This window comes from Allobosea spartocytisi (assembly GCF_014764685.1).
Taxonomy (GTDB): Bacteria; Pseudomonadota; Alphaproteobacteria; order Rhizobiales; family Beijerinckiaceae; genus Allobosea; species Allobosea spartocytisi.
In genome coordinates this window covers 1-57,671 of the sequence record NZ_JACXWY010000021.1, presented here as the reverse complement: position 1 = coordinate 57,671, position 57,671 = coordinate 1, and the positions used below count along the sequence as shown (strand labels likewise).

Annotated in this window: 50 protein-coding genes, 1 tRNA gene, 1 pseudogene and 1 riboswitch (1 of these 53 running past the window's edge); of the genes and pseudogenes, 34 read left to right on the top strand and 18 right to left on the bottom strand. The window is 65.0% G+C overall.

Annotation, left to right across the window (positions count from 1 at the left end; all coding sequences use genetic code 11):
* The 4 genes from IED13_RS23615 to IED13_RS23600 all read left to right on the top strand — a co-directional run.
* Positions 1–852 carry the 3' portion of a heparan-alpha-glucosaminide N-acetyltransferase gene (locus IED13_RS23615; RefSeq protein ID WP_191125648.1) on the top strand. 138 nt of this gene lie to the left of the window's left edge, so only the last 852 of its 990 coding nucleotides appear in the window; its start codon lies beyond the left edge, outside the window; its stop codon occupies positions 850–852.
* Positions 853–951: 99 nt separating this feature from the next.
* Entirely contained in the window at positions 952–1,203 is a 252-nt protein-coding gene (locus IED13_RS23610) for a zinc-finger domain-containing protein (protein ID WP_112764567.1), read from the top strand.
* Between the two features lie 124 nt (positions 1,204–1,327).
* Positions 1,328–2,521, top strand: coding sequence for an FAD-dependent monooxygenase (locus IED13_RS23605; protein ID WP_191125647.1), 1,194 nt, complete (start codon positions 1,328–1,330; stop codon positions 2,519–2,521).
* 128 nt (positions 2,522–2,649) lie between these two features.
* Positions 2,650–2,970, top strand: coding sequence for a hypothetical protein (locus IED13_RS23600; protein ID WP_191125646.1), 321 nt, complete (start codon positions 2,650–2,652; stop codon positions 2,968–2,970).
* Positions 2,971–2,973: 3 nt separating this feature from the next.
* Here the strand turns inward: IED13_RS23600 and chrA are convergent, their stop codons facing one another.
* The 3 genes from chrA to IED13_RS23585 form a co-directional block, all read right to left on the bottom strand.
* Positions 2,974–4,365: a chromate efflux transporter gene (gene chrA / locus IED13_RS23595; RefSeq protein ID WP_191125645.1), complete on the bottom strand. Its 1,392-nt coding sequence runs from the start codon at positions 4,363–4,365 to the stop codon at positions 2,974–2,976.
* Positions 4,362–5,195 carry a chromate resistance protein ChrB domain-containing protein gene (locus IED13_RS23590; protein ID WP_191125644.1) on the bottom strand — a complete coding sequence of 278 codons (834 nt, stop codon included), beginning with the start codon at positions 5,193–5,195 and terminating at the stop codon, positions 4,362–4,364. Before IED13_RS23590 ends, chrA begins: the two co-directional genes overlap by 4 nt.
* A gap of 130 nt (positions 5,196–5,325) precedes the next feature.
* Positions 5,326–6,588 carry a hemolysin family protein gene (locus IED13_RS23585; protein WP_191125657.1) on the bottom strand — a complete coding sequence of 421 codons (1,263 nt, stop codon included), beginning with the start codon at positions 6,586–6,588 and terminating at the stop codon, positions 5,326–5,328.
* 126 nt (positions 6,589–6,714) lie between these two features.
* Here IED13_RS23585 and IED13_RS23580 point away from each other — a divergent pair, with 126 nt between their 5' ends.
* Positions 6,715–7,368 (top strand): DUF938 domain-containing protein, encoded by a 654-nt coding sequence (locus tag IED13_RS23580; protein WP_191125643.1) that lies wholly within the window; start codon positions 6,715–6,717, stop codon positions 7,366–7,368.
* A 54-nt stretch (positions 7,369–7,422) separates the two neighbouring features.
* Positions 7,423–7,508: transfer RNA gene (locus IED13_RS23575), tRNA-Leu, on the top strand.
* 33 nt (positions 7,509–7,541) lie between these two features.
* Here the strand turns inward: IED13_RS23575 and IED13_RS23570 are convergent.
* From IED13_RS23570 to IED13_RS23560, 3 genes are all read right to left on the bottom strand, one after another.
* Positions 7,542–8,210 (bottom strand): DUF1190 domain-containing protein, encoded by a 669-nt coding sequence (locus IED13_RS23570; protein WP_038358472.1) that lies wholly within the window; start codon positions 8,208–8,210, stop codon positions 7,542–7,544.
* A 62-nt stretch (positions 8,211–8,272) separates the two neighbouring features.
* Positions 8,273–9,838 (bottom strand): AMP-binding protein, encoded by a 1,566-nt coding sequence (locus IED13_RS23565; protein ID WP_191125642.1) that lies wholly within the window; start codon positions 9,836–9,838, stop codon positions 8,273–8,275.
* 206 nt (positions 9,839–10,044) lie between these two features.
* Positions 10,045–12,861, bottom strand: coding sequence for a phosphoenolpyruvate carboxylase (locus IED13_RS23560; protein ID WP_260368352.1), 2,817 nt, complete (start codon positions 12,859–12,861; stop codon positions 10,045–10,047).
* 172 nt (positions 12,862–13,033) lie between these two features.
* On the opposite strand from IED13_RS23560, the gene IED13_RS23555 reads away from it, so the two are divergent.
* From IED13_RS23555 to IED13_RS23540, 4 genes are all read left to right on the top strand, one after another.
* The gene (locus IED13_RS23555; protein ID WP_191125640.1) at positions 13,034–13,633 is read left to right on the top strand and encodes a DUF2239 family protein; all 600 of its coding nucleotides are present in this window, start codon (positions 13,034–13,036) and stop codon (positions 13,631–13,633) included.
* A gap of 4 nt (positions 13,634–13,637) precedes the next feature.
* Positions 13,638–14,063 carry a DUF1330 domain-containing protein gene (locus tag IED13_RS23550; protein ID WP_112764556.1) on the top strand — a complete coding sequence of 142 codons (426 nt, stop codon included), beginning with the start codon at positions 13,638–13,640 and terminating at the stop codon, positions 14,061–14,063.
* A 126-nt stretch (positions 14,064–14,189) separates the two neighbouring features.
* Positions 14,190–15,083, top strand: coding sequence for a DMT family transporter (locus IED13_RS23545; RefSeq protein ID WP_142022521.1), 894 nt, complete (start codon positions 14,190–14,192; stop codon positions 15,081–15,083).
* A 154-nt stretch (positions 15,084–15,237) separates the two neighbouring features.
* On the top strand, positions 15,238–16,833 hold the full coding sequence (locus IED13_RS23540; RefSeq protein WP_191125639.1) for an EAL domain-containing protein: 1,596 nt from the start codon (positions 15,238–15,240) through the stop codon (positions 16,831–16,833).
* A 15-nt stretch (positions 16,834–16,848) separates the two neighbouring features.
* Here IED13_RS23540 and gpt read toward each other — a convergent pair whose 3' ends face one another.
* The 4 genes from gpt to IED13_RS23520 form a co-directional block, all read right to left on the bottom strand.
* Complete coding sequence (gene gpt, locus IED13_RS23535; RefSeq protein ID WP_038358485.1) at positions 16,849–17,358, bottom strand: xanthine phosphoribosyltransferase; 510 nt, start codon at positions 17,356–17,358, stop codon at positions 16,849–16,851.
* Positions 17,359–17,489: 131 nt separating this feature from the next.
* Complete coding sequence (locus IED13_RS23530) at positions 17,490–19,256, bottom strand: methyl-accepting chemotaxis protein (RefSeq protein ID WP_191125638.1); 1,767 nt, start codon at positions 19,254–19,256, stop codon at positions 17,490–17,492.
* A gap of 364 nt (positions 19,257–19,620) precedes the next feature.
* A complete protein-coding gene (locus IED13_RS23525; RefSeq protein ID WP_191125637.1) occupies positions 19,621–20,382 on the bottom strand; it encodes a competence/damage-inducible protein A in 762 nt (253 codons plus the stop codon).
* A 95-nt stretch (positions 20,383–20,477) separates the two neighbouring features.
* A complete protein-coding gene (locus tag IED13_RS23520) occupies positions 20,478–21,323 on the bottom strand; it encodes an FkbM family methyltransferase (RefSeq protein ID WP_191125656.1) in 846 nt (281 codons plus the stop codon).
* Positions 21,324–21,452: 129 nt separating this feature from the next.
* Here IED13_RS23520 and map point away from each other — a divergent pair, with 129 nt between their 5' ends.
* The 3 genes from map to IED13_RS23505 all read left to right on the top strand — a co-directional run bounded on the left by map (position 21,453) and on the right by IED13_RS23505 (position 24,368).
* Complete coding sequence (map, locus tag IED13_RS23515) at positions 21,453–22,277, top strand: type I methionyl aminopeptidase (protein WP_191125636.1); 825 nt, start codon at positions 21,453–21,455, stop codon at positions 22,275–22,277.
* On the top strand, positions 22,274–22,921 hold the full coding sequence (locus IED13_RS23510) for a JAB domain-containing protein (RefSeq protein WP_191125635.1): 648 nt from the start codon (positions 22,274–22,276) through the stop codon (positions 22,919–22,921). Before map ends, IED13_RS23510 begins: the two co-directional genes overlap by 4 nt.
* Before the next feature lie 148 nt (positions 22,922–23,069).
* Positions 23,070–24,368: a site-specific integrase gene (locus IED13_RS23505; RefSeq protein WP_012047152.1), complete on the top strand. Its 1,299-nt coding sequence runs from the start codon at positions 23,070–23,072 to the stop codon at positions 24,366–24,368.
* A gap of 20 nt (positions 24,369–24,388) precedes the next feature.
* Here IED13_RS23505 and IED13_RS23500 read toward each other — a convergent pair whose 3' ends face one another.
* Positions 24,389–24,946 carry a manganese efflux pump MntP gene (locus tag IED13_RS23500; RefSeq protein ID WP_012047153.1) on the bottom strand — a complete coding sequence of 186 codons (558 nt, stop codon included), beginning with the start codon at positions 24,944–24,946 and terminating at the stop codon, positions 24,389–24,391.
* Between the two features lie 23 nt (positions 24,947–24,969).
* Positions 24,970–25,122: riboswitch (yybP-ykoY riboswitch) on the bottom strand.
* Between the two features lie 220 nt (positions 25,123–25,342).
* Between IED13_RS23500 and IED13_RS23495 the strand changes: the two genes are divergently transcribed.
* From IED13_RS23495 to IED13_RS23485, 3 genes are read left to right on the top strand one after another with little or no spacing between them, the layout of a single operon-like run.
* Positions 25,343–25,678: a helix-turn-helix domain-containing protein gene (locus tag IED13_RS23495; protein WP_041751084.1), complete on the top strand. Its 336-nt coding sequence runs from the start codon at positions 25,343–25,345 to the stop codon at positions 25,676–25,678.
* Positions 25,671–26,918: a type II toxin-antitoxin system HipA family toxin gene (locus IED13_RS23490; RefSeq protein ID WP_012047155.1), complete on the top strand. Its 1,248-nt coding sequence runs from the start codon at positions 25,671–25,673 to the stop codon at positions 26,916–26,918. The genes IED13_RS23495 and IED13_RS23490 overlap by 8 nt, the downstream gene beginning before the upstream one ends.
* A gap of 31 nt (positions 26,919–26,949) precedes the next feature.
* Positions 26,950–29,574, top strand: coding sequence for an AAA family ATPase (locus IED13_RS23485; RefSeq protein ID WP_012047156.1), 2,625 nt, complete (start codon positions 26,950–26,952; stop codon positions 29,572–29,574).
* Positions 29,575–29,657: 83 nt separating this feature from the next.
* On the opposite strand, the gene IED13_RS23480 is transcribed toward IED13_RS23485, so the two are convergent.
* Positions 29,658–30,089, bottom strand: coding sequence for a nuclear transport factor 2 family protein (locus tag IED13_RS23480; RefSeq protein WP_012047157.1), 432 nt, complete (start codon positions 30,087–30,089; stop codon positions 29,658–29,660).
* Between the two features lie 627 nt (positions 30,090–30,716).
* Between IED13_RS23480 and IED13_RS23475 the strand changes: the two genes are divergently transcribed.
* Positions 30,717–31,676 (top strand): ArdC family protein, encoded by a 960-nt coding sequence (locus IED13_RS23475; protein ID WP_012047158.1) that lies wholly within the window; start codon positions 30,717–30,719, stop codon positions 31,674–31,676.
* Positions 31,673–32,044 carry a DUF2958 domain-containing protein gene (locus IED13_RS23470; protein WP_012047159.1) on the top strand — a complete coding sequence of 124 codons (372 nt, stop codon included), beginning with the start codon at positions 31,673–31,675 and terminating at the stop codon, positions 32,042–32,044. Before IED13_RS23475 ends, IED13_RS23470 begins: the two co-directional genes overlap by 4 nt.
* Before the next feature lie 123 nt (positions 32,045–32,167).
* On the opposite strand, the gene IED13_RS23465 is transcribed toward IED13_RS23470, so the two are convergent.
* The gene (locus IED13_RS23465) at positions 32,168–32,593 is read right to left on the bottom strand and encodes a VOC family protein (protein WP_004624779.1); all 426 of its coding nucleotides are present in this window, start codon (positions 32,591–32,593) and stop codon (positions 32,168–32,170) included.
* Positions 32,593–33,312 (bottom strand): alpha/beta fold hydrolase, encoded by a 720-nt coding sequence (locus tag IED13_RS23460; RefSeq protein WP_004624783.1) that lies wholly within the window; start codon positions 33,310–33,312, stop codon positions 32,593–32,595. Before IED13_RS23460 ends, IED13_RS23465 begins: the two co-directional genes overlap by 1 nt.
* A gap of 678 nt (positions 33,313–33,990) precedes the next feature.
* Between IED13_RS23460 and IED13_RS23455 the strand changes: the two genes are divergently transcribed.
* From IED13_RS23455 to IED13_RS23405, 11 genes are all read left to right on the top strand, one after another.
* Positions 33,991–35,637: an Nramp family divalent metal transporter gene (locus tag IED13_RS23455; RefSeq protein WP_004624787.1), complete on the top strand. Its 1,647-nt coding sequence runs from the start codon at positions 33,991–33,993 to the stop codon at positions 35,635–35,637.
* Positions 35,638–35,702: 65 nt separating this feature from the next.
* A complete protein-coding gene (locus tag IED13_RS23450; protein WP_004624788.1) occupies positions 35,703–36,980 on the top strand; it encodes a magnesium transporter MgtE N-terminal domain-containing protein in 1,278 nt (425 codons plus the stop codon).
* Between the two features lie 87 nt (positions 36,981–37,067).
* The gene (locus tag IED13_RS23445; protein WP_426258871.1) at positions 37,068–38,960 is read left to right on the top strand and encodes a potassium transporter Kup; all 1,893 of its coding nucleotides are present in this window, start codon (positions 37,068–37,070) and stop codon (positions 38,958–38,960) included.
* Positions 38,961–39,052: 92 nt separating this feature from the next.
* Positions 39,053–40,123: a DMT family transporter gene (locus IED13_RS23440; RefSeq protein ID WP_012047163.1), complete on the top strand. Its 1,071-nt coding sequence runs from the start codon at positions 39,053–39,055 to the stop codon at positions 40,121–40,123.
* Between the two features lie 164 nt (positions 40,124–40,287).
* A complete protein-coding gene (locus tag IED13_RS23435; protein WP_191125634.1) occupies positions 40,288–42,423 on the top strand; it encodes a ParB/RepB/Spo0J family partition protein in 2,136 nt (711 codons plus the stop codon).
* A 101-nt stretch (positions 42,424–42,524) separates the two neighbouring features.
* The gene (locus tag IED13_RS23430) at positions 42,525–42,950 is read left to right on the top strand and encodes a hypothetical protein (protein ID WP_012047166.1); all 426 of its coding nucleotides are present in this window, start codon (positions 42,525–42,527) and stop codon (positions 42,948–42,950) included.
* Positions 42,947–43,189 carry a DUF6117 family protein gene (locus IED13_RS23425; RefSeq protein WP_012047167.1) on the top strand — a complete coding sequence of 81 codons (243 nt, stop codon included), beginning with the start codon at positions 42,947–42,949 and terminating at the stop codon, positions 43,187–43,189. Before IED13_RS23430 ends, IED13_RS23425 begins: the two co-directional genes overlap by 4 nt.
* Before the next feature lie 147 nt (positions 43,190–43,336).
* Entirely contained in the window at positions 43,337–43,678 is a 342-nt protein-coding gene (locus IED13_RS23420) for a DUF4326 domain-containing protein (protein ID WP_012047168.1), read from the top strand.
* Positions 43,679–43,744: 66 nt separating this feature from the next.
* On the top strand, positions 43,745–48,079 hold the full coding sequence (locus IED13_RS23415) for a strawberry notch family protein (RefSeq protein ID WP_012047169.1): 4,335 nt from the start codon (positions 43,745–43,747) through the stop codon (positions 48,077–48,079).
* Complete coding sequence (locus tag IED13_RS23410; protein WP_041751085.1) at positions 48,079–49,140, top strand: DUF7146 domain-containing protein; 1,062 nt, start codon at positions 48,079–48,081, stop codon at positions 49,138–49,140. The genes IED13_RS23415 and IED13_RS23410 overlap by 1 nt, the downstream gene beginning before the upstream one ends.
* Positions 49,141–49,450: 310 nt before the next feature.
* Positions 49,451–50,389, top strand: a complete 939-nt coding sequence (locus tag IED13_RS23405; RefSeq protein WP_041751752.1) for a DUF2493 domain-containing protein — start codon at positions 49,451–49,453, stop codon at positions 50,387–50,389.
* 18 nt (positions 50,390–50,407) lie between these two features.
* Here IED13_RS23405 and IED13_RS23400 read toward each other — a convergent pair whose 3' ends face one another.
* Complete coding sequence (locus tag IED13_RS23400; protein WP_012047172.1) at positions 50,408–50,974, bottom strand: flavin reductase family protein; 567 nt, start codon at positions 50,972–50,974, stop codon at positions 50,408–50,410.
* Between the two features lie 169 nt (positions 50,975–51,143).
* Here IED13_RS23400 and IED13_RS23395 point away from each other — a divergent pair, with 169 nt between their 5' ends.
* Together IED13_RS23395 and IED13_RS23390 are read left to right on the top strand one after the other, a co-directional pair.
* Complete coding sequence (locus IED13_RS23395; protein ID WP_012047173.1) at positions 51,144–51,626, top strand: hypothetical protein; 483 nt, start codon at positions 51,144–51,146, stop codon at positions 51,624–51,626.
* A 546-nt stretch (positions 51,627–52,172) separates the two neighbouring features.
* Positions 52,173–52,493 carry a DUF736 domain-containing protein gene (locus IED13_RS23390; RefSeq protein ID WP_041751086.1) on the top strand — a complete coding sequence of 107 codons (321 nt, stop codon included), beginning with the start codon at positions 52,173–52,175 and terminating at the stop codon, positions 52,491–52,493.
* Between the two features lie 79 nt (positions 52,494–52,572).
* Here the strand turns inward: IED13_RS23390 and IED13_RS23385 are convergent, their stop codons facing one another.
* Complete coding sequence (locus IED13_RS23385; protein ID WP_041751087.1) at positions 52,573–54,861, bottom strand: heavy metal translocating P-type ATPase; 2,289 nt, start codon at positions 54,859–54,861, stop codon at positions 52,573–52,575.
* 208 nt (positions 54,862–55,069) lie between these two features.
* On the opposite strand from IED13_RS23385, the pseudogene IED13_RS23380 reads away from it, so the two are divergent.
* Positions 55,070–55,489: pseudogene (locus IED13_RS23380) on the top strand (MerR family transcriptional regulator); the annotation flags it as partial.
* Here the strand turns inward: IED13_RS23380 and IED13_RS23375 are convergent.
* Both IED13_RS23375 and IED13_RS23370 read right to left on the bottom strand, forming a co-directional pair.
* A complete protein-coding gene (locus IED13_RS23375; RefSeq protein WP_012047176.1) occupies positions 55,489–56,133 on the bottom strand; it encodes a ZIP family metal transporter in 645 nt (214 codons plus the stop codon). The pseudogene IED13_RS23380 and the gene IED13_RS23375 overlap by 1 nt on opposite strands.
* Positions 56,134–56,223: 90 nt before the next feature.
* Positions 56,224–56,565, bottom strand: a complete 342-nt coding sequence (locus IED13_RS23370) for a TFIIB-type zinc ribbon-containing protein (RefSeq protein WP_012047177.1) — start codon at positions 56,563–56,565, stop codon at positions 56,224–56,226.
* A 231-nt stretch (positions 56,566–56,796) separates the two neighbouring features.
* Here IED13_RS23370 and IED13_RS23365 point away from each other — a divergent pair, with 231 nt between their 5' ends.
* Together IED13_RS23365 and IED13_RS23360 are read left to right on the top strand one after the other, a co-directional pair.
* The gene (locus tag IED13_RS23365; protein ID WP_012047178.1) at positions 56,797–57,198 is read left to right on the top strand and encodes a response regulator; all 402 of its coding nucleotides are present in this window, start codon (positions 56,797–56,799) and stop codon (positions 57,196–57,198) included.
* A complete protein-coding gene (locus IED13_RS23360; RefSeq protein WP_012047179.1) occupies positions 57,195–57,584 on the top strand; it encodes a response regulator in 390 nt (129 codons plus the stop codon). The genes IED13_RS23365 and IED13_RS23360 overlap by 4 nt, the downstream gene beginning before the upstream one ends.
* The last annotated feature ends 87 nt before the right edge of the window (positions 57,585–57,671 follow it).

The window sequence follows — 57,671 nt, the reverse complement described above, 5'->3', positions numbered from 1 at the left end:
TCGAATTTCGGATTGATCGAGACCGATATCGCCTTCGAGCCGGGCTGGCGGCTGTTCGCGCGCTGCATCGCCGGCTCCTTCCTGGTCGTGGTCGGCGTCAGCCTCGTGCTGGCGACGCGCAAGGGGCTGAATCGCAACGCCTTTCTGAAACGCCTGGCCATGGTCGCCGCGGCTGCCGCTCTCGTGACGGTCGGCACCTTCTTCGCGATGCGCGAGAACTTCATCTTCTTCGGCATCCTGCACCATGTCGCGCTGGCGAGCGTGCTCGCCCTGCCGTTCCTGCGCCTGCCGGTGCTCCTCGTCATCCTCGCCGCGGCGCTCGCCTTCGCCCTGCCCGCCTTCGTCACGAGCCCCCTGCTCGACCAGCCCTGGACGGTCTGGCTCGGCTTCTCGCATGCGCCGATCCAGACGGCCGATTTCGTCCCGGTCTTCCCCTGGTTCGGCTGCGTGCTCACCGGCATCGCGCTGGCGCGTCTCGTCCTGCCCCGCCTCGACGGGACGGCCGCCGCGAGCTGGCGGCCACGCTCGTGGCCAACCCGAATCATCTGCTGGGGCGGGCGCCATAGCCTGCTGGTCTATCTCGTCCACCAGCCGGTCTTCATCGGGCTGATCATGCTGGCGACGCAGATCGCCCCGCCGCTCTCGCCGGATGAGCGCGCCTTCCGGGCCGAATGCCAGCGAAGCTGCGCGGGGCCCTCGAACTCGCAACAGATCTGCCGGGAGGTCTGCGCCTGCACCGTGGACGGCCTCAAGCGCGAGAACCTCTGGCAGAAGGCGCTCAGCGATACGCTGTCCACCGAGGAAAGCACCCGCATGACCCGCCTCGCCCAGGCCTGCCTGCGCGGTCCGTAAGGCGAAACGCGCCGGTTCCGGAGCCTAAACAGGCTCTGGCATCTCGCGCCCTGTCGGGATAGGTTGCGCGCGAATTCCAGCTTTGAAGAGCGAAGAGCCATGGCCGCGACCGGCATCCCGCATTTCCAGAACGACGCAGGCGTCGCCGTGATCCATGTCGGCGCGCACGAATTCATGTGCATCGGCGCCAAGCCGCCCTTCGACCATCCGCATGTCTTCCTCGACATGGGCTCGGACAACGAGATCGTCTGCCCCTATTGCTCGACGCTGTTCAAATACGACCCCTCGCTGAAGGGCGGCGCGTCGAATCCGCCGGAATGCGAGTATCACGACGACGCCAAGGCGGCCTGATTCCCGCGACGCGGCCCGCAGGCTCCCGCCGCGGCCTGAGCGGCTGACGATCCATCCGCGCAGGTACTGAGGGGCACCTGCGCTCCTGCGGCGACAACCGGTCGATCCATCGAAGGCGGCTGCCTTGAGCGCTCCTCACATCCTCATCGCCGGCGCCGGCATCGGCGGCCTTGCGGCGGCTCTGTCTCTGGCCCGGCGCGGCATCGCCTCGACCGTCGTCGAGAAACGCACCGGCTTCGGCGAGACCGGGGCCGGCCTGCAGCTCACCCCGAATTCCGGCCGCGTGCTCGAGGCGCTCGACCTCGCCTTGCCGTTGAAGCGTGTCGGCGTTTCCTCCAACGGGCTGGCCGTCCGCCGCTGGCGCGACGGCGCGCCGGTGGTCGAGATGCCGGCGGATCCTGCGGGGGCGCCGACGCCTTTCCGCCTGATGAGCCGCATCGACCTGCACACCGTCCTGCTCGACGCTGCCCGCGCCATGCCCAATATCCGCTTCGTGGTCGGACGCGGCGTCGAGGATGTGCGGCAGGACGATGCCGGCGTCACCGCGACGCTCAGCAGTCAGAACGGCAGCGAAACCTTGCACGGCCTCGGCCTGATCGGCGCCGACGGGCTGTGGTCGCGCATCCGTGGCCTGACGGGGGATGCGGCTGCGCCCGAATTCACCGGCTACGAAGCCTGGCGCGCCATGGTGCCGACGGCGACAGCTCCCGGCATCGCGGGCGAAAAGCCGCGCGTGACCCTGCATCTCGGCCCGCAACGCCATGCCGTCCATTACCCCGTATCGAGCGGGAGGCAGATCAACCTCGTCGTCCTGCGCCAGGCGCGCGAGGCGCGCGAAGGCTGGACCCGCGAAGGCGACCGCGCCGTCCTGACCGAGCATCTCGCCGGCGCCTCACCGGCTCTGCGACAGCTCGCCGGCGCCGCCGGCGGCTGGCAGGTCTGGTCGCTGTTCGACCGCAAGCCGGCCGCCATGGCGAAGGGACGGATCGCGCTGCTCGGCGACGCCGCCCACCCGGTCCTGCCCTTTCTTGCCCAAGGCGCCTCGCTCGCCATCGAGGATGCCGGCGTGCTCGCGCGCCTGCTGGCGCAGCATCTGGCGCGGGAGGGCGCTGCCGGCGTCCAGGCTGCCATGGCGGCCTATGCCGCGGCCCGCGCGCAACGCGTCGCCCGCGTGCAGGAGGCGAGCCGCGAGAACGGCCGCAATTTCCATCTCGGCTGGCCCTGGAGCATCGGGCGCGACCTCGTGCTCCGGCGCCTCGGCCCGGAGGGGATGCGCAAACGCTATGACTGGCTCTACGGCTGGCGCGACGCGGGCTGAGTTCCTTTCCCAGCCTCCCCACGGCTTGGCCTGTGTCAAAAGGTCTCTGGGCGCCGCCGATCGAAACGGCATCTCGTCAACGCCGCAATTCGTTCCTATCTCTTGGCCCGAGGAGGAGTGGAACCGACATGATCCGCGTCAATCTCTACGACCAGCTCAACCGCCGCGGGGCTTCGATGCCGCGCTGGGCGACATGGCTCGTCATGGCCGCAAGCTTCGTCGTCGGCATCACGCTGTTCCTCGTGGCGGCGAGCCTTGCGCTGATCCTGATCCCCATCGTCGCCGTCGCCGGCGCCATCGCGGTCTGGCGGCTGAAGGCCAAGCTCAAGGCCGCCGGCTTCGACCGCGCGGCCGATCCCTTCGGCGGTCAGGCTCGGCCAGCCGAGCGCATCGAGATCATCGACGCCGAGTACCGCATCATCGAGCCCGGCGAGACGCCGCGGCGCTGAGCCTCAACCCAGCCCCTTGAGGGCAATGCCCGCCGCCCCGCAGGCGGCGAGCACCGGCATCATGCCGATGCGGAACCGCAGAATCGCGAGGATGGCGCCGGCCGCCAGCAGTGCCGCCTGCCAGTCCAGCGACGAGAGCACCGGCACGTCCGGCGAGAGCCAGACGAGGTCAAGGCTGCGCAGCTCGCGAAACAGCACATGCAGCCCGAACCACAAGGCGAGGTTCGCGATCACCCCTACCACTGCCGCCGTGATCGCCGCCAGCGCCGCCGAGAGGCTCTCGTTGCTGCGCAGCGCCTCGATATAGGGCGCTCCGAGGAAGATCCACAGGAAGCAGGGCGCGAAGGTCGCCCACAGCGTCAGGAGCGCGCCGAGGCTGCCGGCCAGCAGCGGCGGCAACATGCCGGGCATCCGGAAGCCGGCCAGGAAGCCGACGAACTGCAGGACCAGCACGAGCGGCCCCGGTGTCGTCTCGGCAAGCCCGAGCCCGTCCAGCATCTCGCCCGGAGCGAGCCAGCCGAAGCCCTCGACCGCCGCTTGGGCGACATAGCTCAAGACCGCATAGGCGCCGCCGAAAGTCACGACCGCCATCGTGCTGAAGAAGGAGCCGATCTGCGTCCAGACGCTCCCGGCCCCGGTCGTCAGCCAGAGCAGCCCGACCGGCGCCAGCCATAGGGGCAGCCAGAGCGCGAGCACCCGCAGCGCCCTGCCCGGCGAGGGCCGCGTATGCGTCAGCTCCCCGCGCGCAAACAGCTCATCGACCAGCCCGGTGACGGGCGGACCCAGCGCGGCATGGCGCTGCGCCGTCGAGAACAGGTTCGGCGCCAGCCGATGTCCGGCCCAGCCCACGAACGCCGCCGCGAGAATGACGAGCGGAAACGGCATCTTGAACAGGAAGAGCGCGAGGAAGGCCGCCAGCGCCACGAGCCGCATCGCCGGCGTCTTCAGCGCGCGGCGGCTGATGCGGAAGCCGGCCTCGATCACGATGGCGAGGACAGCCGCCTTGATCCCGAAGAACAGCCCGTCAACCAGCGGCACATGGCGCCAGGTGACGTAGAGCGCGCTCAGGCCCAGCATCACCAGCGCGCCGGGCAGGATGAAGAGCAGCCCGGCGATCAGCCCGCCGAGCGTCCGGTGCATCAGCCAGCCGATATAGATCGCAAGCTGCTGTGCCTCGGGGCCCGGCAGCAGCATGCAGTAGTTGAGCGCATGCAGGAAGCGCTCCTCGCCGATCCAACGCCGCTCCTCGACCAGCTCGCGATGCATCAACGCGATCTGCCCGGCCGGGCCGCCGAAGGAGAGGCAACCGATCTTCGCCCAGACGCGCGTCGCCTCAGCCAGCGTCGGCATGCGCTCGGCCGGCCCGGCCGCCATGTCCGATTGCAGGGTGGTCATGAGCGGGGCTCCGAAACCGGACGCGCGGAAGGCCAGTTATGGGTTTCCTCGCTGGCGTCCCGGCTCCAGCGATGGAAGGCGTCATAGAGCAGCATGCCGGCGTCGAGCTGCTCGAGATCGTGCTTGAACATGCGCGACAGCCCGAGCGAAGCCGCCAGCAGGCCGGCGGCCTGCGGTTCGGCGTCCAGCGTCGCGGTATCGGCCGCCCTGACGATCCGGGCGAGCCTGTCGAGCGCCGGCGAGGCCAGGCCGAACTCCTCGATCATCACATCGAAGGTGCAGCGCGGTCCGCGATGGCTCCAGAACACGCCCTCGACATCGAAGGGCGTGGCGCCGAAGCGCTCCGCCACCGCCTCGACTTCCGTGGCGGCCACGAAGAGAAACACCGCCTTGCGATCGACGAAGCGGCGGATGAGCCAGGGACAGGCGATGCGGTCGATCTTGGGCCGGGCCCGCGTCACCCAGACGCTGCCGCCGGAGGGGCCGGCCGGGGGCAAATGCGCCGGCAAGACCGTGAGCCCGCCGGCCTGTCGCCAGGCGAGATGCCCGCCTTCGAGGCTCTCCGCCGCGATGCCGGCTTGCCGCAGCCAGGCAGCGACCCCTTCGCTGAGCTTGAGGCCTCGATGGCAGACGACAATGACCTGTTGCTGGTCGGCATAGTCCGAGGCCCAATCCGCGACCGCGCGGTAGTCGCGGCGCGTCGCCGTGGGCAGGAGAACCGGATCGGCGGCGAAATCCTCGTCGATCCGGACATCGATGATCGCCGGTGCGTCGGGCCTGCCGACGAGCCGGGACAATTGCGCAACCGTGATCTGTTCGTTGGAAGACATGGTGCGTCCATCCTGAAGCAAGGAAGTTGGACGCGAGCATTGGGCCGAAGCCTCACGGGGTCGTCGCGATGAACCCCTTGGCCCGACTACACCACGGAGGCTCCGCCGGCGTCAATGCCGGCAGCCCGCATCACGCGATCGGGCTGAGCAGGATCTTGTCGATCCGGCGCCCGTCGAGATCGACCACCTCGAAGCGCCAGCGATCCTTGTCGAAGGTCTCGCCGACATTGGGCAGATGGTTCATTTCAGCCAGGATGAAGCCGGCCACGGTCTGGAAGTCCGCGTCGCGCGGCATCGGGATGCCGAACTCCTGCGAGAACTCGTCGGCCTGCATCCAGCCGGCGACCAGATAGGAGCCGTCCGGCCGCGCGACCACGGCAGGCTCGCTCTCCTCCTCCTCCTGGAAGACGCCGATAATGGCCTCGAGCACGTCACCCGGGGTGATGATGCCCTCGAAATGACCGTATTCGTCGAAGACAAGCGCCATATGCACCCGGCTCGAGCGGATTTCACGCAGCACATGCAGCGCGTCCGCGGTATCCATCACCACCGGCGCCTCGTTCACCAGCGCCCGCAATTCCTGCATGTCGCCGCTGGCGAGGAAATCGATCGTGTCCTTGACCACCACGACGCCGACGATCGAATCCGACTCGCCGTCCTGCACCGGCAGGCGCGAACGGCGCGTCGCCCGCAGCTGCGCGCAGATCTCCTCGGGGCTGTCGGCGAGGTCGACGACCTCGACCTCGCGGCGCGGTGTCATCAGGGCTCGCGCCGAACGGTCGGCGAGGCGCATGACGCCGGTGATCATCTCGCGCTCGTCGCGCTCCAGAACGCCGGCCGTCTCGGCCTCCGCGATGATGGTGCGCACCCCCTCCTCGGTCACCCTCTCCTCGGACTCGCCCTTCTGGCCGAGAAGCGCGAGCACCGCCTTGCCGGAGATGTCGAGCAGGAAGACCAGCGGCGCGCCGATCTTGGACAGGAACGCCATGGCCGGCGCGACGCGCGCCGCCACACGCTCGGGATCGCGCAGCGCAACCTGCTTCGGCACGAGCTCGCCGAGGATCAGCGACAGATAGGTGATGGCGACGACGACGATACCGACGCCGAGCGTGTCGGATACCGATTGCGAGAATCCGTGTGTGCCCAGCCACGCCGACAGGCGCGTGCCGAGCGTCGCGCCCGAGAAGGCGCCGGAGAGCACGCCGACCAGCGTGATGCCGATCTGAACCGTCGAGAGGAAGCGGCCGGGATCGGACGCGAGGCGCAGGGCGGTCGTCGCGCCCCTATTGCCCTGATCGCTGAGAACCTTGAGCCGAGCCGGCCTCGATGAGACGACGGCGAGTTCCGACATGGAGAGCAGACCGTTGATCACGGTCAGCACCACGACGATCAGGATTTCGGTTAACAAAACCAGCCTGCGACCTGCAAAGCCGCGACATCTGGCGGCCAGCTTCCGGCCCCCTTATAGCGTATTGCGCCTCCAACGCGATGGGGGTGCCCTGAGAATCGCGGCCGCCTCATGACAACCGCCAAGCCGAGCTTCTGGAATCCCGCCGAAACCGCCCGCCCGGAAGGCGATGCGCGGCTGCGCGCGCCATCCGCCCAGCGCAACCGCGACGCGATCCTGGCCGTGCTGCGGGACGTTCTCCCCGCGAACGGCCTCGTCCTCGAAATCGCCAGCGGCTCGGGCGAGCATGCGCTGCGTTTCGCGCAGGCATTGCCGTCTTTGACCTTCCAGCCGAGCGATCCGAGCCCGGATGCGCGCGCCAGCATCGCCGCATGGAGCGCCGAAAGCGGCCTCGCCAACATCCTGCCGCCGATCGAGATCGACGCCAGCGGCGATGCCTGGCCCGCCCTCGCGCCGGCCGCGATCCTCTGCATCAACATGATCCATATCGCGCCCTGGAAGGCGACCGAGGGACTTTTCCGCCATGCGGGAGCCATGCTTGCCGGCGGAGCGCCGCTTTGCCTCTACGGCCCGTTCCGACGCCCGGGCCGGGAATTGGAGCCCGGCAACCTCGCTTTCGACGAGAGCCTGCGCAGCCGCAATCCGGGTTGGGGGCTGCGCGATCTCGGTGCGGTGACCGCGCTCGCACAGGTCAGCGGCTTCGGCGCGCCCGACATCGTCGAGATGCCGGCGAACAATCTCAGCGTGATCTTCCGCAAGCGCTGAGGCGGCCGCACTACGCTTGCATCGAGAGCGTCGGCCCGCTACCGCTCGAACCGCGCGGACGTGGCGAAACTGGTAGACGCAAGAGACTTAAAATCTCTCAGCCTTTGGCTATGCGGGTTCGATCCCCGCCGTCCGCACCAGCCTTGCGCCGGTTGCCATCGCTATCCGCGTGATCAGTGCGGACGCGCCGGCTTGTACCATTCGACGCCATCGGGATCGACATAGAGGCCCGGCGGCACATCGGCCCCGATCGACTCTTCCTTCATCGGCACGCGCACCGTGTCGTCGCGGTCGCCGCTCTTGGCGCTGGTCCCGGAGGATTGCCCGGTATGCCGGTGCGCCCCGCGCCCGACATTGCTGACGAGCCCGACCACGCCGCGCTGCCCCGCGACCTTGTCCTGCAATTCGGAAATCGGCCGTCCGGCGAAGGCGATCACGGTTGCCCCCTCCACCACCGGCAAGGCGCGCCTGGCCGCCCCCTCGCCCGTCACCCGCACGCCGATGAAGCGCGGCACATAGGTCGCGCCACCCTTGCCGAAGGATTCCCAGCCGCCCGCCGAGATCATCTGGGCGCCGCAGCGCTTATGGGCGCGCTCGCAGGCGGCGCGCGAGGCATAGCGCGGCGCCTTCTGCAGGAACTCGGCCCGCGCGTTGCGGTAGGCGAATTCGCATTGCTCCGCCGTCAGCTTGCCCGCCTCGATGCATTCGTCGCGCCGGATATAGGTCGCGCCCGGCGACTGCGCCGCCAGATCGGAAGGGCTCGCCAGCGAGAGCGCCGGGGCGAGCGTGGCGATGCGCAGGGCGGCGAGGGCAGTGGCCGGGATCATCATGCGGCGCAACATAGTTACGATTGTGGCTTAAGAGTGCCTAAGGTCATCGTCGGAAGGCATTTCAACCGGCAATTTCACAGCAGCGCCCGGCGCGAAGCGGCCAGTTCCCGCGTCGCGCCGTAGTCGATCTTGCCGTTGCCGAGCACGGGAATCGCCTGCGTCACCAGGATGGCGCGCGGCACCCAGAGCTCGGGAAAGCCTTGCTGTTTCGCCGCCTCCTGCAAGGCCGCGCGGTCGGCATCGGCCTTCTCGGTGACGAGGATGAGCTGTTCGCCCTTGCGCGGATCGGGCAGGCCGACGACGACGTGATTCTGGTCCGGCCAGAGCTTGGCCACCATCGTTTCGACCGCCGCCAGCGAGACCATCTCGCCGCCGAGCTTGGCGAAACGCTTGGCCCGGCCGCGAATCGCGACGAAACCGTCCTCGATCACGACGATGTCGCCGGTGTCGTGCCAGCCACCCTCCGGCGGAACGACCTTGCCGGGCTGCTGCGGATCGAGATAGCCAGCCATGACATTCGGCCCGCGCACGGTGAGGCGGCCGCCTTCATGAATGCCCTCGACGGGCTCCAGCTTTGCCTCGATGCCGGGCAGGAGCTGGCCGACCGTGCCCTCGCGGATCGCCTGCGGCGTGTTGACGGCGAGCACGGGCGAGCACTCGGTGCAGCCATAGCCTTCGAGGATGGTGGTGCCATAGGGCTCCCACATCCGCTTCGTCTCGGGCTTGACCCGCTCGGCTCCCGCGACGACGAAGCGCACGCTCATCAGGTCGTCCTTGTCCGCAGCGCGCGCGTATCCTTGCAGGAACGTGTCGGTGGCGAGGAGGAAGGTCGCCTTCATGTCGCCGATCAGCTTCGGCACCTGCTTGTAGTGCAGCGGGCTCGGATAGAGCACGACCTTCATGCCGTGCAGCAGCGGCACCAGCATTCCCGCCGTCAGCCCGAAGGAATGGAAGGCCGGCAGAGGGTTCATGAAGACGTCCCGCTCCGAGATCGCCCCTGCGGCATGGGAGAAGACCTGCCGGGCGTTCGAGACGAGATTGGCATGGCTCAACACCACGCCCTTCGGCGTCCCCTCCGTGCCGGAGGTGAAGAGAATCACCGCCGGATCGTCCGGCGTCGCCTCGTAGCGCTTGTGCACCAGCCCCGGCGCGAGGCTCTGCAGCGCCCCCCAGGCCTTGTCGAGGCTGGTCACCTGCTTGCGGATATCTTCGAGATAGATCACCCGCCTGCCCTCCCCAAGCGCGGCGATCTCGTCGTCGAGTTCGCCCCTTTCGACGAAGCGGCGCGAGGTGACGATGGTCTTGAGCTGCGCCAGCTCGCCCGCCGCGCGCAGATTCTTCACGCCCGCGGTGAAGTTCAGCATCGCCGGTACCCGGCCATAGGCGAGGAGCGCGAACAGCGTCACCGCCATGCCCTGCATGTTCGGCAGCAGCACGCCGACCGTCTCGCGCTCGCCCGTCAGGGCCGCGAGCTTGCGGCCGAGCACGAGCGCCCCCAGCACGAGCCTGCCATAGGTGATCGGCTGGCGCTCCGGATCCTCCAGCGCGACGCGATTCTTGCCGTGCCGCACGACGGCCTGGAGCAGCGCGCGAAAGATCGTGATCCGCGCGCCGGCGGCGTCGAAGGTGGTGGCGGCCATGTCTGGCTCGTCTCCCGGTCGGCGTTTCCCTCTGCCGTCAACGTAGTGGCATCGGAGCGCGTTGCAATGTGTGAACGGTCCGGACAGCCGCACGTCATTCTCGGGCGCCTGCAAGACAACCCGGGAATCTCTCCTCGAATGAGGTGGGAGCCTTCGCGTCACGAGATGCTCGGGTCAAGCCCGAGCATGACGGCTGTGCGACAGCGCTACCCGAATGCGCCGATCTCGTGCTGGATCGCGCCGGAAATCTCGCGGATCAGCGCGAAGAGCTCCAGCATCGGCGTCAGCACGTCGCGATGCAGCGCCTCATAGGTGCCGCCCTCGCGCGGCCCGGGCGGCTCGCCGAAATCGAGCCCGATGGTCGGATCGGGATCGCGCGGGAAGATCTCGGCAAGCAGCGCGAGCGAGGCCGGCACGTCGAGCCTGAGCAGCCGCTCGAACAACGCCTCCCGCGTCAACCCGGCATGGGGCCGGAAATCGGGAATATGCGCTGCGGCCAGCCAGATGCGATGCATCGCCGCGAGTCTCAGCGCATGCAGCGCCGCGAGCCTGACCGGCATGCGCGGCACGTCGTCGGCCGTGGCCCTGAGCTTCAGCGCATCCGCGGAGAGCCGCCAGAACAGCCGCCGCAGCATGGGCGCGAGTTCCAGCCGCGACAGTGCCTCGGCGACGACGAGCAATTCCTCGCGGCGCCCATCCCGCGTCGTCCGCCGCGCCCGGTCGAACCAGCTTCCGGGGTCGAGCGAGTCGAGATAGGCCCTGAGCACGTCGAGGTCGCTATGGCCCATCGCATGGGCGGCGAGCCTGTAGGCGCGGTCGAAGCGATCGGATTGCTCGCGCATGGCGCGGAAGATGTCGGGCGCGCGCGCCGCGCCATGGCCGATGCCATGCAGGCTGTTGGCCATCCAGCCGAGCTGCTGGAGGATGGCGTTGTTGGGAATGGCCCGTAATTCGCGCGGATGCCGGATGCGCACCGGCCCCGCCCCTTCGGTCTGTCGCGCCGCCGGGCGTGAGCCGGTCTTGTCGAGCAGCGAGGGACCGAAAGTTCCGATCAACGCGGCATAGCCGGGATCGTCGACCAGCGCGTTCATCTCCTCCCGCACGGTCTGGAAGAACTCGCTGGCGAAGTCGGGCTCGTCATAGATCGGGTCGTCGGCGGCCTCGGGGGCCGCGAACACCGCTTCCGCGATCCGGCCGACCGTCGCGCCCGCGAGCTGCGGCGTACCGAACAGCAGATAGCCGTCGCTGCCCTGGAAGCTGGTCTCGCGCACTGTGGCGATGCCGGCCTTGGCGAAAGCCTGCCGGGCGAAGGGCGGGTCGAGATAGGCCAGCCGGTCGGCGAGGCTGTCGGCATGGGCGCCGCGTCCGACCGACTCGCCATGCGTGTCGAAGATCACGAGCTCGATGTCGGTGAGTTCGTAGCGGGCGAGCAATTCGCAGATGCGGATGCGCAAGCGCTCGACCCAGAAGGTCGAGGCGACCTGCCCGATATAGCGGCCGGAATCGGAATAGCCGAACTGGATGCAGAGCCGGCCGTGGCTCTTGAGATAGTCGCGGAAATGCGGGCTGCGCAGTGCCTCGTCGATGATGCGCGGCCCCTGCTCCAGCGCGTCCGAGGTCTCGAACAGCGGCGAGATCTCGACCTTGTCGGCAATGCCGAAGCGGCTCGCCAGCCAGAGCGCGCAAAGCAGCGTATAGCCGGTCTCCGTCTCGGCGATGAGGAAGCGCACCGGCCGCGAGCCGTCCACATGCTTCACGATCTGGGCGATCGTCATCATCATCCGCGCGGCCGAGGCGCGCTCGGCCGCGAGCGCTCCGAAATCGACCGCGACCGGCTCGACCTTGCCGAGCTCCGCATTGGCCGCGGCGAGGAAGGCTCGCCGCTCGGCCGGCTCTGCCGGTTCGCCGTCGGAGGGGATGACGCCACGTAGCGCATTGTGGAGCTGCGAGGCGTTAAGCCGGAAATGCGGCAGCGCGATCGAGACGCCATGCGCGACGACGCCGGCCCGGACCAGCGCCAGCACGCGCTGCGTCGCGTCGGAGGCCAGACCCAGCGCCTCGTCGAGCGCCGCGAGCAGGCGCGACGAGTCCGGCAAGGCCGTCTCACGCTCATGGACGAGCGCCAGCGCGAAGGCCTGCAACGCTTCCAGCGATGGCTGCGTGCCGATCGGCGGCGCCAGCGCAAGCTGCCTCCCGACGGCCGCGCACGCATCGTCGACCAGCTTGCGCAACGCCTCGGTCGCGGGTTCCTCGGGCAGCTTCTCGAGGATGCGGGCGAACTGCCCATCCTTCGATTCCAGCCGGTAGCGCAGCGTGTCCCACCATCCGATATCGGTGCGTCCGTCCGTGTCGCAACCAACCCAGGACGCCAGGATGACCGGGCGCGGCGCGAGCCGCGTCCAATCCTGCGGCCAACGGTGCCGGGCTTCGTCGAGGAAGGCGGCGTTGAGCCGGTCGATCGCATCGCGCGCATGCCGCACCGCGAAGCGCGCCTGCTCGAACTCGTCCTGCAAGGTGATGCGCCCGTCGGGACGGAAGCTGAGCTGAGGCTCCTCGATGACCGCAGTGGCGGCGGCATTTCCGGAGGCGAGATCGGCCAGCGCATGCGCCAGCCGGCGCGTCATGCCGAAGGTCGGATGCGCGGTAAAGACGGCCCCGAAACGAGGCCGCTCCACCGCCGCACGGAAGGCCGAGAAACTGCCCGCCGCTTCGGCCTGCTGCCGGGCCAGTGCAGCGAAAGCCGCCGTCTCGTCCCGCTCCAACCCGACATAGCGCGCGAGGCGCCCGGCCCGCTGCCGCAGCGCCCGGCGCCCGAGCAGGCGCACCAACTCGCCGGCCGCCGCCGTCGTGAGCTCGCCCGAATCCATCAGGCGCGTCAGCCAGAGCGTGACGCGCAGCACGGGGTTGCCGAACGGATCGTCGCGCGAGGCAAGCCGCGCCTGTTCGATCTTGTCCTGAAGGTCGTCAGCAAGCGCGGCAATGTCGATGGCGGGAATCGGCGCCGTTTCAACCGGTTGGATCACGGTAAATCGCCTCCCGCCAAGGCTTCGGAACCGACGCCGCGCCTTCGTTGCTGCATTGCAGCATCCCTTGCCTGGGAGGGCAAGCCCGCCTCGCTCGATTAATTTTACCCGGGTCATATTGCCAGACATCGGATATGTCGCTAGAAGCGCCGCAACGCCAGGAGCCTCCGACATGTCCGATCTCGCTGCCCGAACCTGCACCGCTTTCCGGGACGACGCCCATCTCGCCAGCGGCCCGCTTGCCGATGTCGCGCTCGCCGTGAAGGCCGCGCTCGAAGCCGCGCCGGCAGCGTCGATCCTCGTCTTCGACGACGCGACCGGCCGCGTGGTCGATCTCGACCTGCGCGGCACGGCAGCCGAGATCGCGGCGCGACTGGCCGCTCCCACCGGCCCCGCCGACCAGCCCGGAGCCGCGCCGGCCGAGCGTGGCCGCGGCCGGCCGAAGCTCGGCGTCGTCGCCCGCGAAGTGACCTTGCTGCCCCGCCATTGGGAGTGGCTCTCGGCCCAGCCGGGTGGGGCCTCGCAGGCCCTGCGCCGTCTCGTCGAGGATGCCCGCCGCAACGATGGCGGCCGCAGCCGAGCGAGGCAGGCGCAGGAAGCGGCTTACGCTTTCATCTCCGCCATGGCCGGGAACCGCGAGGGCTTCGAGGAGGCGTCGCGCGCCCTCTTCGCCGGAGATGCCGCAGGTTTCGCCGACCAGAGCCGAAGCTGGCCGGCGGATATCCGCGCCTATGCCGCAAGGCTCGCGGCCGACGCCTTCACCCAGGGCTGAGACGATGCAGACCTATCTCGAACCGAGTTGGGAAGCCGGGCGCGATCTCGTCGCCCGCGGCATCGCCGGCGAAGTGGTGATGCTGAACCTGCTGCGCCTGCGCAGCGTTGCCGATTATGCGGCCCACCCGGATCTCGCCCCCGAACGGCCGATCAGCGGCGCGGAAGCCTTCGACCGCTACGTCGCGCATACGCGGCCTTATCTGGAAGCGAGCGGCGGCTCGCTGCTGTTCCTGGCCGAGGGCGGCCCCTTCCTCATCGGCCCGCAGGGCGAACGATGGGACCGCGCCATGCTGGTCCGGCAGAGATCGGTTGCGGATTTCATCGCCTTCGCCGGCAACGCGGCCTATCTCGCCGGCATCGGCCACCGCACGGCCGCGGTCGAGGATGCGCGGCTGCTGCCGCTCGTCTCCCGACCTCTTCCGGGGTGAAGCAGGCGAAACCGCCATCGCCGGAACGCCGGGACGGGCTGCGTGAAACGCCATTGCCACGGCACGGACCCAAAGGCATAGCCCGCCGGCACCCTTCGCCTTTAGCCCCCTCGACAGAAGCGCATCATGAGTTCCCACACACGGTGGTTCGGCATTCTGTGCGGGCTTGCGACAGCGTTGATCTGGGGCGTCCAGTCCGTGGTTTCGCGCCATGCGATGCTGACCGGTCTGTCGCCGGCCGATGTCACCATCCTGCGTTTCGTCTCGGCCTCCGCCGTGCTGATTCCCTGGGCGGCGACGCGGATCCGCCCCTTTCCCGTCGGGTCGCTCGGCTGGAAGCGGGCCTGGTTCATGGCGCTGCTCATCGGGCCGCTCTACAGCCTGATCCTTGTCGGCGGCGCCCATTTTGCGCCGGCTCTGCACTCATCGATCATCTCGCCGGGGCTGATCCCGGTCTTCACAGCGCTGCTGGTCTTCCTGGTGACCGGCGAGCGCGCCGGGCGGATGCGGCTCGCCGGTCTCTGCACCATCGTCCTCGGCATCGCGATCTTCTCGCGCGACGCGCTGATGGCGACGCCCTCCCGGCCCGATGCCTGGATCGGCGACCTGCTCTTCGTCCTGATCGCCGCGATGTGGTCGGTCTTCGGCCTGCTGGCGCGGCGCTGGGGCGCGAGCTCGGTCGAGGTCACGGTGGCGTCCTGCGTGCTGGCATTGCCGCTGCTCGGCCTCGTCGCCCTCGCGCTGCCGGTCCATATGGCGCAGGTTCCGCTCGCCGAGGTGCTCCTGCAGGCCCTCTACCAGGGCGTTCTGGTCGGGGTCGTCGCGCTCTATCTCTATGCCCGCACCGTCGCGATGCTGGGAGCGGCGAAGGCCACGCTCTTCCTGCCGCTGGTGCCGGTGGTGACGGCGGCCTGCAGCGCACTGCTTCTCGCCGAATACCCCTCGCCGACCGAGATCGCCGGCATGGCGGTCGTCATCGCCGGGATGGTGCTGGCGTTCCGCTCGCCATCGGCGAATTGACGGCATCGAGATCTCGGCTCGGAGGCATCGTCATGTGGCCCCGAAAACCGGCTCTCACACTGAAATCGATTCACCTACGAAACCAAATATTTATCGGATAGGCGCCATGCTGGCGGGCAGGCCTGACTGACGCAGGCGCCCACCGACAGGCTGCATGGGTCGAAAGCGCGTTCACATCATTGTGCTGGCGGCTGTTCTCGCCGCCGTCGCGGTGATTCTGCCCATCGTGCTGATGCTGCATGTTTCCTGGGTCAGCGCCCTGCGTCGCGAGGAGCGAAACCTGCGGGCCTTCGCCGAGCAAGGAAGCTCGCGAGCCCAGCTCCTTTACGACGAAGTGCGCGATGCGCTCCTCGCCTTGACCAAGGCGGAGATTGTCCCCTGCTCCACACAGCATATCGCGCTGATGCGCGAGATCGTGATGAACAACACCGCGATCAACGAGATCGGCTACTTCAAGGACGGCCGGCTCGTCTGTTCCTCCTGGGGCCAGGTCGCGACGACGGTCACCCGCGCGCCCGTCGACTATGAGACGGCCGACGGGATTGCAGTCACGGTGCGGGTGCAGCCCATCGTGTCACACGTCAAGCCAATGATGGCGCTGCATTTTCGCGACCACAACATCCTGGTCGATCCCTCCCTGCTGGCCGATGTCGCGACCGACACCGACACCCAGCTCGTGATTGCAAGCGAGGGCGGCGTCTTGGTCGCGGCACACGGCGATCCCGACGGCCACCTCGTGAGCTCGCTGTTGAAGCAGCCCCGCAGTGGCATCGACGACGACCACATCTTCGCCGCCGCCCGGTCCAAGGATTGGATCGCGATCGCCATCTCCTCGCGGGAGCGGATCGCGCAGACGCTGAGCGAGGAGCGCTGGCTGCTGCTGCCGGTCGCCGGCCTGATGGCGGCCAGCCTCGTGGCTCTGATCACCTGGCTCGCACGCCGACGCCTCTCGCCGCTCGGGGAGCTCGAGCTCGCGCTGCGCAATCGCGAGTTCGTGGCGCATTACCAGCCGATCATCGACATCGAGACCGGCATCTGTGTCGGCGCCGAGGCTCTCGCCCGCTGGCGCCGGCCGGACGGGACCGCGGTCCGGCCCGATTTCTTCATCCCGCTCGCCGAGGAGAACGGCCTGATCGGCGCCCTCACCAACCAGATGGTGGAGGCTGTCATCCGCGACCTCGCCCCTGTCCTCGTCGCCGATCGCTCCCTGCATATCGCACTCAATCTGAGCGCGGAGGATCTCGTCAGCGGACGCGTCCTGGCCTTCATTCAACAAGCCATCGCCGGCACGGGAATCCGGACCGAGCAGCTCTGGCTCGAAGCGACCGAGCGCGGCTTCATCGACATCGAGGCCGCCCGCGCGACGATCATCGAGGCCCGCAGGCTCGGCCATTCCGTCGCCATCGACGATTTCGGCACCGGCTATTCCAGCCTGCAATATCTGCAGCGCCTGCCGCTCGACGCGCTGAAGATCGACAAGGCCTTCGTCGAGACCATCGGCCGGAATGCCGCGACAAGCCCGGTGATCGGCCACATCATCGACATGGCGAAGACGCTCGACCTCCACATCGTCGCGGAAGGCATCGAAACCGAGGAACAGCTCGCCTATCTGCGCGAGCGCGGCGTGCGGTTCGGTCAGGGCTGGCTGTTCTCCAAGCCTCTCCCGGCCGGGGAGTTCGTCGCCTTCCACCGCCGCCGCCAGCACGAATACGGCCCCGGCCCGGAACTCATCCGGCGCGCCATCGCCTGAGCGGATCGGCCCGGCTCAGCCCTTATGCCCCTTGGCGATCGGCTCGACATAGGTGAGGGCCATGTCCCAGGGGAAGTAGATCCAGGTATCCTGGCTGACCTCGGTGACGAAGGTATCGACCGTCGGCACGCCTGCGGGCTTGGCGTAGACTGTGGCGAAATGCGCGTTGGGCAGCATCTCGCGCACCACGCGCGCCGTCTTGCCGGTATCGGTCAGGTCGTCGACGACGAGCACGCCCTTGCCCTTGCCGTCGCCGATCGCCTTGATGTTCGGCGCGACGTCCTTGAGGACCTTGAGCTCCGACTGGTTCTTGTAGTCGTGATAGCTCGCGACGCAGACCGTATCGATCAGCCGAAGCCCCAGCTCGCGGCAGATGATCGCCGCCGGCACCAGCCCGCCGCGCGTGATGCAGACCATCGCCTCGAAGGGCCCCTTGTCGGCCAGCCGCCAGGCGAGCGCGCGCGCATCGCGGTGGAACTGGTCCCAGGAAACCGGGAAGGCCTTGTTCGAGGTCGGTTCGGCCATGGCGGAGCGCTCCGGGCTGATCGCGGCGCCAGACGCGCCCTGCTACAGACCGAAAACCCTATTGCGCCGCCGCTGGCAAGAGGCCGGCGGCGGCGATCCCCAATGGCGCCTGTCGCGCGCCCTCGCCGGCTTCAGAATTCCGCCCAGCCATCCGCGCCGCCGCCAGTGGCAAGGCGTCTGGCGGGAACCATGGCCGGCCGCGCATTCACCGCGACGGGCGCTGCCGAGTGGACGAGATGCGGCACCGGCTGCCGGCGCTGGCCGTCGAGCTTGAAGGCCGAGACCATCGTGCTGAGAGCCTCCGTCTCCTGCTGGAGATCGCGCGCGACCTTCGCGCTCTGGTCGGCCAGCAGTGAATTCTGCTGGGTCATCTCGTCCATATGGGCGACGGTACGGGCCATCTCGTCGATGCCGTTGGCCTGCTCGACCGTCGCTTGCGAGATCTCGTTGACCGTGCTCGCCACCTTGGAGGCCGCATCGACGATCTCGCGCAGCGTCGCCCCTGCATCCTTGACCAGCCCGACACCGGCTTGAATCTGTTGCGCAGAATTCGCGATCAAAGCCTTGACGCCGTTGGCGGATTCGCTGCAGCGCGCAGCGAGCGCCCGTACCTCCGTCGCCACCACGGCGAAGCCCCGCCCGGCATCGCCCGCACGGGCGGCCTCGACCGCCGCATTGAGCGCGAGCAGGTTGGTCTGGAAGGCGATCTCGTCGATCATCGAGATGATTTCCGAGATTCCGGAGGACGCCTTCTCGATCCGCCCCATCGCATCGACCGCCTCGGTCACGATCGCGCCGCCGCGCGCAGCGACATCGCTCGCCTCGTTGCCGAGCTGCACGGCCATTTTCGAGTTGCCGGCGCTGTGCTTGACGGAAGCCGCGAGCTCCTCGGTCGTCGCCGCCGTCTCCTGGAGGCTCGCGGCATTGGCCTCGGTGCGTTCCGCGAGCTGCTGGCTGTCCGAGGTGATCTTGAGCGATGCGCCGTCGATCCGCACGGAAATGTCGCGCACCGAGCCGATGACCTCGGCAAGCGTGTCCAGCAGGTCGTTGACGCCCGCGCAAAGGGTCGCGACCTCGCCGCTCTTGCCTTCGAGCGGCACCCGGCCGGTCAGATCTTTCGCCTTCGCGCGGGCGATCGTCTCTGAGGTTTCCTGCACCGCTGCCTCGAGTTGCTTGCCCTTGAAGGTGGCGGTGATGTCGGTGGCGAATTTCACGACCTTGTAGGGGCGCCCCTGCGCGTCGAGGATCGGGTTGTAGCTCGCCTGGATCCAGACCTCCTTGCCGCCCTTGCCGATGCGCCGGTACTGGCCGGCATCGTACTCGCCGCGGCCGAGGCGTTCCCAGAACGCCTTGTACGCGCTCGATTCACGCTCAGTCGGGTCGACGAACATGCGGTGATGCTGCCCGGCGATCTCCGGCAGCGCATAGCCCAGCACGGTCAGGAAGTTCTCGTTGGCGTGCAGGATCTTGCCCGCGAGATCGAACGCGATCACGGCTTGCGCTTTGTCGATCGCGGCGCGCTGGCCTTCGAGATCCGCAAGCAGGTTCTTCTGCTCGGTGACGTCATAGGCGTATTTGATGACACCGACCGGCTTGCCGCCTGACCCCATGATCGGATTGTAGCTCGCCTGGATCCAGACCTCCTTGCCGCTCTTGCCAACGCGCAGATACTGCCCGCGCGAGAATTCGCCGCGGCCGAGATCGGCCCAGAACTGCTTGTAGGCCGCGCTGCCGCGCTCCTCCGGCGTCACGAAGAGGCTGTGATGCTGCCCCTTCACCTCGGCCAGCGAATATCCCATCACGCTGAGGAAGTTTTCGTTGGCATCGAGTACCTTGCCGTCGAGGTCGAACTCGATCACCGCCTGCGAACGATTGATTGCGGCGATCTGCTCCGCCATGCGGCGATTCGATAGAAGACCGGAAAAGAGCGACATCCATACCCCCCGGACAGGCCGCGACGCCTTCCGGTTCGCGGGCCGTCGTCACGATGAAAGTCAAGGAAAATGCCCGCAGCAGGTCGCAGCCACGGGCGCGGCCTGAATTCGCTCCAGCCGCGGTATAGTCATCGCATAAAACGGTTTACGAATACTTTAAAAGAGAATGATCTTCCCCAAATAACGTCAACATGTACTACAGAGTGAAAGAATAAGTATAATCACTTCTATTCGAGAGCCGCAAAAGCTCAAATTCTCATTACGTCAGGACGATCAAGTAGCCGGCACAGCATATATGCCCGCATAAGTTGCATACAACGCAACAACCTTAGCGAGCACGCTGCCCGTATTCGCGGATCATCTTTTTCACCTCCGCCATTGCAACCTGGAGTTTCTCCGCATCACGCGACCTCACCACAATGTTGGTGTCCGGCCCTGTTTCGGACCAGAACGGATAGGAGCCGATCGAGACGTCGGGATGCGCCTTCGCGACCTCCGCCAGCGGCCCGCCGATATCGCCCTCGCGCAGGCCGGCTTGAACCGTATCGGAGAGGATCTTCGTGCCGGTCCTGAGCGTCGGCGCGACGACGTCGAGCATCGCCTGCATGATCGCGGGCACGCCGGCCATCACATAGACGTTGCCGATATTGAAGCCCGGCGCCTTCGAGATCGAATTGGCGATCAGCTCCGCACCGGCCGGGATGCGCGTCATCCGCATCCGCGCCTCGTTCAGATCCTCGGCGGCGAAGCGCTCGCGCATCATCGCGACCGCCCGCGGATCGTAGTCGATCGAGACGCCGAAGGCCGCCGCCACCGCATCGGCGGTGATGTCGTCATGGGTCGGGCCGATGCCGCCGGTCGTGAAGACATAGGTGTAGCGGACGCGCAGCGCGTTCAGCGCCGCCACGATTTCGTCGGTGACGTCCGGCACCACCCTGACCTCGCGCAGCTCGATGCCGATATTGGTCAGGTACTCGGCGATATAGCCGATGTTTTTGTCCTTCGTCCGCCCGGACAGGATTTCGTCGCCGATGACGAGGATCGCCGCCGTCACGATGACGGGCGGCTGGCTGCTTTGGCTTGCGGACATGACGCGGCTCCTGACCTGAGGGTCAAGAGCTAGGGCGTCGCGAGGCTTTGCTCAAGCATCCCCGATTGCGCGCCGGCCATGCCGGCCCTGCGTGCTCAGGTCGGATCGCGCTCGAACAGCATGTTCATGCGGGTCTGCCGGACCAGCCGGTAGCCGCTGCGCTTCAGCAGCCCAGCCAGGTCGCTCTGCCAGCGCAGGCGCGAATCCTCGATGATGATGAAACCGGGCCAGAGCGAGGGCGGCGCATCGCGCAGGAAGGGCTCGAGGATCAGATCCTCCGCCCCTTCCACATCGAGCTTGATCGCATCGATGCGCTCGTAATGCTCGCTTTCGACGAGCGCGAGCAGCGTCGTCGCCGGCACCTTCACGGGACTGGCCGTGGTCGAGTTGAGAATGCGCACGCTCGATTCGCCGCGATTGGCCGGGTCGATGAACAGCGTCAGCTCGCCGGGCTTGTCGGCCAGCGCGCAGGCCACCGCCTTCACCGTGCCGAACGGGTTCTGGGCGATGTTGTAGGCGAGGCGTGCGAACACGTCCGGCTGCGGCTCGACCGCCAGGACGCGGGCGCTGCGCCCGGCGCGGGCGGCGACGAAGAGCGAATAGGCGCCGATATTCGCGCCCACATCGATGAAGGTGAAGCCGTCGCGCAGGCGCGAGGCCAGCATCTCCAGCTCGATCGGATCGAAATATTGCGGCGTGAACAGCACCCGCTTCTCGCAGATATTGCCGTTCGGATGGAGCCTCATCTTGGCGCCGAGCGCCTCGATGTCGACCGGCGCACCCTCGAGTGCGCGCAAGCCGATGCTGCGCAGCGCATAGGCGCTCTTCCGGCCGAAAAAATTATCCGGGGCAGCGCGTGTCCGGGAAATGATGCGCGCTACGAAGGGTTTCGGTGCGAAGGCGCCGAAGGGCTGCTCTTCCGCCGTGCTGGGTTCGATCATGGCCATTGCGGCAGCCTGATACACCGTGCGGCGGCGCAACGCCAGCCATTCGGGAGCGCGGATGCCGCATCCGGCTTGCCTCCGCCGGCAAACACAATAGATATGGGATCAAGGAGTTCTCCGCGCGCAATGACATTCGAAGACACCATCGGCCGTTCGCGTTCGCGCGAGCCCGTCATCAAGATCCACGGCCCCGAGGCCTTCGCCGCGATGCACAAGGCCGGCCGGCTGACGGCGACCGGGCTCGACATGCTCGGCTCCTACGTCAAGCCCGGCGTCACGACGCAGCGCCTCGACGACCTCGCTTTCCAGTTCGCGATGGACAACGGCGCCTATCCGGCGACGTTGTTCTATCGCGGCTACACCAAGTCGATCTGCACCTCGATCAACCATGTCGTCTGCCACGGCATCCCGGACGACAAGCCGCTGCGCGAGGGCGACGTCCTCAATATCGACTACACGCTGATCGTCGATGGCTGGCACGGCGATTCCAGCCGCATGTACGGCGTCGGCGAGATCTCACGAAAGGCCGAAAGGCTGGTCGAGATCACCTATGAAAGCCTGCTGCGCGGCATCAAGGCCGTGCGTGCCGGCGCCACCACCGGCGATATCGGCTTCGCCATCCAACGCTATGCCGAGGGCGAGCGCTGCTCGGTCGTCCGCGACTTCTGCGGCCACGGCATCGGCCAGCTCTTCCACGACGCTCCGAACATCCTGCACTATGGCAGCCCGGGCGAAGGCATCGAGCTCAAGCCCGGCATGGTCTTCACCATCGAGCCGATGATCAATCTCGGCAAGCCGGGCGTGAAGGTGCTGTCCGACGGCTGGACGGCGGTGACGCGCGACCGCTCGCTCTCCGCCCAGTTCGAGCATCAGATCGGCGTCACCGAAACGGGTTGCGAGATCTTCACGCTCTCCCCGGCCGGCCTCGACAATCCGCTCGCCCCGAAATGAGCGTCGGCATTGGCAAGGGATCACGCAAGGCGCCCGCGCCTGCTGCCTTTGCCGAAGCTGCCGCCTCGCCGCCGACCCCGCATTATCACGGCCATCGCGACCGCCTGCGTGCCCGCTTCCAGGAGGCCGGCGCCGATGCGCTGCCTGATTACGAATTGCTCGAGCTCTTGCTCTTCCGCTCGATCCCGCAGCGGGACGTCAAGCCGCTCGCCAAGGAGCTGGTCCAGCGCTTCGGCTCCTTCGCCGAGGTGCTCGCTGCACCGGCCTCCCGCCTCACCGAGATCAAGGGCGTAGGCGAAGGCGTGGCGCTCGATCTCAAGATCGTCGAAGCCGCGCTGAAGCGCATGGCCAAGGGCGCCGTCGCCAAGCGCACGGTCCTGTCCTCCTGGTCCTCCGTCCTCGACTATTGCCGCATGGCGATGGCCTTCGCCGAGCGCGAGCAGTTCCGCATCCTCTTCCTCGACAAGAAGAACGCGCTGATCGCCGACGAGGTGCAGCAGACCGGCACGGTCGATCATACGCCGGTCTATCCGCGCGAGGTGATGCGCCGCGCGCTGGAGCTCTCGGCCTCGGCCATCATCCTCGTCCATAACCATCCCACTCAACCTATTTCCATCACGCTCGATCACGCTCCTAACCGTTGAATCACTTGAACTTTTAGGCTTGTCGTAGCGCAGGACGTTGTGGCATATTGGGGTCGGTTTTGAGGGGGATCGATCGCCCTTGTGACCCCAGTCGCCGACCCCTGCTAGCCGTCTGGCGACCCCACTTGAAAGCCAATGGGAGAGCCCAGTGCCAAGCCTTACCGATGGAGAAATTCGCCGCGCGCTGAAGCAGGTGGAGCAGACCGGCAAACAGCTAAGCCTGGTCGATGGCGAAGGACATGGCACCGGTCGCCTTGTCCTGGTCATGAAGCCCATGCCCACGCGCGTCACCGCCGATTGGATGGCGCAGCAGTGGCGCGATCAGAAGCGCTTCAAGAAGAAACTGGGCTCATACCCATCCATGTCGCTCAGCAAAGCGCGCGAAGTTTTCACACGCGATTTCGCCGACATGATCCAGAAGGGCCGCAGCATCAAGATCGCCGGCGACACGCGTCCCGGCACCGTGGCCGATCTCTTCGAAGCCTATGTCGCTCACCTGAAGGCATCCGAAAAGTCATCTTGGAAAGAGGCTGAGAAAGGCCTCAACAAGATCGCCGACACCCTCGGCCGCAATCGGCCCGCTCGCGACATCGAGCCCGACGAAATCACCGATCTCATCCGACCGATCTATGACCGCGGTAAGCGCTCCATGGCAGATCACGTCCGCAGTTACATCCGATCCGCATATAGCTGGGGTCTGAAATCGGAACACGACTACCGCAACGCGTCGCAGCGGCGTTTCCGGCTGGTCTACAATCCCGCCGCCGGCATCCCCACAGAGCCCAAGAAAGTCGGCACTCGCTGGCTTGATGAAGAAGAATTCCTACGCCTGTACCGTTGGCTTGAATGTCCGGACGCGCCCGTGCATCCGCCTTACACACGGGCCGTTCGCATTCTCATGCTCACGGGGCAGCGCGTGGAGGAAATCGCCCGCCTGCATGTCGATCAGTGGGACGCGAAGGAGCGGATCATCGACTGGTCAAAGACCAAGAATGGCAAGCCACACGCCATTCCGGTCCCGGAAGTGGCGGCGGAGTTAATCGAATCGATCAAGCCCAACGCACACGGCTGGTTTTTCCCCTCCGCGACCGACCCAACCAAGCCCGTCAGCCACGGCACGCTGTACTCTTTCATGTGGCGTCAGCGCGAGCGCGAGGTGATCCCTGTCGTGACCAACCGCGATCTGCGCAGAACCTGGAAGACGCTCGCAGGTCAGGCCGGCCTCTCCAAAGAAATTCGCGACCGCATACAGAACCACACGCTCCAGGATGTCAGTTCGAAGAGCTACGATCGTTGGAGTTACATGCCCGAGAAGCGGGCAGCCATGAAGAAGTGGAATGCATTCGTCCGAGCGATGCTAACCAAGAAGCGCCCCAAGCCGGCAAGAGAGACATCTAGACCGAATATCCGTTCGGGCGTTGAAGGCGCCACCCAACATGCAGCCTGAGAGGCGTCCGCAAAATCGCTCTAAGCCGTCAGGTGCTCTATAAGGATTGACAATCCCAGACCGAAAAGCGCGATCCCAGCGACAGCCTCCGCAATGCGGCCGAAGTGCTCGCCGATCAGCCGACCGATAAGCATGCCCCCCGACGACATGAGGAACGTCGCAAGGCCAATCGCGGTCGCAACCACAACAATGTTGACGTTCAGAAAGGCCAAAGAGACGCCGACGGCCATTGCATCGAGGCTCGTGCCGATTGCGGTTGCCATCAAGACTGTAAACGATCGGCCCACTGGCTTGGCGTCGGCTTTCTTCCATACGGCCGCATAGAGCATATGAAGACCAACCGCAGCGAGCAGGCCAAAGGCGAGCCAGTGATCAACAGCCTGGACGAAGCTGCTCGCGGCAACGCCGGCAACCCAACCGATAACAGGCGTGATCGCCTCGACTACACCAAAGACCGCACCGCTGCGTAGCGCTTCTGAATATCGCGGGCGGCCAAGGGCTGCGCCTCTACCCACGGAAACCGCAAAGGCATCGACGGACATGCTGAAAGCAAGCAGGACGACTGCAAAAGGGGACATAGCAGGATAACCAAACGGACATTGAACCGGGTGGCCCTCACCTGTCCGACAAAGGCGAGTTTCACCACGGTCTTGCCGGGCCGGTGAAAAACCGGCTGATCACACCACGCGCATGGCGCGAGCCTGTTGGCGTGATCCCGCTGTCTGAGCGGTGGCTACTCCCCGATGCGGAAGAGATAGGAAGCGACATCGGCAAAGTCAAAATCTAAAAGTCGATACCCATCAGATACTTGCGCTTATAATACTCATTTGCAGGTGGAGCCTTGGTCTTCAGGCTTCGGACGGCCCGCCTCCAAGCGGTCTGGTAGGATGACTGCCGCATCCTGCGGCTGGGAGCTAGGAAAATTGTAATCTTCCTGCTACATATCTGCTCAATATGTAGTGTGAAGGTGTCAAATGCCCACTCCCCATAACCCTCCAGCAGCCGTGCGGCGCGCCCTGCGCAAGCTCGGCGCGGACATCCATGACGCTCGCCGTCGCCGCAAGCTGCCCATGGCGGTCGTGGCCGAGCGGGCTTTCACGTCGCGCTCGACCCTGCAGAAGGTCGAGGCAGGCGACACCAACGTTAGCGTCGGCATTTATGCCGGCGTGCTTCAAGCCCTCGGCCTGCTCGACGGTCTGACCCGGATCGCCGACATCAGCAACGACAGCGTCGGCCAGGCGCTCGCCAGCGCCGAGCTGCCCAAGCACATCCACTTGAAGCGGTCGGCGGGATCGTCCCGCGATGGCTGACTTCGAGGTTCATATCGACCTTAACGGCCGCACCCGCCTGATCGGATTGGCGAGAAGCAATCGTGTGCGAGGCGCCGAGACCATCCTCTTTGAGTATGAAGGTGCTTGGCTGGAAGACCCGGAGCGCTTCTCGTTGGAGCCCGCTCTGGCGCTGACCCGCGGCGCCTTCGCGCCGCCAGCCGGCCTTGCCACCTTCGGCTCGATAGGCGATTCCGCACCCGACACATGGGGACGCCGCCTCATGCAGCGCGCTGAGCGCCGCCTTGCTGATCGCGAAGGCCGTGCCGTCCGCACTCTTGTCGAAAGCGATTATTTGCTCGGTGTCGCCGACGAAACCCGGCTCGGCGCGCTTCGCTTCCGCTGGGTCGGCGAAGACGCGTTCCAGGCGCCAATCCGCGCCGGCGTTCCAGCTTTGATCGAACTTGGCCGACTTCTCCAGATCACCGAGCGCATCCTGCGCGACGAGGAGACGGACGAAGATCTCCAGCTCATCTTCGCTCCCGGCTCCTCCCTCGGCGGCGCACGCCCCAAAGCATCAGTAATCGACCAGCACGGTCACCTCTCCATCGCCAAATTCCCGAAGGAGACGGACGATTATAGCATGGAGACCTGGGAGGAGATTGCTCTGCGGCTGGCTGGCCGTGCCGGCATCACGACTCCTCAACACGAGCTGATCAGCGTAGCCGGTAAGGCCGTCATGCTTTCGCGACGCTTTGATCGCGAGGGCGCCATCCGAATTCCGTTCCTTTCGGCAATGGCGATGATGGGCGCGAAGGATGGCGAGCGCGGCAGCTACCCGGAGATTGTCGACGCTCTTGCCGAACATGGCGCCCAGGGCAAGACGGATGCCCATGCCCTTTATCGGCGCGTGGTCTTCAACGTCCTGATCTCCAATGTCGACGATCACCTTCGCAATCACGGCTTCCTGTGGCTGGGCAAGGCAGGCTGGTCGCTCTCACCGGCCTACGATCTCAATCCCGTCCCGACCGATCTCAAGGCGCGGGTGCTGACGACGAACATCGATCTCGACGAAGGCACGTGCTCGCTCGAACTGCTGGAGGCCGCCTCCGAGTATTTCGCGCTCACACTGCCGCAGGCGCGCGCGATCATCAAAGAGGTTGCGACCGTGACCGCGACATGGCGGGACACCGCCAAGGCGGTGTGCGCCCGCGCCACCGAGATCACCCGTATGGCCAGCGCCTTCGAGCACGACGACCTCAAGCGGGCGTTGATCCTATGACGCTAGGACGGGTGGCAAGTGGGGGACACAAATGAATAAGCAAGAAGATGATCTTTCGAATGAAGCAACGGCGCTCGCAGACATCCTGAAGTGGTCCGCGGATCTGCCAGCCTGGCAGCGCGACACGCTGCGCCGCCTCTGTAACCAACCTAAACTGGAAGCCACGGATGTCGTGGAGTTGGCCGCGATCTGCAAGGGCCTCGATCAGGGCACCCCACTCGACGCCAGCCATATCCGCGATCCCGCCGCGAGCCATGCCGTGGTGACGCTCGGCGCCCTTTACGGTCTGTCCAACGTCAACGCCCTCGCTCCCGGCGAACGGCTGTCCTTCGGCAAAGCGGGCCTCACCATCATCTACGGCGACAACGGAGCCGGCAAATCCGGCTATGCCCGCGTCCTGAAGCAGCTCTGCCGGGCGCGCTCGCCAAAGGGCGACGCGATCCTGCCAAACATCTACGCCGCCACGAGCGGCGCGCCAGCCGCCAGCGTCGAGTTCTTCATCGGCGCCCAAAAACGCAATGCCGCTTGGACGCAGGGCAGCTCGCCAGACGCCATGCTGTCCGCCGTCAGCGTCTTCGACTCGCGCACGGCCAATATCCATGTCGAGAACACCAACGACCTCGCGTATACGCCGCTGCCGCTACGCATCCTCGCGGGCCTCGCGCAAGTCTGCCAGGACGTGAAGAGCAAGCTGGCCGCCGAAATCAAGGCCCTCCAGGAGCAAACGCCCACCATCCTGACGACGCCGGACTGCAAGCAGAACACTCCGGTCGGCAAGCTGATCGCCGGTCTCTCGGGCAAGACGAAGCCAGAAACCGTCGAGAAACTCGCCGGCCTCACCGCCGAGGACGAGACGCGCCTTCAAACGCTCACCGCCGATTTGTCGAGCGATCCGGCTCGCACAATCCGCCAGCTTCAGGGCCAAGAGACGCGCATCACCGGCATCATAACGCAGCTCGAGCGCCTGGCCGCATCCGCCACGGATGACAATCGCACGGCCCTTCGCGATGCCCACACGAACCTTGCGAATGCGCGCATGGCCGCCGCCGCAGCGTCCGCCAACCTGTTCTCCAAGGAACCGTTGCCGGACATCGGCTCGGATGTCTGGAAGATCCTGTGGGAAGCCGCCCGCGACTATTCGCGCGCGGCGGCCTATCCCAAACAGCCTTTCCCGGTGACCGGTAGCAAAGCGCACTGCGTCCTATGTCAACAGCCGCTCAGCGAGGAGGCCTCGAGACGGCTCAGCAGCTTCGAGGCCTTTGTGCAGGACGAAAGCAAACGTCGCGAGCAGGAGGCGGCGGACTCCTATGACGACGCCCTGCAGGGCGTCTCGGCCGCGGCAGTCTCGATGAAAGATCTCGCTGCAATCGTCTCATTGATACGAGACGATATCGGTCGCGAGGATCTCGCAAGCGCTTTGCGCCGCGACATGCTCCACCTCGCATGGCGGTTGCGAGCAGTCCTGCGCACCCACGTTCTCGCGACACCGCCGGCCCTTCCTCCTGCTGCCGCCCTCTCTCTTGATCCGCTACGCGCAGTGCTGGCCGGCATCGCCGGGCGCATTCAGGCCCTGCAATCCGACGCCAGTTCACCGGAGCGCGCCATGCTCATCACTGAACGTGACGGCCTCAGCGACCGCAAATGGCTCGGCGTTGTGAAGACCGATGTGCTCGCCCAAATCGATCGCCTCAAAGCCATCGAAGCGATCGACAAGGCCAGCAAGGACACGGCGACGAACAAGATCACCACCCAGAGCGCCCGTATTGCCCAGGCGCTCGTTACCAACCGCCTGCGCGGACGGTTCGCAATCGAAGTCGACAAGCTCGGCGTCGCCGGCCTCGCGATCGAGCTTCAGCAAGCCAAGACCACCGCCGGCGTTCCCTTCTTCCAGGTCAGGCTGATCAACAAGCCGAACGAACCAGTGGGAAAGGTCCTCAGCGAAGGCGAGCATCGCTGCGTCGCGCTCGCCGCCTTTCTCGCCGAGCTATCGACCATCGATGCGCAATCGGCGATCGTGTTCGACGATCCGGTGTCGTCACTCGATCACTTGCATCGAGACAAGGTCGCCGCCCGTCTGGCAGAAGCTGGCCAGACTCGCCAGGTGATCGTCTTCACCCACGACATGGCGTTTCTGCTCTTGCTCGACGAAGCCTGCCGGACGACAAAGGATCGAGAAGCGACGCCTGTGGCGTATCGCCTGATCAGCCGCGGCACCGAAAATGCTGGTTACTGCCATCAGGATCCCCCGGCCAACGTCATGCCGCTCGACAAGGTCATTGACGGCATGAGAGCGCACCTCGCAAACGTCAAGATCCACCATGAACGCGGCGACCAGGCGAGATGGCTGCGCGAGGTCACGTCGTTCCAGGATCAACTTCGAACCACGTGGGAGCGCGCCGTCGAGGAGGCCGTCGGGCCGGTGATCCGCCGCTTGTCACGCAAGGTCGACACCACGGGACTGATCAAACTCACCGTACTAACGGATGGCGACTGCACCGCGATGCGGTTAGCGTTTGGGCGTTGTTCCGCCCTTCTTCACAGCCAGCCGGGAGAGCTCAATCCGCGGCTACCCGAACCGACGGCCATCGAAGCTGAGATTGATGCACTGGAGAAGTGGATTGCAGATATCCGGGCCCGGCAGGAGAAAGCCGCATAATTATGCTTCTCGCCAAGCCGGTCGATATCGATCGGTGTGCAAGGGAATGTCGGGCGTCGCCGCGCGCGTGTAGAAGTGATCGCCTACACCGAACCGCCCAGCGCCTTCAGCATTATTGCGGTATCCCAGGCGAAGTTTCGCCACTCAACGGGTTGGTCTGCCGCGATCCGGATCACCTGACACATCGGCATGTCAATCAGCGCTCCGGTCGATCTTGCGGTGGCCCGCATTGTTACGGTGCAGACGACGATATCGTCGCCGCATGTGTGGAAGACGGGGTCTGTCGGTTTGATATCGACCCAAGTCTCGACGAACGAGTCGATCCAGCGCCCGAACTCTTCGCGGCCTCTCCATTGGCCTCCATAGGGCAGGGAATCCGGCTGGTGTAGAACGATGTCGGGATGCAACGTTTCGAGCAGTGCAGCTCTATCGGCTGGCAATCCCGAAGCAGAGTAACGGGCTTCCGCCTCATAGAAACGCATCAGAGCGCGAAGTGCCGGTGTTTGTGCATCCATAATTCTAGCATAGACATTCGCCAGATATCTCGGCCACCCGTTTCCTGCGGTTAAACTCATTCGGCGTCCGATTTCCGCGCGCTTGTGCGCGGCCAAATTCTCGGGATGCAGGAAGTCCGGGGCCGCTATTCGGCGGCCACGGCATAGGTCGCCTCGCCTCGCCGCCCTCCGCTTCGGACGGCTGGGCGCGGCGCCTTGGCGCGGTGATTGTTGAAGATGCTCAAATCGATCTTCCACCCATTCGGTGGGAATCTGGCTGCGCGATCCCCGATGGATGCGTGGTGGCCATCGCCAGTATCAGGGGTGGCAAAAACGAAGTGCCGAGCTCCGCCACGAGCCCTCCTGTAGTGATCGCGCCGTTCGCCAAATCTGATCCACGCGGATCTCACGCGGGTTGATTCTAGCTCAGCGGCTCTGTGCTCAGCCGGAAAGTCTCAATTGCGGCAATACGGAAAGACGGGTTGAGGGGGAATGCCTTCCCCCCGGCCGGCGCCTTGGTCGCCGGCACACCCCCTTCTGCGGGGAGATCCCCGCAACGCCCCCTTTAGAGTAAGAGTGCGGACAGGTTTGCCGTGACGGGTTGAGGGCTGGAGGAGAGGCCTCCGGCGCCCGTCGCGGAGACCCGCGATGTCCAGAAAGACCGCAAGCGCTCGCGCCGGCTCAGACCGGGCGAACCTCTATGACGAGATCACCGACAAAATCGTCGCCGAGCTAGAAGCCGGCCGCGTCCCATGGGTGCAGCCTTGGGGGACGGCGGCGGTAAAGGCGCCGCTCGCCATGCCGAGGAATGCCGCCACCGGCCGGCAATACTCAGGCATCAATGTGCTGATCCTTTGGGGCGCCGTGATCGAACACGGTTATGCCGCACAGACCTGGCTCACCTTCCGCCAGGCGCTCGCACTAGGCGGCAATGTCCGCAAGGGCGAGCACGGCACGACCGTCGTCTACGCTGACCGCTTCGTGCCCGACGATGAAAAACGCCGCGCACGTGAAACCGGCGAGGAAGCCCAGGCGATCCCGTTCCTGAAGCGGTTCACGGTGTTCAACGCCGCCCAGTGCGAAAACCTCGCCGATGACGTTGCCGTTGCTGCGCCGCCTCCGCCGCCCGGATTGATCGAGCCCAGAGTCGAGGCGCTCATCCGCGCAACCGGCATCGACTTCCGTATCGGCGGCAACCGCGCCTTCTACGCGCCGGGGCCCGATTTCGTCATGGTCCCGCCGCCGCAGGCCTATTTCGAACCCATCAACTGGCATCGCACGGCCCTGCACGAACTGGGGCATGCCACAGGTCACGCCTCGCGAGTCGGCCGCGACCTGTCCGGCTCGTATGGCACGAAGAAATACGCGTTCGAAGAACTGGTCGCCGAGATGAACGCTGCCTTCTGTTGCGCATCGCTCGGCATCGTACCGACCGTGCGGCACGCCGATTACATCGGTTCGTGGCTCGAAGTGCTGCGCGAAGACAATCGCGCCATTGTCCGTGCCGCGTCCCAGGCAAGCAAGGCGGCGGATTGGCTGCTCGGTCTAGTGCCGGCCGACAGCACCGAACTGCAGGCGGAGCCTTCGACTGACAGGAGGGCGGCATGATCCTCCTCACGCCCGAGCTGCGCGAGCAACTCCTCGCCAACGGCCGTGATCGCGACGTCGATCACGTTCCTGTCGTCAAGTTTTTCAACCCGCTCGGCGAAGGCGTCTGGCTCGCGACCGAGCTTGACGCGGACGGCGACACCCTGTTCGGCCTCGCCGATCTCGGTGAGCCCGAGCTGGGCTCATTCAGCCTCGCCGAAATGATCGCGGTCAGGCTTCCGCTCGGTCTCGGCATCGAACGCGACATTCTCTTCGAGGGACTGTTTCCGATCTCGGTCTGGGCCGAAACGGCGCGGCGAACCGGCAGCATCCGGGAAGCCGAGCGCGTACTTCACGCCGTCCATCGATCCAAGCAAGAGGACGGCTGATGCTCGTCCGTCACGGGCAACGGCTAACGCTGTACGAGCACGCGCGCGGCCCGCCTCGCAAAAAGCGCCTCGAGCGCGAATGCTCTGGGACCCTTGAAGCGCTTTCGATGGCGAAATGCCATCCTACGTCATAGCCTCTTTCAAGGACTGCCCAAGACTTATCAAATTCCCCTCGCTGTCGTGAAACCAGCAGCCAAGTTCCGCTGATCCCTTGCTGGGATAGTTGCCGGCGACGTGCGCTATGCCATCGATGGTCTTTAGCCGGCCGCTTTCATACTCGAGAAAGTTGACGCCGCGACGCTTGAGCTCATCGACGACGGAGCGGACGTCGTCAACGGTGATCGCGAGCTGTGTAAAGTCTCCGGCCGATCGGCCGCTTGAGAGGAATATCGAAAACTCACTCGCACCGATACAATAGCGCAGGCCACCGGGGCGTTCCTCCGTTGGCCTCACGCCGAGCTTTTCCAGATACCATCGTCGCGCGCGGTCGAGATCCTGTGCCGGGAGGCGCGTTGCTGCGCTGAGGTATTTCTCTTCCACGGCCAACATCATTCCTCCGCCCGATGTACAGGAAGCCCCTCGATTTGCTCCAGCAGCATCGCAATCTTGGCGGGCTCCGTGAGCATCGCGTCATGTCCCGCCGGCCGTGCGTCAATCATCTCAATCCCAAGAGCCATGGCGTGCTCCGCCTGTTCGGGAATGAGATCTGAAGTCCGAATGTACGCCCTTGGCAAACGGTTGAGAGCCCTCGCAGAGAAGTGGAGGGATTGCGCAAACGTGCGCCACGGTTGCCCCACCAAACGACTGGCCAAGATCACTGCCATCTCCCTATCGAACGATCCAAGTTTCTCGATAGGGATCATCGGAGCGATGCGGTCCTCGACGACCAGCGCTTCGATATCATGTATCGGCGCGAGATCGGCGAAGGATCGCCCATTCGCGCCCACAAAGGCGTCGAGATACACGATCCGCTCTATCCTATCCGGCACACGGTCTGCCACCCCTGTAATCACAAGCCCTCCATAGCTGTGGCCCACCAGCGTTACATCGCGAATGTCCTCTCGAATTATGAGATTGTGCACGTCCTCGATATGGGCATCGAGATCGACGTGAGCGCAAGGTTCGTCGATTGCCATGCCGGATAGTGTCGGCGCCCAAGTTCTGTGACCTCGATCGTCAGCAAGTTGTCGAACCGTCGCCCAACACCAACCGCCGTGCCAAGCACCGTGGACAAACACGAACCGCCGAGATCTGCTCGCGTAAGACATCCTCACCACAATAGGTCGACAAGACGCAGCTTCAAATTGGCTTGCCGCGTCTCACCGACGCCTCCATCGCGGCCCACGGCTGCCGCCCGTCAAGAACGCGAGCCTATCCCCGGCCGCGCGGCCCCCTTCGCAAGCAGCGCCGCGATCGATCATTTCTATACCCGGGTATAGTTGCAATATACCCCTATGGGTATGTATGAAACCCGCGGCGCGCATTGAAGACCAGCAATAATTCACGCTCCGGAATCCAGCCCTGCAAAGGCTGGATTTTTCATTGGCACAGCAAGGGATCGCTATGAACCCGCGACCTAGCGGTCAGGCCGACGATTGCGACAGCAGACGCTCGACGTCTGCACTCGTCTATCGCCGGCTCGGCCACGCTCAGGGCGACGACACGATTGTCGAGAGCCGCGCGAACCACTTCGCGCTGCTTTGATGCGTGCCGCCTCCTGAGCCAGGCATCAGGAGGCAGGAATGACCTACCAATTTTTCAGCGCACGCCTGCGCGGCGCCAGCTCATCGGAGATCCGCCCGCGTCTCGCACTGGCGCGCCGGCGTCTCGGGTGCGGGTGGCGCCAACAACCAAGCTGAGCGCTGCGCTCCATGCGGCGGGCGCCACGGTCGCTCGCCGTCGATACCTAACCCCATACATCAACGCCCATTGGGAAGGCGCTCCTCGTGCTGGCAGACCCGGAAAATCAACGCGACAATCACGCGCGCGCCGCAGTGCTCGATGAAGCGCATATCGGCGACATCAAGGGCGCATTCGGCTCGATCCAACGCGGCGACGAACTGCCGCGCGCGAGCCTCAAAGCCCGCCTCACGACCCTACTGGCTATCATTGGGCCGGGTCTGATCGTCATGGTCGGCGACAACGATGCCGGCGCCTTCGGTACCTACACGCAGGCTGGCCAAGTCTATGGCACGCGCCTGTTGTGGGTACTGCTGGTTCTCGTACCTGTGCTCTACGTCAATCAGGAGATGGTGCTGCGGCTCGGCGTGGTGACCGGCGTCGGTCACGCGCGGCTCATTCTCGAACGCTTCGGCAAGTTCTGGGGCGCCTTCAGCGTCATCGACCTCTTCATCCTGAACGCCCTCACCATCGTCACCGAGTTCATCGGCATCAGTCTGGGCATGGATTACCTGGGCATCCCGAAGATGTTCGGCGTGCCGATCTCCGCGGTACTGATTGTCGCCGCAGCCAGCACAGGGTCGTTCAAGCGTTTTGAGCAAGTCTGCATGGCGCTGGTGGCGGGATCGCTCCTGCTCGTGCCGATCTTTGTGATGGCTCACCCAAGCGGCGGACAGATGCTGCACGATTTCGTCGTTCCCGGCCTGCCGAAGGGCTCGGACCTGTCGGCCGTGGTGCTGCTGATCATCGCCATCATCGGCACCACCATCGCGCCTTGGCAGCTCTTCTTCCAGCAGTCCTACCTGATCGACAAGCGCATCACGCCGCGCTTCATGAACTATGAGCGCACCGACCTGTGGATCGGCATCGCCATCGTGATCATAGGCGCTGCGGCGATCATCGCCTTCACCGCCGCGACCTTCGCCGGCCATCCGGAATTCGGCAATTTCACCGACGCCGAAGGGGTCGCCCAGGGGCTGCAGAAGTATGTTGGCCACGTCGCCGGCGTGCTCTTCGCACTGGCCCTGATTGACGCCTCGATCATCGGCGCCGCGGCTGTGGGGCTTGCGACATCTTATGCCCTGGGCGACGTGCTGGGGCTGAAGCACTCGCTGCATCGTAAGATCTCCGATGCAAAGGGCTTCTACGCCGTCTTTGCCGGTATCCTGTTCGTATCGGCGATTGTCGTTCTGGTCCCCGGTAGTCCGCTAGGCCTGCTGACCGTCGGCGTGCAAGTGTTGGCCGGCGTTCTGTTGCCCTCGGCGACAGTGTTCCTGCTGCTCCTCTGCAACGACACCGAGGTGGTGGGTCCGTGGGTGAATGGACTCTTCGCCAACCTCTTCACATCCGCAGTCATCGCCGTCTTGGTCGTGCTGTCCCTGGTGCTGACCGCCAGCGTGCTGTTCCCCGACATCAGCGCCCAAACCATCATCCTGATCCTGGAGATCGGCGCAGCGGTTTCCGCGGTCAGCGCCGCAGCTTTCTTCACCTACCGGCGCCTGCATCCCGCGGCGCCCAAGGTCGCCGTCGACACCAGCCTCCGCGCTACCTGGCGGATGGCCCCGCTGGCGCTCCTTAAGGCGCCGCAGCTCTCCGCCGAGGTGCGGATCGGTCTGACTGTCCTCCGCACCTATCTGTTGATCGCGATGATCCTGGTGATCGTTCGTGTCGTGGAGGTTGCCCTTGGCCACTGACCCTGCCGTCACCAGCCTTCTCGCCAAGGCATTCCACCGGGCTCATCCTGTTGAAGAGGTTTGCCATGACTCCTAACGCCACCGATGCCCCTCATGCGCCCGTCCACGAGACGGTCTCCCTGGTCTCCATGTTCAAGCATGGCGTCGTGGACGCCAACGGCGCCCCGGCCGGCCGCCTGGAAGACGTTGTCGCCGTCTTGCGGGACAATGACTATCCACTGCTGAAAGGCCTCCTGGTCGGCAGCGGCCCGGTATTCGTGCCGATGGCGGACGTCATCGAGATCAAGCCCGATGGCGCTGTGCGGATCGCGGCGGGAGAACGACGACCCTTCTCACAAGAGGCTGGGGAAACGCTGCTGAAGGCCGAGATGCTCGGCCGGCGTCTGGTCGATCTGCCGCGCGGCGTGTTGGTCAAGGCGCACGACGTGCGCTTCGACGCAACCCCGTCGGGTTGGCGCATGGTCAGCGTGGACGTGCACAAGCATAGCTGGCTGCACTTCGGCTCGCATGAGCACCACCCGGCCCGGGACTGGCACGACTTCCTGCCGCTCACCCGCGACGCAGCGCAGGCCAGATCTACATCATCGCTCGGCCGCATCGAGGCGCTGAAGCCGGCTCAGATCGCCGATATTATTGAACGCGCTCCGAGCCAAGAGCAGGATGTCTTGCTGGCTTTGGTGCATACGGATCCCAGCCTGGAAGCCAATGTCTTCGAGGAGTTGGACGATGACAAGCAGGCGCAACTGCTGAAATCGCGCAACGACGACGAGGTGGCCGACGTACTGTCGCGCATGCGCGCCGACGACGCGGCCGACGCGATCATGGAGTTGCCGCAGGAACGCCGACAGAACGTGCTCGATCGTCTCCCGACGGCGACGAAGATGAAGGTCAGCATGCTGCTCGGCTTTAATTCGGCGACGGCGGGCGGCCTGATGGGCGCCGATTTCCTCGCCGTGCCGGAGGATCGCACGATCGGCGATGCGCTTGAGCAACTGCGAACACTGACAACCGTGCAGCCCGAGGCCTTGGTGACGATTCACAGCCTGAATGCGGACGGCGCCTTGGCCGGAACGCTAAGCGTTGTGCGCGCCCTGCAACTTAGTCCCTCGACGTTACTTCGCGACGCAGTCGACGCGCGCGCAATCGTCGCATCGCCTGATGACGACATCATTGCGGTCACCACGCGGATGGCTGACTTCAACTTGTTGAGCTTGCCGGTTGTTGATGCCGAGGGGAAATTGCTGGGGTTGGTGACCGTAGACGACGCGCTGGAAGCCGCCATCCCGCAGGACTGGGCCCGGCGCGAGGGGGCAAGTGGCTCGCCGCAACGCCGACTGGGATGATGTCCGACACCCACGGATTCCAGCCCAACGAGACGACCATCCTCGTCTTCCTCCATGCTGCGGGCCACCGCCCTACATGAATGGCTCATGACCCCCACTGTCGCCCAGGACGTATCCACACGCACCCGCGAACCCCAGCATTGGGCGGCGCTCGGCGCGCTAGGCATCGTCTATGGCGATCTCGGCACCAGCCCGCTCTACACTCTCCAGACCGTCGTCCAAGCAACCGGCGGACATTTCACGACCGCCAGCGCGCTAGGCATCCTGTCGCTGCTCGTCTGGACCCTGATCATCACCATTTCGATCAAATATTGTCTGTTCGTCATGCGCGCCGACAACCATGGGGAAGGCGGAATCCTTGCCCTGATGTCGCTGGTCGGCGCCAACAGATTCAAAGGGACCGCCAAAATCCTGGCCGTCATGGGCCTGCTCGGCGCGGCCTTGCTCTATGGCGACGGCGTCATCACGCCGGCCATCTCGGTGCTCAGCGCGCTCGAAGGTGTCAATGTCGTGACGGGTTCGCTCAAGCCCTTCGTCATGCCGGCGGCCGTCGCCATCCTGATTGTCTTCTTCGCAGCCCAGCGGTTCGGCACGGCTAGAATTGGCGCCGCCTTCGGCCCGATCATGCTGCTCTGGTTTCTTGTTATCGCGGTCCTTGGGCTCACCGGGATCGTTCGCAATCCCAGCGTCCTCACCGCCCTCGATCCGCGTCACGCAATCGGCTTCCTGGCCCATAGCGGAGGAAACGGGATGCTGGTGCTCGGCGGCGTCTTCCTCTGCATCACCGGGGGCGAGGCGCTTTACGCCGACATGGGACACTTCGGGCCCGGCCCCATACGCCTGTCCTGGTACGCGATCGTGCTGCCGTCGCTGCTGCTCAGCTACGCCGGACAGACCGCCTTGCTCATCCAGAAGGGTACGATCGAAGGCAATCCGTTCTTTCAGCTTTGCCCCACATGGGGAGTCTATCCGCTTGTGTTCCTGGCGATGATTGCCACCATCATCGCCAGCCAGTCGATCATCACGGGTTCGTTCTCGATGACACGGCAGGCGATGCAACTCGGCTGGCTGCCCGGCTTTCATATTCGCCAGACGTCCGACAAAGTTTACGGCCAGATCTACGTGCCCGTCGTAAACTGGATGATGATGGTAGCGACCATCGGGATCACCATCGCCTTCGGCAGTTCCGACAGGCTTGCCGGCGCCTACGGCACGGCGGTGTCGACAACGATGCTGCTGACCACCTGCCTGCTCTTCACGGCTATGCGGAAAACATGGCGTTGGCCGCTCGCGGTTTCGATCCTAATCGCCGGACTCTTCCTGATCGTCGATGTCGGGTTCTTTGGCGCCAATCTGCTGAAGATCGCCGAAGGCGGCTGGCTGCCCCTGACCTTCGGCGCGCTCGTCTTCTTCCTGATGCTGACCTGGCGGTCGGGGATCGATGCGGTTCGCGAGAGCCTGGCGCAAGCGTCGGAAGCACCCGAAAGATTTGTCGCTGACTTGGCCGCCGGCAAGGTGCCCCGTGTCCCCGGCACGGCGATCTTCCTGACCCGGACCTATCAGAAAATCCCGCCGCTGCTGATCGACCACGTCAAACACATGGGCGCCCTCCATCAGTCGGTAATCGCCTTGACGATTCTGTTCGAGGAATCGCCGCGCATCGATGATGAGGAGCGCTGTGGCGTAGAAAAGATTGCCGACGGGATCTGGCGCGTGACGATGCGCTTTGGCTTCGTCGAAATACCAGACCTCACCGCCGCTCTGAAGCGGGTTAAGGGTCTCGATCCGTCGATCGATCTCGATCACGCCATTTATTTCGCGACACGCGATATTATCGTTGCAAGGGCCGGAAGCTCGCTGTTTGCGCATTGGCGTCTTCCAGTGTTCGCCTTTCTTTATCGCAATGCCGTAAAGGTGGTTGATCGCTTCAGCTTGCCGCCCGACCGCGTCGTGGAAATCGCGCGGCAGATCGAGTTGTAAGTCATCCCCGTCAAGTGCTCAGACAAGACAGTCCCGCCGTCGATGCAGCGAAGAAGGAGGTGGACACACCTCTATTCTGCTAAGCTTGCGGCATGACACAGTCGCGCTCTCCCCTCTGGCCAGGCGTGCCACTGGCGCTCATATCGGCAGTGCTCTTCGGTGCCTCGGCGCCATTCGCGAAGCTCTTGCTCGGCTCGATGCCGCCGCAGCTCCTCGCCGGACTGCTCTATCTCGGGGCCGGCATCGGTCTGGTGGCCATCATCGCTAGCAGAGCAGCCTTCGGCGCTCCGGCTCCGGAGGCGCCCCTACGGCGCCATGACCTCCCCTGGCTCGCGGCCGTCGTCCTATGCGGCGGGGTAGCCGGACCGCTCCTCTTGATGTTGGGGTTGGCGCGTACGTCCGCCGCCTCCGGGTCCCTACTACTGAACTTGGAAGGGCTCGCGACCATGGCGATCGCGTGGGTCGTGTTCCGGGAAAACGTGGATCGGCGGCTAATGCTGGGCGCCTTCGCCATCCTTGCGGGAGCGGCGATCCTCGCGTGGAATGGAACAGGTGTACGCATCGACGCGGGCGGTGCCTTTATCGCCGTCGCGTGCCTAGCGTGGGGCATCGACAATAATCTGACGCGCAAACTGTCTTTGGCCGATCCGGTGATCACGGCGGCCATCAAGGGTATCGCGGCCGGCAGTACGAACGTCGCCTTGGCGATGGTGCTTGGCGCGCATCTGCCGACGCCGACCACGATCGCGGCCGCGGCCGCCGTCGGCTTCCTCGGCGTCGGTGTAAGCCTCGTTCTTTTCATGCTTGCGCTTCGCAACCTCGGAGCCGCACGCACCGGCGCCTACTTCTCGCTGGCGCCTTTCATTGGGGCGATCATCGCCGTGGTTCTGCTAGGCGAGCCTTTGACGATCCAATTGATCGCCGCCGGAATGCTGATGATGGTGGGGCTCTGGCTTCACCTCGCGGAGCGGCATGAGCATGAGCATCTACACGATGCCCTAGCGCACGAGCATGTGCACGTGCACGACGAGCACCACCAACATGAGCATGATGGTCTGGTAACAGAACCGCATTCGCATTGGCATCGGCACGCACCCTTGCGCCACGGTCACGCCCATTACCCCGACCTGCATCATCGGCATACGCACGTCCAGGCAAAATGACTGTTCCCGACGACAGTCATCGGCGGTGAGACTTGGGTCTGGCCGGGAAGGCTGCGGCGATGTCCGGGGCGAAAACCCATAAGAGGAAGAGGGCTGCGCCGGTCTTCGCGGCGGGTTGAAAGCCGAGAGAGAGTCTTTCGGCGCCCGTCGCGGAGTAAGTCCCGATGGCCAGTGCCGTTCAGAAGATCACCCTGTCGTCCTCGCGCGACATCCCCCTCAACAAGCTCATCCTCTCCCAGTCGAATGTCCGGCGCGTGAAGGCCGGCGTCTCGATCGAGGATCTCGCGGCGGATATCGCCCGTCGCGGCTGCCTGCTCCAGAGCCTCAATGTCCGCCCGGTTCTTGATGAGGAGGGCGTCGAGACAGGTATGTTCGAAGTGCCTGCCGGTGGCCGGCGCTTCCAGGCGTTGCAGCTCCTCGTCAAGCAGAAGCGCCTTACCAAGACCGCGCCCGTGCCCTGCGTAGTCCGCGATCCCTCCACCAAGATCCTCGCCGAGGACGACTCGCTGGCTGAGAACGTCCAGCGCGTGCCGCTACACCCGCTCGATCAATTCCGCGCCTTCCAGACCCTGCGCGACAAGGGCCTATGCGACGAAGACATCGCGGCCGCCTATTTCGTCGGCGTCAATGTCGTCAAGCAGCGCCTGCGCATCGCCGCGGTGTCGGAGAAGCTTCTCGACATCTATGCCGAGGATGGCATGTCGCTCGAGCAGCTCATGGCGTTCACCGTGACAACGGACCATGCGCGCCAGCTCCAGGTCTGGGACGCGCTCCAGCGGTCCTACAGCCAGGAGCCTTATCAGATCCGGCGCATGCTGACGGAGAAAACCGTCCGCGCGTCGGATCGCCGCGTGCTGTTCGTCGGCATCGGCGCCTACGAGAACGCGGGCGGTGTCGTCATGCGCGATCTCTTCCAGCAGGACGACGGTGGCTGGCTTGAAAATATCGGGCTTCTCGAAACCCTTGTCGCCGAAAAACTGAAGACCGACGCGGAACATATCGCCACCGAGGGCTGGAAATGGATCGAGGTCGCAGTGGACTTCCCCTACGGTCACGACCACGGCCTGCGCGAGCTCGACGGCATACCGGCCGATCTCACCGACGACGAACGTGCCACGCGTGAAGCGCTGCGCACCGAGTTCGATCAGCTTCAGGCGCAATACGAAGATGCCGACGAACTGCCCGACGAGGTCGACCAGCGCCTCAGCGAGATCGAAACCGCGCTTGAGGCGTTCGAGTCGCGACCGCACGTCTTCGATCCGGCCGACATCTCCCGGGCCGGGGTGTTTGTCAGCATCGCTCACGACGGCCAGCTCCAGGTCGATCGTGGCTATGTTCGCCCCGAGGATGAAGCTCCAGTCGTCGAGCCCGGTCAGGAAGACCGCGACGATCTCGAGCAGGTTAGGATCGACAACGACACGTCGCCGGTTCAGCGTGTCGTCATCACCATCGGCGGCCAGGCCGAGCCGGAAGACGATGAGGACGACGTCGTTAAGCCGTTGCCGGATCGGCTGCTTAGCGAACTGACCGCGTACCGCACGCTGGCGCTGCGGGATGCCGTGGCGAACAATCCGCATGTCGCGATGACGGCGCTCCTGCACAAACTCTGCCTCGACGCCTTCCAGCACACAGCGACAGGCAACTGTCTCGAAGCGTCGGTGCGGCACGTGTTCTTCTCGATCCAGTCTGCCGACCTCAAGGAAAGCCCGTCCGCCAAGGCGGTCACCGAACGGCACGATGCCTGGAAGGCCGACATGCCGAAGGATGAAGCCGCGCTCTGGGATTGGCTCGCCGCACTGGACGACGCCAGCCGGGCCGCACTGCTGGCGCACTGCGTCTCTTTCGGCGTCAACGCGCTCTACGAGAAAGGCGATCGCTATGGCGGTCCCGGTCTCTCCGTTCACGGCGTCCAACATCGTCTCGCCCAGGCTGACCGCCTCGCACGGGCCGTCGGGCTCGACATGGTCGACGCCGGTTGGCGGCCAACGGTCGAGAATTATCTCGGCCGCGTCACCAAGCCTCGTATCCTCGAAGCGGTGCGCGAGGCGAACGGCGAGCAGTCGGCGCAGCTCATCGACCATCTGAAGAAGGCGGACATGGCGAAGGAGGCCGAACGGCTGCTCAACGGCACCGGCTGGCTGCCCGAGCCGCTCCGGTCTTCCGAAGCGACGACTGCCGACATCGGCGATGCCGACGCCAACGGCGGCGAAGAGGAAGCACTGCCCGCCTTTCTCGCCGACGGTGAAGACACAGCCAGCGAAGACGAGACCGACGCGCCAGTCGTGATCGCCGCCGAGTAACGCCCAGGAGCGGGGCGGCATGAGTCGCCCCGCTTACTTCTCTCCATCGAATTCCCTCCGCCCGGCCATCGCGCTGGGCGATTTCGTTTCAGGAGGCCATCATGGCTGATTTCTTCACGCACTTCTCATGCGTGCTCGATGTCGGCACGCCCGACAACGCGGCGCGCGCGCTCGAACTCTATAATGCGCTGATGGAAGAGAACGCCCGGGAAGACCCGCCCTCGGATGCTTTTCTGCTCTCCATCCAGCCCGAACACGGCGGCGCCGTGCTGTGGATCCGTGATGATGTCACGGGCGATCCGCAAACAGTCATCACCTTCGTCCTTCGTTGTGCGGAGATCTTCGATCTCAAGGGTCGCTGGGGTTTTCAATGGGCCAACACATGCTCCCGGCCCCGCATCGACGCCTTCAGCGGCGGGGCCCATTGTCTCGATCTCGCCACCCGCGAGACGATCGCATGGACCGACACGCGCGGCTGGCTCGCGCGGACTTTGTCGCCGGGCCGCGGAAAGCGCGGTGCGCGATGAGCATTCCCGATCACGCGCGCGCCAACTTTCAGACGCTGCTCCACGCTGCGGCAGACGGCAACCTCGCCCTCATGGAATGTGCCGATGCAGCGACCGGCGAGACCCGTTACGTCATCTGCGCCGTCGGACGCGATGGCGCGGATTTCCTGTTCACGCCCTTTGGCCACCTAGCCGATGGCAATCCCTACGACGCCTATGTGCCGCCGTCTGAGAACCTATCGGACGAATCAGCCTCCTGACACCCCGCGTCGTGACCTGTCTGGACGCGGCGGCCCGTCGGTCAACGGGCAAGCCGTTTCCGCATCGCGCGCGATGCGTGACCGCCAGGCCTTGACCGCATCCCGGTCGCCAGCCCCGTCGCAACGGAGATCAGGAGGCGGTCTACAATGTACAGGGTTCTCAACAAGCATCACGCAGGCGTGCCGGCGAGCGCCGTCTATGTCGGGCGCGGCTCGAAATGGGGCAATCCTTTCCGAATTGGCCCCGACGGCGACCGCGCCGCCGTCATCGCGAAGTACGAGCGCTGGCTCGCAGACCAGCATCATCTCCTGCGCGCGCTCGACGAGCTTCGCGGCTGCGATCTCGTCTGCTTCTGCGCGCCGCGACCATGCCACGGCGATTTCTTGCTGCGGCTCGCGAACGCGACACGCGAAGCGCGGATCGCGTGGTGGCGCGGCGTCAAGGCTGGCGGGATGACGAGAGGGAGAGTGTGGCCGGGACGGGTTTGAGCCGGTGCGGACCAGAGAGAGCGCCGGCCGGCTCGCCCGTGTCCAGCTCTCCCGAGGTCCCTTCCCATGTCGCATCCTTCCGCAGCGGCCGATCCGACGGCCGCGCCAATCCCGTGCACTCCCACGGTAGCTCCTGCGCCACGCCTCGCCGAGGCCGCGCAGCTTCTTCTTCCCCACCTTGAGCAAGGCCGGCGCGTCGACGCCGCCATTTTGCGTGCGGCGATGGAGCAAGCCCTCGGCCGCTCCGACACGTCCGGCGCCTGGGACTGGAAGACGGCCTACGACGCCTGCGAGGCAGCATCCGTCCTGTTTCTGCGCAAATACGGCAAGCCGATTTTCCGTAAAGCCGGTTCTGCGTCGGCAGCGCTGCCGCAGTTCGTGAAGCTCGTGAGCCTTCTTCCCACCCATACGCGGCGGTCAGAGGAGAGCCAGGCGCTCCAGCAATTCTCGACGCCGATCCCGCTCGGCCTCGCCGCGCTCTGTGCCGCCGCCATCACACCTGGCGACCACGTGCTTGAACCATCAGCAGGCACCGGCCTTCTCGCCATTCTGGCGGAAATCGCCGGCGGCGCGCTCGCACTCAACGAGTTGGCCGAGGCCCGCGCCGCGTTGCTCTCCTCCCTCTTTCCGGCCGTCCCCGTGACGCGGTTCGATGCTGCGCAGATCGACGATCATCTTGGCTCCACGATCGATCCGACCGTCGTCCTTATGAACCCGCCATTCTCGGCGATGGCGAATGTCAGTGGCCGGATGGCAGATGCCGCCTACCGCCATGTGGCCTCGGCGTTGGCACGTCTCGCCGACGGCGGGCGGCTTGTCGCGATCACCGGCGCGAACTTCGGCCCGGAAACGCCGGCGTGGCGCGACGCCTTCGTCCGTCTGCAGGAGCGCGGCACTGTCGTCTTCACCGCGGCGGTCGACGGCGCAGTCTACGCGAAGCATGGCACGACAATCGACACGCGGCTGATGGTCATCGACAAGATGCCCGCGTCCGATCCGGCTCAGTTTCCAGCGTCCGCCGGCATCGCGCCGGACATCGCCACGCTGCTCGGCTGGATCACCAAGCATGTTCCCCCGCGCCGCCCGGTCGCCAGATCACTCGCCGCGCCGACCGCCGTCGGCGTCGCCACGCCTCGCAGCGTTCGCGGCTATCTCGCCCGCGCCGCCTCGCGGCAACCGGCCGCCGCGCTTGCGGACCCTGCAGGCGTTGAGCTTTCCTACGAGATCCTCGAATGGGCGCCGCCCGAGGGCGCCCGCCTCACCGATGCGCTTTATGAAGAATACGGATTGCAGTCGATCCGTATTCCCGGCTCGCAGGCGCATCCGACCAAACTCGTGCAATCGGCCGCGATGGCGTCGGTTGCACCGCCGAAGCCCTCCTATAGGCCGCATCTTCCAGTGAACCTCGTCACGGGCGGCCTGCTATCCGACGCGCAGCTCGAGAGCGTCATTTACGCCGGCGAAGCGCACGGCGATTTCCTCGCCGGCGCATGGACCGTGGACGAAACCTTCGATCTCGTCACCGCCGCACGCGACGACGCCGAGACGTCCGTACGCTTCCGTCGCGGCTGGTTCCTCGGCGATGGCACCGGCGCCGGCAAGGGCCGCCAAGTCGCCGGCATCCTGCTCGACAATTGGCTGAAGGGTCGTCGGCGTGCGCTGTGGATCAGCAAGTCCGACAAGCTGATCGAGGATGCGCAGCGCGACTGGTCGGCGCTCGGCATGGAACGTCTGCTCGTCACGCCGCTCTCTCGATTCCGCCAGGGCACGCCGATCCGCCTCGCAGAAGGCATCCTATTTACGACCTACGCGACGCTACGCACCGATGAGCGCGGCGAGAAGCTTTCGCGTGTCCGGCAGATCGTCGAATGGTTGGGGGCCGATTTCGACGGAGTGATCATTTTCGACGAGTCTCATGCCATGCAGAATGCCGCGGGCGGCAAGGGCGAACGCGGCGACCAGGCACCCTCGCAGCAGGGGCGCGCCGGCCTACGGCTGCAGCACGCGCTGCCGAATGCGCGGGTTGTCTACGTCTCCGCGACAGGCGCCACCACCGTTCACAATCTTGCATATGCCCAGCGCCTTGGCCTCTGGGGCGGTGAGGACTTTCCGTTCGCGACACGCGCCGAGTTTGTCGAGGCGATCGAAGACGGTGGTGTCGCGGCGATGGAGGTCCTGGCGCGCGACCTTCGCGCACTCGGCCTCTATGCCGCCCGTTCGCTCTCCTATGAGGGCGTCGAATACGAGTTGATCGAACACGAGCTCACGCCGGAGCAAATCCGCATCTACGATGCCTATGCCGGCGCTTTCTCGATCATCCACAACAACCTCGATGCCGCGATGCAGGCCGCCAACATCACCGGTGACAGCGGCACGCTGAACGCGCAGGCGAAATCCGCCGCGCGCTCGGCGTTCGAGTCGGCCAAGCAGCGCTTCTTCGGCCACCTGCTCACCTCGATGAAAACGCCCTCGCTGGTCCGCTCGATAGAGCGCGATCTCGAGGCCGGCCACGCATCCGTGGTCCAGATCGTCTCGACCGGCGAAGCGCTGATGGAGCGCCGGCTCGCGGAGATCCCGACTGAGGATTGGGGCGACGTCCAGGTCGACATCACACCGCGTGAGTATGTGTTGGACTATCTTGCCCACTCCTTTCCGGTGCAGCTCTACGAGCCCTTCACCGACTCGGAAGGCAATCTCTCGTCGCGGCCGGTCTTTCGCGACGGCCAGCCGGTCGAAAGCCGCGAAGCGGTTACCCGCCGCGACCGGCTGATCGAGAAGCTCGCCTCGTTGCCGCCTGTGCCCGGCGCGCTCGATCAGATCGTGCAGCGCTTTGGCACGGACATGGTCGCCGAAGTGACAGGACGCTCGCGCCGCGTCATCCGCAAGGGCGATCGGCTGATGGTCGAGAACCGCGCGGCTTCGGCGAACCTTGCAGAAACCGCGGCTTTCATGGACGACGCCAAGCGCATTCTGGTGTTCTCCGAGGCCGGCGGCACGGGGCGCTCCTACCACGCCGAACTGTCGGCGCGGAACCACCGGCTGAGGGTTCACTACCTCCTCGAACCCGGATGGAAGGCGGACGCCGCCATCCAAGGCCTGGGTCGCACGAACCGCACCAACCAGGCGCAGCCACCGCTCTTCCGCCCGATCGCGACCAATGTGAAGGCCGAAAAGCGTTTCCTGAGCACGATCGCCCGCCGTCTCGATACGCTCGGAGCGATCACGCGCGGACAGCGTCAGACCGGCGGCCAGAACCTGTTCCGGCCTGAAGACAATCTCGAAAGTCATTACGGCCGCGATGCGCTCCGTCAGCTCTACATGCTGCTGGCGCGTGGCAAGGTCGAAGGCTGCTCGCTTCAGACCTTCGAGGATTCCACGGGTCTGAAGCTGATGGATGCGAACGGCATCAAGGACGAACTGCCGCCGATTACCACCTTCCTCAATCGTCTGCTGGCGCTGACCATCGACCTGCAGAACGTCCTCTTCACCGCGTTCGAACAGTTGCTCACCGCCCGCATCGAAGGGGCGATCGCATCCGGCAGCTATGACGCGGGCCTCGAGACGCTGCGCGCCGAGAGCTTCGTCATCACGGATCGAAGCGTCATTTACAGCCATCCCGCGACCGGCGCCGAGACGCGATTGCTCACCATCACCGAGCGCAGACGCAACCTTCCGGTGACGCTGGCGGAAGCCTTCGATCGTCTCTCCGATCCGCGCGCGGTGCTCTTGATCAACGAGCGATCGGGACGCGCCGCCGTTCAGGTCCCGGCGCCGAGCCTCATGCTCGACGACGGCGAGATTGAACGGCGGGTACGGCTGATCCGGCCGATGGAGCATCACAGCCTTCCGCTGAAGACAATGGCGGAAAGCCATTGGATGGAGGCCAACCGTGAGCGCTTCGCGGAGGCTTGGCACGTCGAACTCGGCGAAGTTTCCGATTTCACCGACAGCACCATCCATGTGGTGGCAGGCTTGCTCCTCCCGATCTGGAAGCGGCTGCCGAACGAGTCGACCCGGGTTTACCGACTCCAGACCGATACGGGTGAGCGCATCATTGGCCGCAAGGTTTCGGCCGCCTGGGCGGCGAACGCGCTGGCGGCCGACACGCCGACCCTGACGCCTGACATGGCGTTCGGCGCACTGATGGAGGGGCGAACCATCCTCGACCTCGCCGAGGGCCTGCAGCTTCGCCGTGTTCGCGTCATGGGCGCCAACCGCATCGAGCTGTCGGGATTCGACGACACGATGCGCGACCGGCTGAAAGCCTATGGCCTCTTCCACGAGATCATTTCCTGGAAGCTGCGCATGTTCGTGCCGACCGATGCGAGCGGCGTCGAAACACTCAATCGCGTGCTCGATCGCTATCCGGTCGAGCGCGTCGGCGAACGGGAGGCCGCGTGATGCCGCGCGACGCTTCCGACCTGGCACGCCGGCTCGCGCGCGACGCGGAGACGGTGTGCCGTCACTATCTTTCCAATGGCCGCCGCGAAGGTCGTTATTGGCAGGTTGGCGATGCCCGCAACACACCCGGTCGATCCATGTTCGTTCGGTTGAAGGAGTCATCGAAAGGACCAGCCGGCAAGTGGACCGATGCCGCAACAGGCGAACATGGCGATCTCCTCGACATCATCCGCGAGAGCTGCGGCCTCGTCGACTTCCACGATGTTGCTGACGAAGCGCGCCGCTTCTTGAACCTGCCGCGCAGCGAACAGGAGCCTTCGCCAAACTCGGCCAGACCACCTGCGCAGACTGGCTCGCCGGAGGCCGCACGGCGGCTCTTTGCGATGTCGCAGCCGATGATGCGCACACTCGCAGAGACGTATCTCCGTAATCGCGGCATTACGCCTTTGCACGAAGCCGGCGCATTGCGATTCCACCCGCGCTGCTACTATCGCCCGGATGATTACTCGCCGACCGAAATTTGGCCAGCGATGATCGCACGTGTGACCGACCTTGATGGGCGCATCACCGGCGCGCACCGCACCTGGCTCAATCCCGCCGGCTTCGATCTCGTCCGTCTCGGCAAGGCGCCGATCGATACGCCACGGCGCGCGATGGGCGATCTTCTCGGCAACGCCGTCCGTTTCGGTGTGGCCACCGATGTGCTCGCGGCCGGCGAAGGCATTGAGACCATGCTGTCGCTGCGCTGCGTGTTGCCGACCTTGCCGATGGCCGCTGCGCTCTCGGCCAATCACCTCGCAGCCTTGTTGCTTCCGCCGACGCTGCGCCGGCTCTATATCGCTCGCGACAACGATGCGGCCGGCGACGGGGCCGCGATCGCGTTGACCGAGCGGGCCCGCTCGGCCGGGGTCGAGGCGATCACCTGGACCCCGAGGCGGGGCGACTTCAACGAGGATCTGCGCGGCATCGGCGTCGACGTGCTGGCAGCAGCCTTGCGGATCGAACTTATCCCGCAGGACGTCGCGCGCTTCATGCACGTTGACGCCGCCGAGACGGGATGAAGGGCGACGGTTCGCGTGTCGCCATGGTTGGTCTGGTGAGGCCCCGCAAGCCGGAAAGAGTCCGCACCCTGGCCTTCTAGAGGGCGATCGGACCAGAAGCGCCCCGGTCCAGCAACCTCAAGGGCCGACTATTTTCCGTCGGCGGCGAAGCCGCCTTTACAGCGCGAGACAAAATAGCCGGCCCCTTCGGTCCTCCGCTGCGCTTCGGCCGCGGCGCGAGGGCGCCGCGGTGCAAGCCCGTTCCGCTCCCGGTCCAGTGATCGCCACGAAGGCCGCGATGGGCGCGGCCGATCCGGCAAAGGACCTCACCATGACGACCGACCATGACGACATCGACTTCGAACCGCCGCACAGCTCATCCCCGACCGATCACGTCCTCAACGAGCTTCAGCTCTACGGCTACCGTCCCTTCCAGGGCGAACCCGACCCGAGGCCGCTTCCCGAAGGCAATGTCGTGGCCGGCGCCGTCGTCGACATCTTCGACGCCCTGATCTCGACTCTGGGTGAAACGCGCCTTGAGCCGGACCTCGAGGATCTGCTCTGGTCAACGGTCAATCTCTTCCACCGCGCCGTCGATCGCATCGAGCGCGAACTCGACGATAACGAACAGGCGCAGCGGCGCAGCCAGCGCGAGCAGAACGGCTCGGAAGTGAAATCGGTCGAGCTCGAACGCCTGACGGCCGAGGGCATCACGCTGATCGAGCGCCGCAACAGCATGGAGCTCTTCCGCGACCAGGCCGCCGAACACTTCGAGACGCACACCGGCACACCCTGGCGTCCCCGGTCAGGATCGCTGATCAATCATCGCGCGCTCACCGCAGCGATGATCGACAGCCGCGACTTTCTGGCTGCGAAGCGTCGGGCCGAGACCGAGGTCATGCTGCCGCCTGGTCCGAAGATCGCGCTCACCGGCGGGCTCGACTTCAACGACCATCGCATGATCTGGGATCGACTCGACAAAGTCCACGCCAAGCATCCCGACATGGTGTTGCTGCATGGCGGGTCGCCGAAAGGCGCGGAGCTCATCGCCGCCAAATGGGCGAGCAATCGCAACGTGCCGCAGATCGCCTTCAAGCCGGACTGGACGAAGCACGCGAAGGCGGCTCCGTTCAAGCGCAACGACGCGATGCTGGCGGTCCTGCCGATCGGCGTCCTGCACTTCCCGGGCACCGGCATCCAGGACAACCTCGCCGACAAGGCACGCAAGCTCGGCATTCCGGTCTGGAAGCACGACGAAGGCGGCGCGTAAGCGCCGCCACTTACGGCATCAGGTATCGAGCAGCTCCGGCCGAAACAGCCGGCGCCGGCTGATGATCTTGCCGGCGACCATGAATACCCCATCGCCGGTGTAATGCAGCGTCTCCGGATGCCTCGGCGACTTGGCGACATGCGCCTTCACCACTTCGAAAACGAAGAAATTATATTTGTCGACCAGCGCATCATCGACAAGACGGCATTCAAAATTTGCGTGACACTCGACAATCAGCGGCGCCTTCACGCGCGTTGCCGATTGCGCCGTGAGCCCGAACCTCTCGAACTTATCGACCTCAGCGCCCGTCGTGTTGCCAACGCCGACCACGGTGTCGATCAACGTCGTGGTCGGGAGATTGATCACGCACTCACGGCTCTTGCAGACCAGGTCAAAGCTGTAGTTTGCGCCGGCGATGACGCAACCGATGAGTGACGGTGTAAACTCCATCATCGTGTGCCACCCCATCGTCATGATGTTTCGCCTGTCATCCAGCGCTGACGACACCATCACGATTGGCCCAGGCTCAAGGTAGCGCCGAACCTGAGAGACCGGAAAATCAAGCTTTTCTGAGCGTCTCGCCATCGTTCCTCCTGCGGTCGGGTCAGGCCCCTGGCACGGTCGCGGACACCGCCGATGTCTGGTGGGACGGGTTTCCTCTCCCATTCGAGGCCAATTTTCGTTATAGTTCGGATCGCGCCGTGGTGGTGGTGGAAGGCGCGACCGTCACACGCTTTGTCACGGAGACGCCGCGATGCTCGTCATCGGACTCATACTCAGCATTTTTGGGATCGGCCTGTTCTGCTGGCTGATCTTCGCCCTTGCGGTTTATGCGCTGCCCTTCTTCGTCGGCCTCACCGCCGGCATGGCCGCCTTCCACAGCGGCGCGGGCGTCCTCGGCGCCCTCCTTATCGGCATCGTCGTGGGCGCGTTGACGCTGGGCGTCGGCCAGGTCGCTTTTGCGCTCGTCAAGCCGATCCCCTTGCGCGCGGCCATTGCAGCGGCCTTCGCCATCCCGGCCGCGATCGCCGGCTACCACGCCGTGTTGGGGCTCTCGCAGATCGGCATGCCATCGCTGTTCTGGCGGGAGACCTTCGCTTGGGTTGGCGCCATCATCATCGGCTGCACGGCTTGGGCGCGCATGACGGTGTTGGCCGAACCCCTTCCGCTGCGACCGGACGGGGCAAATGCGGATGAGCCGCAGCCGGTTCTTACGGCCGCAACACGGGAAGGCTGAGAGGCCGGCCTCTTCGTCATCGAACAGGTTCGCGAAGCACGGTCCAGCGCCATCGGGTCTCGGTTGAGAAACGAGGACGGCCCCGGCCTATCGAAGCGCAGAGCCCGCAGCACCGATCTCCCGGCACTCACATAAAGACGGATGAAGGCGTTCAGTCGCGGCGAGTCCCCGGCAATCGATCCCGCCTTTTTCTACGCCATGGCTTCTTTCTCTACGCCTGAACTCGCCGACGTCTTGTGCAAGAGAACCGATATCCGCCACGTCTCCTCCTGAGGATGCTGTTCAGAGCACGGACGCACCTGGCCTCGTGATGGCCTGATCTGGCCGAAGACCGGCTGCGCCTCGATCGCCTGAGCCGCAACGCCGTCGGCTCGACTTTCTTCCCCTGGGCTAAAGCCCATTCCTCGCGAGGCAAGAAAGTCTCACCGCCGTCATCCTCCGCTGCGCTCCGGCCCGCGAGCGGGTGCGTCGTCGATCGTCCCCGGCCTGTCGATCGCCATCGAGGCCGCGGTGGTCGCGGGCTCGAAATCAGCAAGGAGAAGTGACATGGCTAACATCGGTTCTTTCAAGAAGGTCGGCAGCGACTTCCAGGGCGAGATCGTCACCCTGAGCTTGCAGACGAAAGGCGTCCGGATCGTCGCCGAGACCAACCGCTCCAACGAGAACGCCCCCAGCCACCGCGTCTATGTGGGCCGGGCCGAGATCGGGGCAGCGTGGTCGAAGCGCTCCGAAGAAGGCCGCGACTACCTCTCGCTCAAGCTCGACGACCCTTCCTTCAACGCTCCGATCTACGCGAACCTGTTCGATGACGAAGAGGCCGACGGCTACACCCTCATCTGGTCGCGGCCCCGCAAGAACGGCGACTGAGGCCTTCGCAGCAACCCCGCCCGGCCGCGCCGGGCGGGGTTCGCACGCGCAAGCATTAGACGGCGGCCTCTTACGAAACTCAGGAACCCTGAGCTTGCCCGACCTTGAGCAGGCGCAACGCGTTCATGGTCACAAGCACCGTCGCCCCCGTATCGGCGAGGATTGCAGGCCAAAGCCCCGTGATGCCGACGACGGTCGTTACAAGGAACACCGCCTTTAGCCCGATCGCGATCGCGATGTTCTGTCGAATGTTGGCCATGGTTCGCTTCGATAGGGCGATCATCGCGAAGACGTCCCCCACCCGTCCGTGAAGGACGGCAGCATCGGCCGTTTCGAGAGCCACGTCCGCGCTGCCGCCCATGGCGATGCCGACATCCGCCGCGGCGAGAGCCGGCGCATCATTGATGCCATCGCCGACCTTGATCACTGAGAAGCCCTGGCGCTTCAACTCGCCGACGACACGCTGCTTGTCTTGCGGCAGCAATTCGGCGTGCACCTCGATACCGAGCTGCTTGCCGATCGCGTCCGCGGTTCGCCGATTATCTCCTGTCAGCATCACGGTCTTGATTCCCGCATCAGCCAGCGCTTTCAGACCGGCCTTGGCGTCGACACGCGGTTCGTCCCGCATCGCGATGGCGCCGGCAACCTGTCCATCGGCGAGCAACACCGATACGGTCTTTCCGTCGTCGTTGAAGGCAGCGATCCGTGCGATCTGATCGGGCGTAAGCGCCGTGCGATCGCCCGCTGCGTGCGGTGAGCCGAAGAACACCTCGCTGCCGTCGACCGTCCCGGTGATCCCCTTTCCACCGATCGCCTTGGCGTCGGTGATCTGGGGCACGGCAGCATTATCACTCGCCGCGCGCTCCAGAATCGCCCTAGCGAGCGGATGGTTTGAGCCGGTTTCAAGCGCCGCGGCGAGCCTCAGCACGTCTGCCTCCGGCCGGCCGAAGCCGACAATGTCGGTCACTTGCGGCTTGCCTTCTGTCAACGTGCCAGTCTTGTCGAAGGCGGCGGCGGTAATCGTTCCGATCTTTTCCAGAACGGCGCCGCCCTTCAACAACAAGCCGCGCCGGGCGCCGGCCGACAACGACGCTGCGATCGCCGCCGGGGTCGAGATCACCAGCGCGCACGGACATCCGATCAGCAAGATGGCAAGGCCTTTGTAGATCCATTCGCTCCAGGCGCCGCCAAACAGCAGCGGAGGTATGACGGCGACCAAAGCGGCGACCACGACGACGCCTGGCGTATAGTAGCGCGAAAACCGGTCGATGAAGCGCTCGGTTGGAGCCTTGCTCTCCTGCGCTTCCTCGACCAGCTTCACAACGCGGGCGATGGTGTTGTCGGCAGCGGCGGCCGTCACGCGGATGCGCAGCGCCGCCTCGCCATTAACGGTGCCAGCGAAGACGATAGCGTCTACGCCCTTACGGACGGGCGTGCTTTCGCCGGTGACGGGCGCCTCATCGATCGCGCTTTCACCCGATACGATCAAGCCGTCCGCAGGAATGCGGTCGCCGGGCCGCACGAGGATCAAGGAATCGACTATGAGGTCCTCGGCCGGGACCTCACGCGTCTTGCCTCCCTCTTCGAGCAAAGCGGTCTTCGGCAACAACGCGGTCAGCGATTGAATGCTGGCGCGCGCTCGGCCCGCCGCGACCCCTTCGAGCAGTTCGCCGATCAGAAAGAGAAAGACGACAGTTGCCGCTTCTTCGCTTGCGCTTATGGCGACGGCGCCGACGGCGGCAATCGTCATCAGCATCTCGATCGAGAAAGGCGTGCCGGCGATAGCCGCCATGATGGCGCGCCGGGCGATCGGCACGAGTCCAACCAGCATCGCCGCCGTGAATATCCAGGGTTCAAATCCTGGAACCAACTTGCCTATCGCGTAGGCCGCGATCAGCGCGATGCCGCTGGCAATCGTGAGCCGTCCTTTACCGCTCCGCCACCATGGGCCGTTTGTCGGACCATGGTCGTGACCGTGCAGTTCGGCACTAGACGCCTTGCCGTCGTTCTGCCCGTTGTGATGACGATGCTCAGGACCCTCGCTCTTTCGGGCATCGTCATGCGCGTGAGCGTCCGGGCCGCTGCGACCTTGGCAACCACAGGCCTCGACCGCCTTCGGTCCGCCGTCGCCGATCGAATGTTCTGTCAGCAGTCTGAGCTTGTATCCCAGTCCGGTCACCGTCTTCGTGATCGCCGGACCAACTGCCTCATCGTCACCGTGGCGCACGGTCATCGTGCCGGCGGTGGCCGACACGGAGACATCTTCGACACCCGGCACGCGGCGCACCGCGGTGTCGATCTTTGCCGCACATGAAGCGCAGTCCATGCCATCGACCCGATAGCGGCTCTGTTGCGAATGCTTCGTCATGACCAAATCCTCGATTCAGCCATAGCGCTACGTCCTCTAGTCGCTAGAGGAGCAAGGGCAAAGATCCGCTGCGGGATAGAAAATGCGCACGGCGCGCTGTCGATCTCGCGGCTGGGCAGAGCCCGGGCGAGAAAGAGCTCCCCACTGGCAGCCCTTGATTTTTGGTGCGCAATCGCCAATTCCTCTAGTGACTAGAGGAGTGACCGTCGTGCGCCACATCTCCATCGGCGAGGCAGCCAGACACAGCGGCGTGAAAGTACCGACGATCCGCTATTACGAGCAGATCGACTTGCTGCCGGCCCCACCCCGAACCGAAGGCAATCGTCGCACGTACGATACGCGCGATCTTCACCGGCTGATGTTCATTCGCCACGCTCGCGAATTGGGGTTCGAGATCCCAGCGATACGGACCTTGCTGACCTTGCAGGATCAGCCCAATCAGTCTTGCGCGACGGCGGATGCAATCGCGAAAGCCCGCCTTGTCGAGGTCGAGCAGCGCATTGCGAGCCTAGGTGCGCTCAAGGCCGAGCTTGAGGTGATGATCGACGGTTGCAGTCACGGACGCCTGGCGGAGTGTCGTGTCATCGAGGTGCTAGCTGACCATGGCCAGTGCATGCACCCGCACAATCAGCCGATCGCCTCCTCAACAAGCAAAAGCGCCAAGAAGCCGAAGAAGAACATCGCTGTCACCCACGGCCGATCGGGCGTTTCATGAGCTTCGATCAGCAATTCCTCGGTCACAAGGTAGAGAAGAGCGACCAGTCCGAATGCAAAGAAACCGGTCAGAATCGGACCGGGCAGCAACGCGACCGGAGCCCCGAGTAAAGCGCCGACAGGCAGCAGGATGATCAGCCCGGCCGTTATTCCGACGATTCTGGCTTTGGAGTGAACACTCTCTCCGAGCTCCGTCGCCACAGTAAGGCCGAGAAACAGAATCTCGATCGTCAAGGCAATCGTCAACAGAATGCCAACTTTTGGGCTCGCCGCGAATCCGATCCCAAGCACCAGACCGTCGATCAGAATATCGACGGCAATTGCCGTCAACAGGCCCGCTGGCCCTTTCGCCCACTCTTCCAACTGTTTTACCAGCAGCATCGTGACGACGCCGATCGCGCCACCGATCGCCGTCGCCCAGGGCGAGCCTCGATGCATGACATCGGGCAGGATCTCGCCAGCCGCCGCCGCGAATACAACGCCGGCAGCAAAATGTTGGATCGCGCTGACCAAAGTTGCTTTCGGCCGCGCGTTCACCGCAATCACGGCGCCGATCATTGCGGCCGCAGCCGGGATCAAGGTGAATTGCCAAGCTGAGGCCACCCCAAGCACCTTATTGTTTGTTCGTTGCTCTTGTTGTTGTTGGCGTCAGTCGAATATCCGACCGAGGAAGCCGCGTCCGTGACCACCGCGGCTGCCGTGGCCATCACGTGACCCGTGGCCACCATGACCGCCGTGCTGATCATATCCGCCCCACGGTCCCGGCGCGCTCGGTGCCTCTGAGGACGAAGGCGGTGCGGAAGACCTCTGCTGGGAAACCTGAGAGGTCTCGGCCGCGCTCCGCTCAATGATCTTGTCAAGCTCACCACGGTCCAACCATACCCCGCGGCATTTCGGGCAGTAGTCGATCTCGATGTTCTGCCGTTCGCTGATCACGAGATCGACACGGCAGACGGGGCACAACATGCCAGTGCCTTCGGTTCGCTCCATCGCAAAGAACTCCTTCCTTCACCAAGCTGGAAGGAGATCCTAAATCCTCTAGTGACTAGAGGAGCAAGAGGTTCTCAGCAGGAAACCTCGCGCCGCACCGACGCCCCCTAATCCCGGTCTCACCCAATTCCGCCGACGACCACCACAGTCGCCGAAAAAAGCAACTATTTTCGTCTTCGCAAGGAACGCCACAGCAAGCCCTCCGTTTTCGCTCAATAGGAGGGCATCAAAGTGTTGCCTGAGCCGGCGTTGGATCGCGAGAAACCTCATGTGCTCGTTGTCGAGGATGAAGTCCTTATGCGCGCACTCATCGCCGACGAGTTGCGAACAGCAGGCTGCGCCGTCATCGAGGCCAACTCCGCTGACCAGGCGCTCGATTATCTCGTGGCCGGCGGCAAGGTCGATCTTATGTTCTCCGATATCCAGATGCCTGGCTCCCTCAACGGCCTGCAGCTCGCCGAGCGAGTCCGCGCAGATTTTCCGACCGTCCCAGTGATCCTCACGTCCGGAAACGATCACTTGAACAGCGAGACGATGCCCGGGCGCTTTATCGCGAAGCCATATGACATCACACAGACAGTGGCATTGGTTTTTGTAACTTTGGGCGTCGCGCCGCCGGGAACGCCCGCGTGAGCGACACACGCATCCTCATTGTCGACAGCAACGTCCTGGTCCGCACACCGCTCGCCGAATATCTCCGCGAGTGCGGTTATCAAGTGCTGGAAGCCACCAATTCTGTAGAAGCCAAAGAGGTATTGAACAACACGGCTCGTCCCATTGACGTCGTGCTTATCGATGTCGGCGCTGAAGACCAAAGCGGATTCGCTCTCGCGCATTGGATACGCGATCGCGCCCCAGGTCCACGCGTAATCCTCGCCGGAACGATTACGGGCTCTGTCGAGAAAGCTGCGGATCTTTGTCAGGACGGGCCGGCCGTATCGAAACCTTATGATCACCGCCTCGTGCTGGACCGTATCCAGCGTCTTCTGGCTGCCAAGAACCGCGGCGACCAGGCCTGACAACCGTGCTAGGCGGTGCGTCGGATCGCCCCCGAGCATCTCACAACCGTCCCGGCCTGACCCGAATCACCCCGCACCCCGCCCACC

Coding starts and splice junctions, on each gene's coding strand:
- IED13_RS23610 (WP_112764567.1), top strand. CDS start 952: ATGGCCGCGACCGGCATCCCGCATTTCCAGAACGACGCAGGCGTCGCC.
- IED13_RS23600 (WP_191125646.1), top strand. CDS start 2,650: ATGATCCGCGTCAATCTCTACGACCAGCTCAACCGCCGCGGGGCTTCG.
- chrA (WP_191125645.1), bottom strand. CDS start 4,365: ATGACCACCCTGCAATCGGACATGGCGGCCGGGCCGGCCGAGCGCATG.
- IED13_RS23590 (WP_191125644.1), bottom strand. CDS start 5,195: ATGTCTTCCAACGAACAGATCACGGTTGCGCAATTGTCCCGGCTCGTC.
- IED13_RS23580 (WP_191125643.1), top strand. CDS start 6,715: ATGACAACCGCCAAGCCGAGCTTCTGGAATCCCGCCGAAACCGCCCGC.
- IED13_RS23570 (WP_038358472.1), bottom strand. CDS start 8,210: ATGTTGCGCCGCATGATGATCCCGGCCACTGCCCTCGCCGCCCTGCGC.
- IED13_RS23565 (WP_191125642.1), bottom strand. CDS start 9,838: ATGGCCGCCACCACCTTCGACGCCGCCGGCGCGCGGATCACGATCTTT.
- IED13_RS23555 (WP_191125640.1), top strand. CDS start 13,034: ATGTCCGATCTCGCTGCCCGAACCTGCACCGCTTTCCGGGACGACGCC.
- IED13_RS23550 (WP_112764556.1), top strand. CDS start 13,638: ATGCAGACCTATCTCGAACCGAGTTGGGAAGCCGGGCGCGATCTCGTC.
- IED13_RS23545 (WP_142022521.1), top strand. CDS start 14,190: ATGAGTTCCCACACACGGTGGTTCGGCATTCTGTGCGGGCTTGCGACA.
- IED13_RS23540 (WP_191125639.1), top strand. CDS start 15,238: ATGGGTCGAAAGCGCGTTCACATCATTGTGCTGGCGGCTGTTCTCGCC.
- gpt (WP_038358485.1), bottom strand. CDS start 17,358: ATGGCCGAACCGACCTCGAACAAGGCCTTCCCGGTTTCCTGGGACCAG.
- IED13_RS23530 (WP_191125638.1), bottom strand. CDS start 19,256: ATGGCGGAGCAGATCGCCGCAATCAATCGTTCGCAGGCGGTGATCGAG.
- IED13_RS23525 (WP_191125637.1), bottom strand. CDS start 20,382: ATGTCCGCAAGCCAAAGCAGCCAGCCGCCCGTCATCGTGACGGCGGCG.
- IED13_RS23520 (WP_191125656.1), bottom strand. CDS start 21,323: ATGATCGAACCCAGCACGGCGGAAGAGCAGCCCTTCGGCGCCTTCGCA.
- map (WP_191125636.1), top strand. CDS start 21,453: ATGACATTCGAAGACACCATCGGCCGTTCGCGTTCGCGCGAGCCCGTC.
- IED13_RS23510 (WP_191125635.1), top strand. CDS start 22,274: ATGAGCGTCGGCATTGGCAAGGGATCACGCAAGGCGCCCGCGCCTGCT.
- IED13_RS23500 (WP_012047153.1), bottom strand. CDS start 24,946: ATGTCCCCTTTTGCAGTCGTCCTGCTTGCTTTCAGCATGTCCGTCGAT.
- IED13_RS23495 (WP_041751084.1), top strand. CDS start 25,343: ATGCCCACTCCCCATAACCCTCCAGCAGCCGTGCGGCGCGCCCTGCGC.
- IED13_RS23490 (WP_012047155.1), top strand. CDS start 25,671: ATGGCTGACTTCGAGGTTCATATCGACCTTAACGGCCGCACCCGCCTG.
- IED13_RS23485 (WP_012047156.1), top strand. CDS start 26,950: ATGAATAAGCAAGAAGATGATCTTTCGAATGAAGCAACGGCGCTCGCA.
- IED13_RS23480 (WP_012047157.1), bottom strand. CDS start 30,089: ATGGATGCACAAACACCGGCACTTCGCGCTCTGATGCGTTTCTATGAG.
- IED13_RS23475 (WP_012047158.1), top strand. CDS start 30,717: ATGTCCAGAAAGACCGCAAGCGCTCGCGCCGGCTCAGACCGGGCGAAC.
- IED13_RS23470 (WP_012047159.1), top strand. CDS start 31,673: ATGATCCTCCTCACGCCCGAGCTGCGCGAGCAACTCCTCGCCAACGGC.
- IED13_RS23465 (WP_004624779.1), bottom strand. CDS start 32,593: ATGTTGGCCGTGGAAGAGAAATACCTCAGCGCAGCAACGCGCCTCCCG.
- IED13_RS23460 (WP_004624783.1), bottom strand. CDS start 33,312: ATGTCTTACGCGAGCAGATCTCGGCGGTTCGTGTTTGTCCACGGTGCT.
- IED13_RS23450 (WP_004624788.1), top strand. CDS start 35,703: ATGACTCCTAACGCCACCGATGCCCCTCATGCGCCCGTCCACGAGACG.
- IED13_RS23445 (WP_426258871.1), top strand. CDS start 37,068: ATGACCCCCACTGTCGCCCAGGACGTATCCACACGCACCCGCGAACCC.
- IED13_RS23440 (WP_012047163.1), top strand. CDS start 39,053: ATGACACAGTCGCGCTCTCCCCTCTGGCCAGGCGTGCCACTGGCGCTC.
- IED13_RS23435 (WP_191125634.1), top strand. CDS start 40,288: ATGGCCAGTGCCGTTCAGAAGATCACCCTGTCGTCCTCGCGCGACATC.
- IED13_RS23430 (WP_012047166.1), top strand. CDS start 42,525: ATGGCTGATTTCTTCACGCACTTCTCATGCGTGCTCGATGTCGGCACG.
- IED13_RS23425 (WP_012047167.1), top strand. CDS start 42,947: ATGAGCATTCCCGATCACGCGCGCGCCAACTTTCAGACGCTGCTCCAC.
- IED13_RS23420 (WP_012047168.1), top strand. CDS start 43,337: ATGTACAGGGTTCTCAACAAGCATCACGCAGGCGTGCCGGCGAGCGCC.
- IED13_RS23415 (WP_012047169.1), top strand. CDS start 43,745: ATGTCGCATCCTTCCGCAGCGGCCGATCCGACGGCCGCGCCAATCCCG.
- IED13_RS23410 (WP_041751085.1), top strand. CDS start 48,079: ATGCCGCGCGACGCTTCCGACCTGGCACGCCGGCTCGCGCGCGACGCG.
- IED13_RS23405 (WP_041751752.1), top strand. CDS start 49,451: ATGACGACCGACCATGACGACATCGACTTCGAACCGCCGCACAGCTCA.
- IED13_RS23400 (WP_012047172.1), bottom strand. CDS start 50,974: ATGGCGAGACGCTCAGAAAAGCTTGATTTTCCGGTCTCTCAGGTTCGG.
- IED13_RS23395 (WP_012047173.1), top strand. CDS start 51,144: ATGCTCGTCATCGGACTCATACTCAGCATTTTTGGGATCGGCCTGTTC.
- IED13_RS23390 (WP_041751086.1), top strand. CDS start 52,173: ATGGCTAACATCGGTTCTTTCAAGAAGGTCGGCAGCGACTTCCAGGGC.
- IED13_RS23385 (WP_041751087.1), bottom strand. CDS start 54,861: ATGACGAAGCATTCGCAACAGAGCCGCTATCGGGTCGATGGCATGGAC.
- IED13_RS23375 (WP_012047176.1), bottom strand. CDS start 56,133: ATGATCGGCGCCGTGATTGCGGTGAACGCGCGGCCGAAAGCAACTTTG.
- IED13_RS23370 (WP_012047177.1), bottom strand. CDS start 56,565: ATGGAGCGAACCGAAGGCACTGGCATGTTGTGCCCCGTCTGCCGTGTC.